At 40.8% G+C, this 57,671-nt stretch carries 41 protein-coding genes (2 of these 41 running past the window's edge); 24 read left to right on the forward strand and 17 right to left on the reverse strand.

Going from position 1 to position 57,671, the window contains the following annotated elements:
- From ABDW32_RS13895 to ABDW32_RS13905, 3 genes are all read right to left on the reverse strand, one after another.
- Positions 1 to 469, reverse strand: partial view of a RagB/SusD family nutrient uptake outer membrane protein gene (locus ABDW32_RS13895; protein WP_343563362.1) — the 5' portion only. The gene continues 1,235 nt to the left of window position 1, outside the view; the window shows 469 of its 1,704 coding nt (coding positions 1–469); it begins with the start codon at positions 467 to 469; the stop codon falls past the left edge of the window.
- 13 nt (positions 470 to 482) lie between these two features.
- Positions 483 to 3,686, reverse strand: coding sequence for a TonB-dependent receptor (locus tag ABDW32_RS13900; RefSeq protein WP_343563364.1), 3,204 nt, complete (start codon positions 3,684 to 3,686; stop codon positions 483 to 485).
- Between the two features lie 320 nt (positions 3,687 to 4,006).
- Positions 4,007 to 6,397: a TonB-dependent receptor gene (locus ABDW32_RS13905; RefSeq protein ID WP_343563366.1), complete on the reverse strand. Its 2,391-nt coding sequence runs from the start codon at positions 6,395 to 6,397 to the stop codon at positions 4,007 to 4,009.
- A 410-nt stretch (positions 6,398 to 6,807) separates the two neighbouring features.
- Here ABDW32_RS13905 and ABDW32_RS13910 point away from each other — a divergent pair, with 410 nt between their 5' ends.
- Both ABDW32_RS13910 and ABDW32_RS13915 read left to right on the forward strand, forming a co-directional pair.
- Positions 6,808 to 7,305: a hypothetical protein gene (locus ABDW32_RS13910; protein ID WP_343563368.1), complete on the forward strand. Its 498-nt coding sequence runs from the start codon at positions 6,808 to 6,810 to the stop codon at positions 7,303 to 7,305.
- 198 nt (positions 7,306 to 7,503) lie between these two features.
- Positions 7,504 to 9,867 (forward strand): glycoside hydrolase family 3 N-terminal domain-containing protein, encoded by a 2,364-nt coding sequence (locus ABDW32_RS13915; protein WP_343563370.1) that lies wholly within the window; start codon positions 7,504 to 7,506, stop codon positions 9,865 to 9,867.
- A gap of 50 nt (positions 9,868 to 9,917) precedes the next feature.
- Here the strand turns inward: ABDW32_RS13915 and ABDW32_RS13920 are convergent, their stop codons facing one another.
- From ABDW32_RS13920 to ABDW32_RS13960, 9 genes are all read right to left on the reverse strand, one after another.
- Entirely contained in the window at positions 9,918 to 10,952 is a 1,035-nt protein-coding gene (locus ABDW32_RS13920; RefSeq protein WP_343563372.1) for a sialidase family protein, read from the reverse strand.
- 192 nt (positions 10,953 to 11,144) lie between these two features.
- Entirely contained in the window at positions 11,145 to 12,581 is a 1,437-nt protein-coding gene (locus ABDW32_RS13925; protein WP_343563374.1) for an alpha-L-fucosidase, read from the reverse strand.
- A gap of 75 nt (positions 12,582 to 12,656) precedes the next feature.
- Positions 12,657 to 14,264, reverse strand: coding sequence for a SusD/RagB family nutrient-binding outer membrane lipoprotein (locus ABDW32_RS13930; protein WP_343563376.1), 1,608 nt, complete (start codon positions 14,262 to 14,264; stop codon positions 12,657 to 12,659).
- A 17-nt stretch (positions 14,265 to 14,281) separates the two neighbouring features.
- On the reverse strand, positions 14,282 to 17,656 hold the full coding sequence (locus tag ABDW32_RS13935) for a SusC/RagA family TonB-linked outer membrane protein (RefSeq protein ID WP_343563378.1): 3,375 nt from the start codon (positions 17,654 to 17,656) through the stop codon (positions 14,282 to 14,284).
- Positions 17,657 to 17,679: 23 nt separating this feature from the next.
- The gene (locus ABDW32_RS13940; RefSeq protein WP_343563380.1) at positions 17,680 to 18,843 is read right to left on the reverse strand and encodes an ROK family protein; all 1,164 of its coding nucleotides are present in this window, start codon (positions 18,841 to 18,843) and stop codon (positions 17,680 to 17,682) included.
- Between the two features lie 336 nt (positions 18,844 to 19,179).
- The gene (locus ABDW32_RS13945; RefSeq protein WP_343563382.1) at positions 19,180 to 21,078 is read right to left on the reverse strand and encodes a SusD/RagB family nutrient-binding outer membrane lipoprotein; all 1,899 of its coding nucleotides are present in this window, start codon (positions 21,076 to 21,078) and stop codon (positions 19,180 to 19,182) included.
- 19 nt (positions 21,079 to 21,097) lie between these two features.
- Complete coding sequence (locus ABDW32_RS13950; RefSeq protein ID WP_343563384.1) at positions 21,098 to 24,193, reverse strand: SusC/RagA family TonB-linked outer membrane protein; 3,096 nt, start codon at positions 24,191 to 24,193, stop codon at positions 21,098 to 21,100.
- A 24-nt stretch (positions 24,194 to 24,217) separates the two neighbouring features.
- Complete coding sequence (locus ABDW32_RS13955; protein ID WP_343563386.1) at positions 24,218 to 25,390, reverse strand: ROK family protein; 1,173 nt, start codon at positions 25,388 to 25,390, stop codon at positions 24,218 to 24,220.
- 360 nt (positions 25,391 to 25,750) lie between these two features.
- On the reverse strand, positions 25,751 to 26,914 hold the full coding sequence (locus ABDW32_RS13960) for an ROK family transcriptional regulator (protein ID WP_343563388.1): 1,164 nt from the start codon (positions 26,912 to 26,914) through the stop codon (positions 25,751 to 25,753).
- Between the two features lie 224 nt (positions 26,915 to 27,138).
- On the opposite strand from ABDW32_RS13960, the gene ABDW32_RS13965 reads away from it, so the two are divergent.
- Together ABDW32_RS13965 and rpsO are read left to right on the forward strand one after the other, a co-directional pair.
- Entirely contained in the window at positions 27,139 to 28,353 is a 1,215-nt protein-coding gene (locus ABDW32_RS13965) for a heparan-alpha-glucosaminide N-acetyltransferase domain-containing protein (protein ID WP_343563391.1), read from the forward strand.
- A 102-nt stretch (positions 28,354 to 28,455) separates the two neighbouring features.
- Positions 28,456 to 28,734, forward strand: coding sequence for a 30S ribosomal protein S15 (rpsO, locus tag ABDW32_RS13970; RefSeq protein ID WP_077437930.1), 279 nt, complete (start codon positions 28,456 to 28,458; stop codon positions 28,732 to 28,734).
- Positions 28,735 to 28,888: 154 nt separating this feature from the next.
- Here rpsO and ABDW32_RS13975 read toward each other — a convergent pair whose 3' ends face one another.
- Complete coding sequence (locus ABDW32_RS13975; protein ID WP_343563394.1) at positions 28,889 to 29,512, reverse strand: DUF6266 family protein; 624 nt, start codon at positions 29,510 to 29,512, stop codon at positions 28,889 to 28,891.
- Between the two features lie 670 nt (positions 29,513 to 30,182).
- Here ABDW32_RS13975 and pnp point away from each other — a divergent pair.
- From pnp to ABDW32_RS13990, 3 genes are all read left to right on the forward strand, one after another.
- The gene (gene pnp, locus ABDW32_RS13980) at positions 30,183 to 32,369 is read left to right on the forward strand and encodes a polyribonucleotide nucleotidyltransferase (RefSeq protein ID WP_343563396.1); all 2,187 of its coding nucleotides are present in this window, start codon (positions 30,183 to 30,185) and stop codon (positions 32,367 to 32,369) included.
- A 127-nt stretch (positions 32,370 to 32,496) separates the two neighbouring features.
- Positions 32,497 to 33,255 (forward strand): hypothetical protein, encoded by a 759-nt coding sequence (locus tag ABDW32_RS13985; protein ID WP_343563397.1) that lies wholly within the window; start codon positions 32,497 to 32,499, stop codon positions 33,253 to 33,255.
- Positions 33,256 to 33,274: 19 nt separating this feature from the next.
- Complete coding sequence (locus ABDW32_RS13990) at positions 33,275 to 34,942, forward strand: IPT/TIG domain-containing protein (protein WP_343563399.1); 1,668 nt, start codon at positions 33,275 to 33,277, stop codon at positions 34,940 to 34,942.
- 114 nt (positions 34,943 to 35,056) lie between these two features.
- On the opposite strand, the gene ABDW32_RS13995 is transcribed toward ABDW32_RS13990, so the two are convergent.
- Both ABDW32_RS13995 and ABDW32_RS14000 read right to left on the reverse strand, forming a co-directional pair.
- The gene (locus ABDW32_RS13995; protein ID WP_077437926.1) at positions 35,057 to 35,383 is read right to left on the reverse strand and encodes a DUF493 domain-containing protein; all 327 of its coding nucleotides are present in this window, start codon (positions 35,381 to 35,383) and stop codon (positions 35,057 to 35,059) included.
- Positions 35,384 to 35,460: 77 nt separating this feature from the next.
- Positions 35,461 to 37,743, reverse strand: coding sequence for a GH92 family glycosyl hydrolase (locus ABDW32_RS14000; protein ID WP_343563402.1), 2,283 nt, complete (start codon positions 37,741 to 37,743; stop codon positions 35,461 to 35,463).
- 143 nt (positions 37,744 to 37,886) lie between these two features.
- Between ABDW32_RS14000 and ABDW32_RS14005 the strand changes: the two genes are divergently transcribed.
- Positions 37,887 to 38,897, forward strand: a complete 1,011-nt coding sequence (locus ABDW32_RS14005) for a substrate-binding domain-containing protein (RefSeq protein WP_343563404.1) — start codon at positions 37,887 to 37,889, stop codon at positions 38,895 to 38,897.
- Here the strand turns inward: ABDW32_RS14005 and ABDW32_RS14010 are convergent.
- Positions 38,887 to 39,351 (reverse strand): methionine-R-sulfoxide reductase, encoded by a 465-nt coding sequence (locus tag ABDW32_RS14010; protein WP_343563710.1) that lies wholly within the window; start codon positions 39,349 to 39,351, stop codon positions 38,887 to 38,889. The genes ABDW32_RS14005 and ABDW32_RS14010 overlap by 11 nt on opposite strands.
- A 344-nt stretch (positions 39,352 to 39,695) precedes the next feature.
- Here ABDW32_RS14010 and ABDW32_RS14015 point away from each other — a divergent pair, with 344 nt between their 5' ends.
- The 16 genes from ABDW32_RS14015 (at position 39,696) to ABDW32_RS14090 (ending at position 56,833) form a co-directional block, all read left to right on the forward strand.
- Positions 39,696 to 40,958, forward strand: a complete 1,263-nt coding sequence (locus tag ABDW32_RS14015; RefSeq protein ID WP_343563406.1) for a cytochrome c3 family protein — start codon at positions 39,696 to 39,698, stop codon at positions 40,956 to 40,958.
- Between the two features lie 37 nt (positions 40,959 to 40,995).
- Positions 40,996 to 44,010 (forward strand): TAT-variant-translocated molybdopterin oxidoreductase, encoded by a 3,015-nt coding sequence (locus ABDW32_RS14020; protein WP_343563408.1) that lies wholly within the window; start codon positions 40,996 to 40,998, stop codon positions 44,008 to 44,010.
- Positions 44,011 to 44,039: 29 nt separating this feature from the next.
- Positions 44,040 to 45,524, forward strand: a complete 1,485-nt coding sequence (gene nrfD, locus ABDW32_RS14025; RefSeq protein WP_077437920.1) for an NrfD/PsrC family molybdoenzyme membrane anchor subunit — start codon at positions 44,040 to 44,042, stop codon at positions 45,522 to 45,524.
- 6 nt (positions 45,525 to 45,530) lie between these two features.
- Positions 45,531 to 46,067: a DUF3341 domain-containing protein gene (locus ABDW32_RS14030; RefSeq protein WP_223583837.1), complete on the forward strand. Its 537-nt coding sequence runs from the start codon at positions 45,531 to 45,533 to the stop codon at positions 46,065 to 46,067.
- Positions 46,039 to 46,689, forward strand: a complete 651-nt coding sequence (locus ABDW32_RS14035; RefSeq protein ID WP_077437918.1) for a cytochrome c — start codon at positions 46,039 to 46,041, stop codon at positions 46,687 to 46,689. Before ABDW32_RS14030 ends, ABDW32_RS14035 begins: the two co-directional genes overlap by 29 nt.
- A gap of 19 nt (positions 46,690 to 46,708) precedes the next feature.
- Positions 46,709 to 47,944 carry a quinol:cytochrome C oxidoreductase gene (locus tag ABDW32_RS14040; protein ID WP_343563413.1) on the forward strand — a complete coding sequence of 412 codons (1,236 nt, stop codon included), beginning with the start codon at positions 46,709 to 46,711 and terminating at the stop codon, positions 47,942 to 47,944.
- 43 nt (positions 47,945 to 47,987) lie between these two features.
- Positions 47,988 to 49,325 (forward strand): cytochrome c oxidase subunit II, encoded by a 1,338-nt coding sequence (locus ABDW32_RS14045; protein WP_343563415.1) that lies wholly within the window; start codon positions 47,988 to 47,990, stop codon positions 49,323 to 49,325.
- A 27-nt stretch (positions 49,326 to 49,352) separates the two neighbouring features.
- The gene (locus ABDW32_RS14050) at positions 49,353 to 51,224 is read left to right on the forward strand and encodes a cbb3-type cytochrome c oxidase subunit I (RefSeq protein ID WP_343563417.1); all 1,872 of its coding nucleotides are present in this window, start codon (positions 49,353 to 49,355) and stop codon (positions 51,222 to 51,224) included.
- A gap of 80 nt (positions 51,225 to 51,304) precedes the next feature.
- The gene (locus ABDW32_RS14055; protein WP_343563419.1) at positions 51,305 to 52,348 is read left to right on the forward strand and encodes a COX15/CtaA family protein; all 1,044 of its coding nucleotides are present in this window, start codon (positions 51,305 to 51,307) and stop codon (positions 52,346 to 52,348) included.
- A gap of 73 nt (positions 52,349 to 52,421) precedes the next feature.
- The gene (gene cyoE / locus ABDW32_RS14060; RefSeq protein WP_343563421.1) at positions 52,422 to 53,327 is read left to right on the forward strand and encodes a heme o synthase; all 906 of its coding nucleotides are present in this window, start codon (positions 52,422 to 52,424) and stop codon (positions 53,325 to 53,327) included.
- Positions 53,327 to 53,908: a cytochrome c oxidase subunit 3 gene (locus tag ABDW32_RS14065; RefSeq protein ID WP_343563423.1), complete on the forward strand. Its 582-nt coding sequence runs from the start codon at positions 53,327 to 53,329 to the stop codon at positions 53,906 to 53,908. Before cyoE ends, ABDW32_RS14065 begins: the two co-directional genes overlap by 1 nt.
- Before the next feature lie 9 nt (positions 53,909 to 53,917).
- Positions 53,918 to 54,652, forward strand: coding sequence for a cytochrome c oxidase subunit 3 (locus ABDW32_RS14070; protein WP_121125511.1), 735 nt, complete (start codon positions 53,918 to 53,920; stop codon positions 54,650 to 54,652).
- A 27-nt stretch (positions 54,653 to 54,679) separates the two neighbouring features.
- Positions 54,680 to 55,057, forward strand: coding sequence for a cytochrome C oxidase subunit IV family protein (locus ABDW32_RS14075; RefSeq protein ID WP_343563426.1), 378 nt, complete (start codon positions 54,680 to 54,682; stop codon positions 55,055 to 55,057).
- Between the two features lie 12 nt (positions 55,058 to 55,069).
- Positions 55,070 to 55,798, forward strand: a complete 729-nt coding sequence (locus tag ABDW32_RS14080; protein ID WP_343563428.1) for an SCO family protein — start codon at positions 55,070 to 55,072, stop codon at positions 55,796 to 55,798.
- Between the two features lie 8 nt (positions 55,799 to 55,806).
- A complete protein-coding gene (locus ABDW32_RS14085) occupies positions 55,807 to 56,352 on the forward strand; it encodes a DUF420 domain-containing protein (RefSeq protein WP_343563430.1) in 546 nt (181 codons plus the stop codon).
- A gap of 25 nt (positions 56,353 to 56,377) precedes the next feature.
- Entirely contained in the window at positions 56,378 to 56,833 is a 456-nt protein-coding gene (locus ABDW32_RS14090; protein ID WP_343563433.1) for an ABC transporter ATPase, read from the forward strand.
- Positions 56,834 to 56,997: 164 nt separating this feature from the next.
- Here ABDW32_RS14090 and mtgA read toward each other — a convergent pair whose 3' ends face one another.
- A protein-coding gene (gene mtgA / locus ABDW32_RS14095) for a monofunctional biosynthetic peptidoglycan transglycosylase (RefSeq protein WP_343563435.1) crosses the window boundary here: on the reverse strand, positions 56,998 to 57,671 show its 3' portion. The gene runs 91 nt beyond the window's last position; the window shows 674 of its 765 coding nt (coding positions 92–765); its start codon lies off the right edge, out of view — the gene reads right to left on this strand; its stop codon occupies positions 56,998 to 57,000.

Genomic DNA, 57,671 nt, shown 5'->3' on the forward strand with positions numbered 1-57,671 from the left:
CAACGGTCTCATCATATATAGGCAAAGCCCCATAGAGGTTTGTCAATTGAAAATACATCAATGCCCGGAGAAATTTCGCTTCGGCGATAAAACCTTCCTGTTTCGCCTTGTCTATGGTCATGGGCTGAATATGGGCAATAGCATGGTTACAGCGTTGGATTAGGTCATATCCGGCCTGCCATCTATCCACGATAATGGAGGAGCGGTCTGTAAATGTACCACTGATGACTTCGCCAAGGCCTGGAGGGTCATAGCCGAGCCCAATATCGCTAAGTCCATCATAGGAAAATTGTAAACCGAAGGTCGCTTCTTTTTTGAGATCATTGTAGCAACCGAGTATCCCAGCAAGTGCCTGGTCTTCATTTTGCCAGAAGGTATCGGCACTGACCTGACTGTAGGGTGTTGTATCGAGTTTATAACAAGATGATAATGCAATGCATCCAGCTATGAGTAGTGAAATCTTTTTCATGATATTTGACAACTTAAAATGTTAAACTAAGACCGAAAACAGCCTGTTTCATCGTAGGGTAATTGGTACCACTCACCTCGGGATCGAAGCCCTTATATTTGGTAATCGTCCAAAAGTTTTCAAGTGAGCCAAAAACACGTAGGTTCTGAACCTGGATCCGTTTGGTAATTTCGTTCGGAATAGTATAACCCAATTGAATATTTTTTACGCGGATAAAAGCCTTGTTCTGTAACCAGAAATCACTGTTTTTGATATTCCTGGTATCGGTGTATGGCAATAACCGCGGGTACTTAGCGTCCGTGGCGCCCTCTGTCCATCGGCCATCGGCGATCTCCTGATTGATCTGATAGCCCCAACGTACAGTAGGTGTGTAATAATTATCTATCCATACCGCTTTATTGCCGGCATTGCCTTGCAGGAAAACGGAAAAGTCAAAACCTTTGTAATCGAAACCCATGTTAAAGCCATAAGTGATCCTCGGTGCAGTACCATGTCCGACAGGTACACGGTCATTGTCATTAATGATGCCATCACCATTGGTATCCCGATATAGTAAATCGCCTTTTTTGGGTGTTCCATAGGATGCAAAAGGATTTACTTTTTGATTAGTATTCGGATCAGTAGGCGCATTATCAATCATTTGTTGTACAAGCTGCATATCCGCATCGGTCTGCAAGATCCGATCGGTCAAAAGTATATACTGCGTGTTGATGGCATAACCCTCCTGAATTAAGTTTGATCCCGAAATAGATTTGTCGTTGCCTTTAAATTTGACCACTTTATTGTCGATGAAGGTAAAGTTACCACCAATGTTGAACTTGAAGTCCTCACCGATCTTATCGCGGTAATTGAGGTTAAGTTCAATACCGTTATTACGTACTTTCGCAGCATTGGTACGTGGTATGGTGGCATTTCCGGCAACCAAAGGTGCTGGGAGGTTGATCAGGATATTGTTGGTTACTTTATTGAAGACATCAATGGAACCATTTAATTTGTAATTGAAGAGGTCAAAATCCAGTCCCGCATTCAGGATATAGGTGTTTTCCCAGGTCAATAGGGGGTTGCTCAACACCGTCTGTGCAAATCCAACATAGAGTTGATTGTTCAGGATATAGTTGGCTGGATTGTACAATGTCAAATATTCGTAATTGTTAATATTTGCGTCCCTGCGGAAGGATGCATCCGAAGTACCATTGTTACCCAGTGCACCATAGGAGGCACGGAATTTAAGGCTTGGCATCCATTTAACATCGTAGAAATCCTCGGAAGAGATCTTCCAACCGAAGGATGCCGAAGGGAAGGTACCCCACCTGCTTTTTCCGCTCATAAAGCGGGATGAACCGTCTGTACGGAGATTGGCTTCCAAGAGGTATTTATCGTCCCAGGAGAGGTTGAGTCGTCCAAAGAAGGAACGCATGGCCCAATCCGTAATGTTTCCTGAGGCGGAAGCATCCATGGTCGCCGCGTTTAATACCGTCAGTGAGGGATCGACAAGATCAAGTTTGGATGCCGCAAACCAACCGTCTTTAAAATATTCCTGGCTGGCCCCCACCATCACCTCATAGTTTAGTTTCTCAAATAAGGTATTTTTGTATTTGGCGATACCATCCATGTAATAACGATAGGATTTAACAGATTCGTTGGTCACGGAGGAACGACCTGTACCTGCGGTGGCGACAGTGTTTGTTAGGAAATTCCAACGGTCATTAAAAACCGGCTGTGAATAGATAAAATCATCATCATAAGTATACGTATATGAACCTTCAATAGATAGCCCTTCGACCGGTTTCAACTTTCCGTAAAAACGTGATACAAAGCGGTTTTTATTGATATTGCCTTTTTGTCCATATAAGCGATGAAGCACATTGTTGGATTGTGGGTCGTCCTCTGGATTGTTGGGTGAACCAAACCGGCCATCTGGCGCTCTAAGTACCATCCCTGGGGTACTGGCCCCCGCAAAGGTGAAGACATCGTCAATGATATTGGTCCCGATATCGGTCTTTGACACAACACCGTTAATATTCGCGCCCAAGGTCAGCCAGGGTTTTACATCGGCTTCCAGATTGATACGTCCAGTATGACGTTTATAGGTTGCCTGCTCGATAATTCCAGGATTGTTCAATAGACCATAGGAACCAAAGAACTTGATCTTTTCACTTCCGCCTGTAAAGGACAAATTATGGTTTTGACTGATCTTGTTTTGGAAGAGATCAGAAACCCAGTCTGTATTGGGATACTTCAAAGGATCCTGGCCAGCGTTTTGCCGCCAAAGATCTATTTTCTCCTGCGAAAATGTAGGTTTCGCATTGGGATCGCCGTTTTTGTAGCCTTCATTGATCAGCTCCATGTAATTGGCATAGTTAGAAACCATATGGATGGTATTGGAAGGTTTCTGGCTGGAGAAATAATTATTATAGGTAACTTTAAACTGTTCGGTCTTCCCCTTTTTCGTCGTGATGAGGATAACCCCATTGGCGGCGCGGGAGCCGTAAATAGAAGCGGATGCGGCATCTTTTAATACCGAAATACTTTCGACATCCTGCGGATTGATGAGGTTCATATCGCCGATCACACCATCGATTACGACAAGCGGATTGGCGTTATTCAATGTTCCTTGGCCGCGCACCCGAAGGGTACCACCATCATTTCCAGGTCTACCCGAGCCCTGATTGACATATAGCCCGGGTGCCTGACCTGCTAGACCTGCCGATAGGGAGGTAACGGGCCTGCTTTCCAGGACTTCAGACATTTGGACAGAGGATACCGAACCGGTCACATTTTCTTTTTTCTGGGTACCGAAACCGACGACGACAACTTCTTCGAGCCCCTTGGATTCTTTATCCAAGGTGATGGTCAAAGGTGAACCTGCATGGGCTGTCGTTTCAATGGCTTTGTAGCCAATACTTCTTATGACCAAGGTGACTTCTTTCTGTTGGCTATTGAGTTCGAAAGAACCGGTTGCATTGGTTGATGTGGCTTGATTGGTTCCCTTAATCTGGATCGTTACGTTTGCGATCCCCTTGCCTTCGCTGTCCACAACCTTACCTTGGATGGAACTTTGTTGTATGGCTAATGAAAGTTTACTTGGCATAAATTTAGGCGTCGAAGGAGCCGCCTGGGATGCTGCCAGATTGGATACGACCAACAGGCAGGATAATGGAATTGCCGCGTGCACCCAGCGATTTTTCGCAACGGATGCGTTTTGGATCTTGATCATAGGCTTTGTTAGATTTAATTGGATGAAAAAATGAATTTTCTTTACAGTGAATTTACGGCATTCGGGATCATTGATTTTACGCTTTCTTCGCAATCGTTTTCGTAACAATAGCCTTAATAGCGCAGGATTCTGATGGTTGGACCAGGCAGAAAAAGCCCGTGTTTTTGGAGGGTATATTTTTTTGTCCAGAGGAGGACGGTAGGATTAAATAGAAAGAGCCCAGTGGGGCTGGGCTTCTTTATCAAAAATTTGAATACTGTTCATCAGTTTAATTGTTTGCATGTGTATCACTTCTTGGGCGTCCAGTCATAATATGATGTTTAGAACTCAATCCGATAATTGATGGTTGGGATAATACCGGTCCATTTTTGCGGTTCGATGATACGTTTGCTGAAATTGTAATGCATCCCGACTGTATTCTCCCTGTTGAGGAGGTTTTGAATATCCAGAATAATGAGATGACTCACTTTTTTACGATTGATCCGATAGCTGGATGAAAAATCCAATCGGATATAGGGATCAGCAGTTAAGGTATTGATCCGACTCTGATCGATGATTTCCTCATCCAGTCGCAAAGATTCTTCTTCGAGCACTGGCGAGTATTTTCTACCGCCGGCATAAATCAGTTTGGCATTCATACCAAATAGGTTATTTTTATTCTTTCCGACCGTCCATTCTTTTCCTAATAACAGATTGGCAACATAGCGGGTGTTAAATGTGGTATTGTATTCCTTACCATTGAGTGCTTTGAATTTAGAATCAAATACTGAAGTGGTGGCCATAAAATAATAACCCTTGCTAAGTGATTTTTCCACCGTTAACTCGATCCCATAGTTTCTGCCAGTACCTTTATTGATCAGCTGGCGATAAGTGGATGTGCCGATGGCCGAAATGTCCGATACGTTGAGCAGGGAAAAATTCATTTCTGGATCTGAGGAAACCGGGACATTATATAAATGTTGATAATAGGCTTCGGTTTTGAATCTCAGCGTGCGGCTTAGATTTTTTTCATAGCCGATGACAGCCTGAGCGGATTTGGTGGGTGATAGTGCGGTAGGAGTGGTTGTGTTTTGACCGTTTCCACTCTTTGCAAAATAATAGCTGAGTGGTTCTAGACGATTATACAGTCCGGTACCAAAAGATATGGTTTGGTCAGTTGCGACTTTCCAGTTTAGACCCAGTCGCGGTTCTGCAGTCCAACTTTTGCTTAAGGCAAAATAGTTGGCGTGTATACCCGTGTTTAAGGTCAGGCGATCGGATAATTCAGTTTTGAGCTGGGCAAAAGCATCGTAGGTACTGGTACTGCCGTTTTCATTGATCCGTTCTTTTAATGCCGCAAGTTCGGTGTCATAGGTCAGGGCATAGAGATCATAGCGCAGTAAGCTGGCGTTGATACCTGCGCGGATGGTGTTTTTGCTGCTTGCTCTGTAATTGAGACTACCGGCATAGCGGATTGCTGTATTTGTAAATTTATCTTTGTGATATAGACTGGCTACGTAATCCTGTGTCAGGGTATCAGTTTTATTGGAATTGCGGCTGATCGATGCCGAGATAATATTGCTGAAGTACAATCGATCGTTGGCGATATATTGATGTTTTAGCCCGGCACTACCGGCATTAAATCCCAGGTTCATGTCCTGTGCATCTGTTCGCTCTTCCCATTTTTGGAAATCGCGTTTGGCAGTTTCTTTGACTGTTCCCAAGCCGCCGATCCCAAATAACGAAAATGTTCCGGCCTTCTTAGTTGGAAATACAAAATTGAAAGAGAGATCCTGATATTTCGGGATACCCGTATCCGAGACTTTTACACCTATTTTTTCCAATAGACTCAATGAGGAGTATCGGTAGCTGATTAAATAAGATGCCTCACTTCCTTTTTTGAAAGGGCCTTCTAAGGTTGCACCTACCCCCAATACCCCAACATTGAAGGTGTATTCGCGTTTATCGGTATTTCCTCTTCTGAATCTAAGGTCAAATACCCCCGATATCGCGTTGTTGTATTCAGCGGCCAGTCCACCAGTATAGAAATCAGATTTTCCCAAAACCATTGTATTGAGCATACTAATCCCGCCACCCGCAGCACCTTCGGCTCCAAAGTGATTGGGGTTGACAATTTCAATGCCTTCCAATCGCCATTGTAAGCTTTTGGGGGAATTTCCACGTACAATAATTTCATTATCATCACCACCTGCCACGGCGCCTGGAAAGCTCTGTGCCATTCTTGCCGGGTCAAAGAAAGCGCCGGCATAACGATTGGTCTCCTCAGGAGAAAAGGAGCGGCCACTGGTCATTGCCATTTGATTTAAGGGCTGCTTTCCTGTATTGGCGTAGACAACCGCTTCGTTCAGCGTATTCGCCTGTGCTTCCATTTCAATATTAAGTATATTCTCACGCCCAGAGATAATGAGCAGCTCCGATAATTCTTCCTGCCTATATCCCGCCATACGCACTTGTAGGATCTGACGTCCTACTGGAACTTGTGGAAGCTTAAATACCCCTTGTTGATCCGTGCTAACCGTTTTTGTTACACCCTTGGAAGAAAGTATGATGGTGGCGCCGATGAGCGGTAGTCTTGTATTTTTGTCTAGGACAGTGCCTTTCACAGTCTCGGTCACCACCTGTCGGTCTGTCTTCGTCGAATCTTGTGCCTGGGCAAGTGATTGCATTGTCTGGGTCGTCAGCGCAATTATTAAGATGGATGTTAGTTTCATATTGATTAAGCTTTATCTCTATGACAGCTAACTCTTATTTTACCCTTGGCAAACAGCATGATTTTTTTTTTGAACTGACACTTTTTCTTGAAGAGCCGGTTGTTTTTCAGAAACATTGGTGGTAAAATGTTATCAACAAAATATGTTTTGATAGTCAGTTAATTAACATTGTTTTTAACATTTATTATAGTGTGTTTAATCAAACGTTTTTTGGTAAAGGCCGGTATTTATGGCTTATTTTTCAGGGATATAATTACACGATTTAAATGTACGCTGCCTGCGGATTGTTTGCTGTACGGGTTAATCGAGGAAAATAATGGATTTTTATCTATTTGGTTAAAAAGTGCCCTCGCGCTGTAGCGGCCAGTTCTATTGAAACGTTATGAACTTATAACTAAATGAGAACTAATATGAATAAATTATTTAGCGGAATTTTAGTATTGATTTTGTTTTGCGGCTGCAGCAAGGATACCATTAGTCCGGAAAAAATAGCACCGGACGATCTGAAAAAACAATTAGCGCTCTATGATTGGGTTCCTACATTCGCGAATGGTGATGCGAAAGACGAGCTATATCATTATAAACCGGAAGATTGTGAAAAGGATAACCATTATTCGTTTTCTTTTGGCAATGATTTTCAAAAATTGAAGCTGGAGCGTGGAAATGAGCTTTGTGACTCCAATAAACCAACCTTTGAGCAGTCTATTTTAGAGGGAAAGTCTGAACGGTCTTTTACCTATGATGGGGAGAAAAAGAGTATTAAGTTTGCTGATAGCGATCAGTACGAAAGCTATGGTGTCCTTGTGGACGGAGATTATTTGGTCTTAACCTATCGAAATAACAATCCCGTGGTTGATTATATACCAATGGAGTACCATTTTAAGGGAAAAAGTAAAGAAAATAAATAAGTAGCATTCCTATAACACATGAATGGAAAGACGGCTTGCCGTCTTTTTTTTATATGACATAGGATGCTAGCATTTGATTCGCTCCATTGATGCAATTGGTGAAATTTCCATAACAGAAAAATTATCTTGATTATTATCTTTAAATCCTTATTTTAGTCTTTTGGAAACCGGTTGCATAACTACGGTAATTTTAAACTTATGAAACTCCGAATACTACTTTTGACGGCGATGTCCACTTTACTTTATCCTCAGCTTCAAGCACAGCAACTCCCTTATAAGGATAGTAAGCTTGGAACAGAACGACGGGTGCAAGATCTTTTGGGTCGGATGACTGTAGAAGAGAAGGTGGGGCAGCTGAGCAAAGTGCTTGGGTGGGATATGTATGCGAAGAAAGGTAAACAGGTAGGAGTGAGTGACAAATTAAGGAAAGCAGCAAAAGAGCAGCATATTGGATTGTTGTGGGCAACGCTGCGTGCCGATCCCTGGACGCAAAAAACACTGCTGAATGGGCTTAGTCCTGTAGAAGCTGCACGTGCAACCAACGCGATTCAACGGTATATGTTGGATAGTACCCGTTTGGGAATCCCATTGCTGCTATCGGAAGAGGCTCCACATGGACATATGGCGATTGGTGCCACGGTATTCCCAACGGCAATAGGACAGGCGAGTACCTGGAATCCAAATTTGATTCAGCGTATGGCCTCAACAATCGCACAGGAAACATATGCTGTCGGTGGGAAAAACGGTTATGGCCCGGTGCTGGATCTTGCGCGCGACCCACGTTGGTCGCGAACAGAGGAAACCTATGGTGAGGATCCTTACCTCATTGGGCAGATGGGAACTGCGATGATCCGTGGTTTTCAGGGCGAGAAACTTGGACAAGGGGATAAAATTATTGGTACGTTAAAACATTTTGTTGCTTATGCTGCGCCCGATGGGGGGCACAATGGTGAGTCGGTCTCATTTGGTGAACGGAGCCTCAGACACTACTTTTTACCACCGTTTGAAAAGGCTGTGAAATCCGGTGCGGGCTCGGTGATGACGGCATATAATAGTATTGATGGAATTCCCTGCTCGGCCAATCCCTGGTTGCTAAAGGATATCCTTCGAAAAGATTGGGGCTTTACAGGATTTGTAGTATCTGATTTATTAAGTATCTCTGGACTCAACGGGGGGCATGCTACGGCTGCCACAGCAGAGGAAGCGGCTTCGCAAAGTATACATGCGGGGTTGGATGTTGACCTGAGTGGATCGGGATACGGTCCCAATCTTTTGAAAGCTGTACAGCAAGGTTTAGTGGAGCCCGCTGTATTGGATACCGCAGTGGCCCGGGTATTACGGATGAAGTTTAATCTTGGACTATTCGACCAGCCCTATGTAGATGAGAAGCTGGTTGCCCAAAAGGTTGCGACAGCTGAAAATAAGGCTGTGGCAAGGGCAGTTGCCAAGGAATCTATTATCTTGCTGAAAAACGAGCAAAATATACTACCCTTAAGCAAATCATTGAAACGGATCGCGGTTATTGGACCGAATGCTGATAACGGTTATAATCAATTGGGTGATTATACTGCGCCACAGGCCGATGGCAAGGTGCAGACCGTATTGACCGGTATCCGGGCAGCTGTGAGCAAAGGCACGCAAGTCGATTATGTGAAAGGTTGTGCGATCCGGGATACGGCGCAATCTGATATTCCGGCTGCGGTGGCTGCAGCGCAGCAAGCCGATGTGGTGGTGTTGATCCTTGGAGGCTCCAGCGCGCGGGATTTCAAAACTTCCTACCAGGCAACAGGAGCAGCCAATGTGGACCCCAACACCGTCAGTGACATGGAAAGTGGGGAAGGATTTGACCGCGTTTCATTGGATATGATGGGCGATCAATTAAAACTCATGAAAGCGGTCCAGGCAACCGGAAAACCTGTCGTGCTGGTGACGATAATGGGCAGACCGCTCAATCTGAACTGGGCGGCGGAACATATTCCCGCTATCGTGAATGCATGGTATCCGGGGCAGGAGGGTGGATTGGCAATCGCAGATGTGCTATTTGGCGATTATAATCCAGCCGGTAGACTACCGATTTCTGTACCACGTTCGGTTGGCCAGCTTCCGGTACACTATAATCACACAAAGCCGAAGCATCATGATTATGTGGAGATGTCCGCTAAACCGCTATATGCCTTTGGTTATGGATTAAGCTATAGTAAATTTGATTACAGCAATTTACAGGTAGGGCTAACTGAAGCTGCAGATGATTTTGTCTGTACGGTCTCCTTTGATGTAGAAAATAAGGGCAGTCTAGCTGGTGATGAAGTGGCACAATTATATGTTGTCGATGAAGTGAGTTCGGTAGTAACGCCTGTAATGCAGTTAAAACAGTTCGAGCGTAAAGCGATCGCTGCCGGAAAGAAAGAACGCTACACTTTTCAGTTGAGCAAAGAAGACCTTAAATTATGGAATGCAGATCATGTGTGGAAAACAGAGAAAGGGAAATTCAGGTTGCTGGTTGGGGCATCGTCCGACGATATCCGATTGAAAGGAGAGATGGAACTAAAGAAGGATTATTAAGACAGCTTATTAAATAAACAAAGGGATCTATCGAAAATAGATCCCTTTGTTTATTTAAGGACAATGTGTTTGATACTTTTTCTATTCCAGGTATAGGTGATATGGATCAGACCACTTTTGTCTTGGATAATAGTAGGATAGGAATATTCGTCTCCCTGGACACCATCTTCCAAAATCAGTTTATCACGCCAGTGAAGACCATCCTCGGATGTTGCGACATGGAGTTTTGTGCGACCTTCCCACCAGTTGCTTCCCGCAACTGCTGGATTATATACGATCATAAATAGACCGTTGTTCAATTGGATGGCATCCGTGGCTGAATTGGGATTGAGGAGGTTGGTCGCTTGCCATGCCCCCCAGCTGTTACCTTGGTCAGCGGAAAAGGCACTCATTACTTTATTTTCTTTACTGCGACAAAGTACCTGGAGGCGACCATCTTTGTGTTGGACAATACTGGGCTGAATGACCTGAATACTTGTATCAGGTTGAATGGGATGAATAGTCCAGGTTTTACCCCGATCGTGACTGATTTCTACGTGTGCTTTCCAGATTTCTTCTTTCGATTCGGAGCTGGAAGGAGACAGTATAGTCCCATTAGGCAATGTAAATGGTTTGTTTTTGATTGGGCCCAAAATACCATCGGGTAATGCCTGTGCTGCAGACCAGTGATGACCTTTGTCGGGGGAGTATTTGACATAACCTTTCCATTCGCGCGGATTAGGACCAATTTTATAGTATAGACACAGAGAGTCGCTATTTGGGTGCTGGTAGAGCACGGGATTCCAGGTCGAATAGCGCTTGTCTGCAAGAATCCCATCGGCGATTTGGACCGGTGTTTGCCATTTTCCGTTTGCGTAATAAGAACTCCATATCACCACATCGGGATTGGATTCGTGTGTACCACCGAACCAGCAAGCAAGGAGACTATCTTTACCTATGGATTGGATGGTGGAAGCATGGCATTGCTTAAAATCAACATGCCCTTCCTGAAATATCTGCTGGGATGAGACTATTTGCGGCTTATAGGTTTTGCATGAATAACATGTAAAGAGTATTACTGTAAAAAATGAGATTATTTGTTTCATTAGGCTGTGATTGCCGCTAAACTGACGGGCGGAAATTGAATGGATATTGTTTTTTATTTTTAGGCTAGGATCCAGGCTGCTTGTATTTGAAATGCAGCTATTATTAAATTGAAAATACGCGCAAAATTGTCTGACAAGGAATTGCTTGAACAATCAGAAAAAGCAGCTGACATAGGGGCAGCTGCTTTTTTATTATTTGCTTTGCAATTGAATTGCGGTTGCATAATTGAATCTTGTCGCCGGACTTCTTAAGGTAATTTGGTTGTCGCGTTGTGACCAATCCAGGCGGCCTTTGTGGCCAAGAATGGTAATTTTTTTCACTTTAAAATTATCAGGTACCTGAAAGATGTATTCATTTGGCTGTTGATAAGCGTCTCCTTCCGAAAGGTGGAATACATTGACGATCTTGCTGTCTTTACTTCTGGTGTAATAGTAATCACCCTGATGGTATGGGGCGATGGTACGAGTGGCATAGACCGCATTCTGATTGATCTTCATCCAGGCAGATAATTCTTTTAACCGGTCATAAGCGGTTTGGTCATAATCCCCTTTGGGACCTGGTGCGATATTAAGCAAATAGTTGCCACCACGGGAAATAATCTTGACGAGAGTTTCGACAATTTTCTTTGTGGGTTTGTAATTGTCATTGGGCACATAGCTGAACGAGTCCCCCATCGTGATACAGCTTTCCCATGGGATATCCAATGGATGTTCGGGTATAGCCTGTTCCGGAGTTACGTAATTTTCCCAGTTGCCTGGGACTGTGCGGTCAACAACAATGATCCCCGGCTGATTTTTTCGGGCCATGCCACCGATGCGGTCCATATCGATATTTTGGTCCATTTTGATTGTCTGTTGCCAATCAACAGATTTGTCCACGGTTTCTAAAGGGCGCACCTGTCCACCATCCAACCATAAAATATCCACCTTTCCGTATTCCGAAGTTAGTTCATTGATCTGGTTGTAGGTAAAATCTTTAAATTTCTGCCAACGCTCAGGATATTTTTTAGGGTCATAATTTACATTTCTGTCCTTTGGAGGAAAATAGGGCCACCAATAATATTCGGAGTGCCAATCAGGTTTGGAGAAGTAAGCTCCGATCTTGAAACCATCATTGCGAAAGGTATTGAAGATTTCTTTGGTCACATTCGCTTTCGGATTGGAGGAGAAAGGCGTTTTGGTGGATGTGATCTTATAATCCGATTCCTTGGTATCGAACATTGCAAAGCCATCGTGGTGTTTGGTTGTAAAGACCACATATTTCATTCCGGCTGCTTTGGCTGCATCCGCCCATTTTTGAGGATTAAAATCTGTGGGGTTGAATGTTGTTTGTAGATTCTCGTAATTCTTAAGGTATTCAAAATAGGTTTTACCATGCTCTGGTTTGCGTTGTGTCCAGCCCTCATCTTCGGGACAGATACTCCAGCTTTCCACAATCCCCCATTGACTGTAGGTACCCCAGTGCATGAAGAGACCGAATTTCATGTCCTGCCATTGTTCGAGGTTTTCGATCACCTGCGGATCGGTAGGTTTTTGATAGCCGCCCGATACATTATGAGCCTGTCCAGAGACCAATGTAGAGGTTGTTGCCAGCAGTACGGTTGCTATAATGGTTGTCAGTTTTTGCATGTATAAATATAATAAAAATGAACATAAGAAAGCCACCCGAGAGTGGCTTTCTGTTTGGTAGATGTAGAGTCTGGTTTAGTTAACGTCCCAGAAAATCTTTGCTGTAACATTATCCTTGCCCTTAACAGCTTCATAATTTGCTGTGTTGTAGGTTCGCTCATTCTCTGGATAAAGCAGGCGATTGGGCGGTGTTGGGCTCTGAAGCGACGAATTATCCTTGTTAAATATTAGCTTAGGATAATTTGTTCTTCTATATTCAGCCCATGCATGTTGTGCTTGTATTACAGAGAAGTTTAACCAGTTCTGTGTAGCTATCTTTTCCAATTTCTGATCTTTTGTTCCTGTATACGAAATGATAGAGTTGGCTAAGAACGTTGTAATTTCGGATTCAGTCGGTTTCACCTTTGGAACATAAGCCGTACCATCAGCATTGTCATTTAAGGAGTTAATATAAAACCAAAATTCAATTGATTGTCTTATTCCTTTTTCGTACTCTGTTGATGCAGATGTTCCAATACCCCACCTTTCATTAGCTTCAGCTTTTAAGAATGAAATCTCAGCCGGAGTAATAATAATTCCTGGAAATTTATCGTTTCTGCTAAATGTTGCGGAATCCACTCTCGAAATTAAGTTATTATTGATTTGATTTTCTTGAGTAGTAGCATCAAGATTTGGATCTAAACCAAGATATTTTCCTGTCGCATTTTTTGAGAAAAATACCTTTAGACGTGGATCGTTAGAAGGATTCATTACATTGTTAATTACAAATCCTGGTGCGTAATTGAATCCACTACTCTCAAATGATGCTTTTATTCCATCGACTCCAACTACACTTCTCAGTTCAGTTCCTCTTGCATCTATCTTTATAGAGTTAGTTAACGAAGTAACAATTGGATAAGTGGTTGGATTTGATAGAATTTCATTGACAACTTCCTTAGCTTTCGCTTCATTCACGTAGCTTATACGCATCGCTAAACGTAACCTTAAGGAATTGGCATAAATTTTCCATTTCTCAATATTGCCGGCATTAAGTATGTCCGCTTTATCGAACATTTGCTTGTAATAGGTGGCAGTCTTATTTTCATTCAAAAAGAGCGATATCTTTTTAAGATCATCAATCATTTGGTTATACAAGGCTGCTTGGTCATCATATTTACCATTTATGATTGTACCGCCAGTAGATATTACCTGTCCAGCTTCTGAGAACGGGATATCACCCCACATATCAATCATTTGAGCGGTTTGATCATAAAGAAATACTTTACTTGTTTGTACGAAAATATTATATCCCTCCTTATCCTCGGTGGAAGTTAAATGATCGTAGAATTTGGTAATTTCTTTATACGATGCCATTGGAGCAGTGTAATAGTATTGCCAACGACCTTGGGAATAAGCGGTTTTTTGTTCATACATTCCTGGGCCAGAAGTATACCCAAACAGTTGTGAATATGTTCCTAGAGTAGGTAATTGGAAAACATACAGATTCCAATATCTTGGCATGATTGTATTTGCACTTGCTTTGCTCTGATTAAAAAGAAGACCTGAGAAAAGGCGAGGTATATCAGCCTCAACAGACGCCTCCGGATTGTAATAATTATCATCAAAAGAGGACTTTTTACAGGACGAGAAACCAGCTGTGATTAATAGTCCTCCTAATATTATGTTTTTAATTGTATTTTTCATAAACCTAAGATTTTAAATTAAAATGATGCTCTTACAGACAAGCCAAAAGATCTTGGAACTACACCAGCATTACCGATATTGGCACGTGTGATCCAATTTGTACCGATTGTTGCTTCAGGATCGAGATGAGGGATTGTCTTATGGAAGAAGAATAAATTCCTACCATAGGCGGTAACAGTTACATTTTTCGATTTTATTTTTTTACTTATAGATTCTGGTAGCTTATATGCTAGAGATATCTCTCTCATTTTAATAAAGTCATTATCGAAGACAGCTGACTTATATGTTCCTGTTAAACCAGAACCTGGATAAGCGCCCCAATAATTAGATAAGCGATAATATTCTCCAGCTTCAATTATTGTGCTATTTGTTGTTCCGTCTGCATGTTTACCTTCTAAAATCATACCGTCGTGATAAACAGCTTTTCCATTTGGAGCTGCGTTTCCATTTGTTGCTATAAATTTGCCATTACCGTCGTCGTAATAAGCTAGTCCACCTGTGGCCTCATCTCTACCAAATAGTGTTTCTTTATACATACCCGCACTTCGTCCATACTGGATTGATGGTGAATAAACCTGACCTCCGAAACGAAAATCAATAACTGTGTTTATCGAGAACGATTTATATGTAAATCCATTAATAAAGCCCCCAACAGCTTTAGGCTGAATATTTCCTGCTACAATTAAATTGTCCCAATCTGGCACGTAAAATCCATCATCTCCCACAAGAAGACTTCCATCCGAATTCCTTTTGAGATCGTATGTGTAAATGTCTCCAGCGGCATCGCCAACTTTTGAGCGGACATAAAGCGAGCCATTATCAACATTTGAATGTTGTAACATTTCTAAATTATCTGCTAGCTTAAGAAGTTTATTTCGATTGAACGCGAAATTGATCCGGCTATCCCAAGTGAAATTATCTGTTTTAACTGGCACTACATTCAGACCAATCTCTAAGCCATAGTTTTTCATATTACCAACGTTTTGCATAATGCTATTTACGCCAGTGGAATATGCAACATCCAGTGGTACAATCATATCCACAATTTTGTTGTTGTAGTATGTGATATCTAACCCAGCTCTGTTATTGAAAAACTTGTTTTCCAAACCGATTTCAAACTCTCGTTTAGTTTCGTTTTTTAAATTGTTATTTCCATAAGTAGAGGGTACTACTAATGTTGGAGTCCCTGCGACGCTTTGCGCTGTATAAACAACGTTAGCAGCATAAATATCCGGTGGATTTCCTACAATACCAAATGAAGTTCTTAGCTTACTGTAATTGATGAACTTTGGTAACTTGAATGCATTACTTAATTCGAATGAACTGCTGATTGAAGGATAATAAAATACGTTATTTCCAGGTGCAAGTGTAGAAGTCCTTTCTTGACGTAATGACCCTTCAAAGAATAAATAATTATTGACTTCCAAACCAACTACTCCAAATAGACCGTCTTTTACTAAATTTCTACGAGAGGAATATCCTCGGGTAGCACTATTAGAGGCATTCATGGAAAACCAGTTACGTTGAGACAATCCACCTTCGGTATTTTGTGAAGAGTAATTATAGTTTTCTTCTCTACCTTGGTAACCCGCTTGTAGGTTTAATGCAATGGACTCGGATAATTTAGTGTTGTATGCAACCAACACATCTCCATATAAAATATTAAATCTATTGTGATTGGTACTGTAATAACCAGAGGTTCCAATTGCTAATGGAAGGGTGTTTGGCTCTTTGTTTTCAGAATAGAAACTTGTGAAATCCGTACCGATAGTACCTCTTATGGAAAGATTATCTAGAATTTTATAGTTAATTTTTCCTGTCGCCATTAATCTATTGTTGTACTCATCATATTGTCTTTCATTCTGTGTCCAGAAATAATCCATATAATCGGTACCCGCAACAGAGACCGCAAACGCTTCTTCAGGGTTTTGTGTACGATTGCCTGCTGTTACATATTTGAATCCTTGACGAGTTTTATAATATTTTTTAAACCAGTCAATATTATTGACAGAACTTAGAAAACCTGTATAATTGTTCGTCATCCTATCGATCATAAACGGACGATTGTTAATATGTTCATTGACATAATTGGCAATTACACTAACATTCAAACGAGGAGAAAGATTATAAGTTGAATTTAAATTGAATGTATTTTTATTTTGTGGGCCACTTTCCATAACACCTTGATAGGTATTTCTGGTATAAGAAAGGCGATAGTTTGATTTTTCGTTTGAATTTGAGATCGCTAGGTTATAAATACCGCTCCTCCCGTTTTGATAAAACTTTTTATAGTTATCGGTATATGCTTGGTAGTTTCTAATTTGCCCATCCCAAAAAACGACCTCTGAGCCATCAAATCTAGGACCAAATTGTCCCCAAGCGCTAAATCTAGGTTGTTTAATAATATCGCCTTCTTTATAATTTGAAGGAGCTGCAATACTGTATGTATTAGCATTGTTTGGAGTTCCAAACCAAATTCTTCCGTTAGAAACTTTTCTATGAATAAAACCGTCGGCTTCAACTCCTGATGCGGCAGTTCGAGCATATCCAGGACCAAATTCATATTGATAATCTGGTAGGGTTCCAACTTGCTCTATCCCCTGGGAAAGACTAAAATCAATCCCGAATCCCTGTGAACCTTTACCACTTTTTGTTGTAATTACCACTACACCCGCCGCTGCGTCGGATCCATATAATGCAGAAGCAGCAGCACCTTTTAAAATATTGATGCTTTCGATATTTTCAGGGTTTATATCTAATATACCATTTCCTCGTATACGTTGATCGTTCCAATAACCTGAATTATTAACTTCTTCATTGCGCGTTATAATACCATCGACTACGATAAGAGGCTGCTTTTGGAAACTAATGGAGTTCATATTTCCACGAATATCTATACTTACAGCTGAATTACCACCCCCTGCATTTGAGTTAATTGAAACACCTGTCGCCTTGCCATAAATTGCTGATGCAAAATTTGTTGGTGAAGTCTTGATTATTTCTTCTCCCTTAACGGTTGCGACAGAATATCCGACCTTTCGTTGTTCCATGGTTCTTCCCATTGCTGTGACAACCACTTCTTCCAGAGCTGAGGCATCGTCAGTCAGCGTAACATTAATTGTTTTCGTGAATCCTCCCACGGCAATTTCCTGCGCTTTATAACCTACAATTGATATCCGCAATGTTTCGCCTGCCGATGCTTGTAATGTAAATGTACCGTCTTTTGCAGTTTGAGTACCTCGATTTGTTCCTTTAACAGAGACCGTTGCCCCGGCAATAGGTCCATTGGCATCTGAAACTTTTCCAGTAATGCCTTGCTGAGCATAGAGCGATGTCGCACTAAAAAGTGTACATAACGCCAATCCTGCAGTTTTTTTGTAAAATAGACTCATGTTTTAGGTGTTTGTGTAAAACGTTAGTTAATTATGTTGGTAATGTATTTTTCTATGACTAAAGCAGATGTTCCTATCTGTTGTGCTTTTTTGTGTAGACTGGAAATACTTAATGTCGTCTTTTTAGCGATTTTAGGAATACTATATTCGTTAATTGCAACTTGGATATGTGGTGCCAAAATATCGCCAATTTCCGCTCCACGGCCACTTATAACTATCTTGTCGGGATTTAAAATATGTATTAATGTTGATATCCCTTTGCCAAGTAGATAACCGATTTTTCCAATATTATTAATGGCAACTTGATCACCAATTTGAGCGGCCTCGATTAAAGCTTCAATTTTATTAGCATGTTCCTCGACCAGTTTTTCATATATTGAATATTCCCCATTTTGAATATCTCTTTCGATATTCCGAATTGCTGCACTTATAGAAGCTTCAACTTCAAGGCATCCCCTCTTTCCACATGAGCATAAGGTCAGTGCTTCCGAGAGCGGGATGTGACTAAACTCGCCAGCGTAACCTGATGTACCTTTGAATATGTCATCGTTAATCAAAATGCCTAGCCCCACTCCCCAATTTAGATTGACCACCAAGCAATGGGAAGAATCCCTTGCTCCTCCAAACTTCTTTTCTGCCCAGGCGACACAGCGTGAATCATTGTCAATAACAGTAGGAATGTCAAAACTCTTTTCAATTAATTCTCGTATGTTGTACAAAGGTGATTCTTCATTGTACGATTCATTAAATCCAGTATCCGTATTAACGAATCCAGGCATGCTGATTCCGATGCCAATAATTTGGCTGGTATCTATAGGGACAGTCTCAAAGAAATTATTTATGGCCTGTAAGATTGTCTTCGTTGCATTTTTATTTTTAAGATCAATCGGAAGACTATTTTTTGAAGAAACGATTTCTGCTTTAAGAGTTGATAAAGAGATAGATGTATAAAATTGATCTATAGTAATGCTAACAATACTATGCTTCAAATCTTCATTGAGCATATATTGTATAGCTTTTCTCCCCCCAGTAGATGCGGCATAACCCTTTTCCACAACGACTTTTTTTGCCAAAAGATCGTTAATCTGTTTAGTGACAGACGGAATACTGCGGCATAAAGAGTTTGCGATATCTGCAATCGGTTGCATCGGCTTGTAATACAACAATCGTAAAATCTCGATAATCATAAATCTAGTTCAATTGGTATTATATATTCTGTCTCTTAGTTAATTGATCGACTTTTCAATTTTAAGGTCAATCTGGTTTTCATAGTATAATTGCCTTATAAGCTTTATATGTTAAAGATATATACTATTTGTGTTAAGTTCAAAATTCTTTTTAAAATTTTTAAAAAGAATTTTGAACTTAACGGTTTTTAGTAGCAAAAACCGTGTTCTTTATTGTTTTTGAAGAGACGTTGAATAGAAGGATTGTAACAAAAGCTATACGAAAAGGTTTTCGCTGCTTGTTAACAAAAAAGCCGGCTTATAGCCGGCTTAATTATAATGCATTGGGTGAAAAACTTATTTCTGTTTTGCCCACCAAAGTGGTGTCAATACTTTATCTGCTCCACCTAATAACGAAACCGCATTTTGGTATTCCGCAGGATCAGTATCCCTAAATGACGATGGGAATGCTAATCGTTGTGGAAAGAATTTGATGCTGCTTGTCATAAAGTTTGCTGCTGTAAGATCAGGCAAGTTTGGCAAGGCATTTTCAATTGCAGGATTTTCATAGAAAGGTAAGCCCAGTCTTCTTTGATCATTCCAGGATTCCAATGGTAACCAAGGTAAATTGGCAATGAATTTTTGAGTAATAATCTTCGTCAACAAGTCATTGCGTACTGTACCATTTTTGTAAAGTGAATTGACAGGATACTTAATGCTTACTGTACCGGCAGCATTGGTATAGCCATCAATATAATCCATGGTATGTGCATCACCCGGTTCGGTAATATGTGTGAAACTAACTGAAGTACCTACTCTGTTATAATCAGTCGAGCTTAGGTATTCGGATGCAAACTGACCTACACCCCAGTAATCGAAATTGGCTCTGACACCACTCTCATAAGCTTCCTGCGCTGAAGTTTTTGTCATCCATCCTTTTAACGATGCTTCGGCCAATAGGAAATACGTTTCCCAGTTGGCAAAGAAAATACGGCTATTTGTACTTCTTCTGAACTGGACTGCAAGCGCCGGAACTTTACCTACCAATGTGCTTCTCAATCGGTTGTTTGTTCCTTTTGCTGCCCAGTCACCTAATGAAAACGCATTCCAGGTATATTTGGTATTGACTGCAATTTTCGTACTGCCATTTACTAAGGTGTCTACAGTTTTTTTAGAGTCGTCACCGTTGTCGAAGAAGTTACGGTTGTTAAAATCTCCCGGAATAAAAAAGGCCTTCAACGCACGTGGGTCAATTTTATTGGGCAGACCATCCAGCCAATACCCAGCAGAAGGATCATTAGTCATGCTGGTGAAATGGTTGCTGTAGCGCTTACCAATGTAGTTTTCGGCTTTGATCGAAGATTTCAACTCATCAGCAACTTGCTTTTCGGTTTGAATACCACCCAATCCAAGATAGAGGTTGTTTAATGTAGCCGAAAGGGCCTGATAATTCCAGCTACGGCTCATAACGCCAGTCAATGGATCCCAACCGTCTTTCTCTGCAACAGTGAAATTGTCCGCTGTATTGCTGATGTACTTATTGGTAGCCACAGCAGCTTCGAATTCTGATTTTGCTTTGTTTGCATCAACCTCCGATAGGCGCATCGCTAAACGCATCCGCATTGAGTTGGCATATTTGATCCACTTCTCGTCATTAAAACCATATGCACGGTCAAACTTGACGACATCATCAGGAACCTTTACGCCGGGTTTTATTTTGGAAATCGCATCTTTAAGTTCCTCGAAAAGATAATAGTAAATATCTTTGACTGAACTGTATTTTGGATTAACGCCTTCAGCGAAAGCGATAGGGGTAGGGCCAAAATTATCGGTTACCTCACTAATCAGGTAAGCTCTCCAGATACGCGAAATCTGTAGTAAATTATTGGTATATTCTTTCGCTGAACCGGCATTGATTTCGTTAGTGGCAATCTCAATTCCTTTAGTTGCATTTTTGATCCATTCCGCGGAATATCTATAATATTCTTTAGACCAATCATCGTTTACTGTCCCGGTAGCAAGACCATTGGTCATATGCTGTCTTCCTGTTGTTTTCCAGTCAAGCACAAAGATACGCTCAGCGATATTGGGATCTTGTTGTGCGCCGGTAAGTGAGTTGTTAAAGAAGAATTCGATTTTGACTTGTTCGTCATTAGCTTTATAGGGGTTGACGTTCATCTCTTCAAATTTGGAGCATGAGCTGATTACTCCTCCCAAAAGAACTGCGAAACCTATTTTTGATATGATATTTTTCATGATTTATCGTTTTTATTGATTAGAAGCCTAAAGTGACATTAAGGAAGAATGATCTGGATGTTGGCGTAGAGAAGTTCTCAAAGCCCGTCGCATTTGAGTTGATCGCAAATACAGACTCTGGATCTACTCCATTGGCATAACTTTTAATCATCCAGACATTATTTGCTGTCAAGCTCACTTTGGCACGTTGTACGATGCTGTTTCCAAGAATGCTTTTCGGAAAATTATAACTTAATGTTACATTCCTCAAACGGATATTAGTGGCATCATATACGTTTTGTTCTGTAATACCATAGTTTCCTGATGTGGAAGTCACTTGCGTCCAATATAATTGTTGCGTCGTTTGCACGGTATTTTTTGTGTAGGATCCGTTAGAGGCGATCACGCCATCTACTACAAATGGATTGCGCTCGCCATTTGGAGCGGTAACTGCAGCACTACCATTTGCCTGTAGATTGAGATTTGTCCCAGAGAAAAATTCGCCGCCAAATCTTCCGTCTACCTGAAAACTCAATCCAAAGTTTTTGTAAGCAAAATTATTGTTCCAGCCTACCAATGCTTTAGGTGCTTGGTTTCCAAGTTTATGAAGGCCGCTTGCTGCTTGTGGCAGTCCACTGCCGTTTAAGATCAATTGACCATTGAATTCACTATTCGGATCCTCGACTCTTAAGAATTTAGTACCATAAATATCACCATACAATCCACCTTCAAGGGCACGGATAGATACATTGTCATAAGAACCCAACGGATACATATCTACCCCTTCGGCAAGACTGATAATCTTATTTCTGTTTCTTGAAAAGTTCAGGCTGGAATTCCATGTTAACTGATCTTTATTTGTCAATATTCTTCCGTCCAACACAATTTCAAAACCCGAGTTTTGAATATTTCCAGCATTGATTTTTTCATATTCATAACCACTGTAAGGGTTCATTGGAAGGTCGATCAACTGGTTGGTCGCATTGGTTTTATACCAGGCAAAATCCAATCCCAATCTGCTGTTGAACAAACGGGTGTCGAAACCAAATTCGATGGTTTTGATCAGTTCGCTCAGAATGCTAGGGCTATATTTGGTATTTCCCATTCCAGCAGTCGTATTCCCATTTGGATCTTTTCCAATGTTATACACATTGTACAATTGGAAAGAAGGGAGGTCATTACCAACTTCGGCATAAGATCCTCGTAACTTCGCAAATGATAACCAGCTTGGCAATGAACCTCCAGTTTTGTTAATCATGTCCGAAATTACCCATGATCCACTTACAGAAGGGTAGAAGAATGATCTATTGTCTAATCCTAAAGCAGATGACCAGTCATTTCGCCCGGTAACGTTAAAGAATAAATAGTTATCGTAATTGATCTCAGCTGTGGCATAAAGTGAGTTGATTTGTTTTTGTAACAAACTTTGCTCAATTGTTGGGAATGACTTACTGTTATTGATGTAAAATAGATTTGGCACTTGCAGTTCGCCGGTACTTGCATCTATCCCAGTTGATCTCGTTTTCATAATTTGTCCGAATACAGAAGCAGATCCACCCCATTTTCCGATCAAATTATCTTTACGGGCGTTTAACGCAACAGTGAAGTTGTTTTCAAAGAATGTGTTTTTTCCAACACCGTAACTACCTCCTGTAATCAGTGGGCTACCACCATACGTTTTGTTTTCATAATTGGTTGTATACTGATCACGGCCAAATCTTGCTTCCGCATCTAACCAGTCATTGAATTTGTATTTGATGTTACCGTTCATGATAAAACGGTCACGGATATCATTATTCAGACGGTACTTTTCCAACCAATAAGGGTTCATTGTTTTGTTCTCACTTGTTCCATACCAAGCCATATCACCCACCGCATTCAATGGATTTTTGAAATCGAGAATATTCATGGAACGAGGCATGGTAAACAATGTGCTATACACATTTGAATTGTTTTGCCCAGAGATAGGTCTGTTTTTGGCGTTCATATTCATGTACTGCACTTTGACATCGGTAGTCCAACGTTTATCAGGGCCAAATGATGAGGTAACCTTAGTCATCAAATTGATTCTTTCTAAGGAAGAACCCGGAATCTTACTTTGGTCGTTTAAATAGGTTGCAGAAGAGTATATGTTAGTTTCGCCCAGTTGTTGTTGAAAAGCAAGGTTTTGTGTATGATTAACCCCCGTATTGAAGTATGCGCCAATATTGTCATATACCTTACTTACTTTATCGCCCCAGCTCGTTGTACTTATTGGATTATAAACACCGTCTTTTCCCTGTCCATAGCTATTTTGCAGATTCGGTGTCATGAAGATCGTTTCAAGACCGATTGTTGAAGAGTAGGTAATACCTGCGCCTTTTTGAGCTTTACCTGATTTGGTCGTGATGACGATGGCGCCATTACCAGCTCTTGATCCGTATAATGCTGATGCTGCACCGCCTTTAAGTACAGACATGCTTTCGATATCGTCGGGATTGATGTCACCTAAACCACCGCCCATATCTGTAGCAGGGTTCCACATATCATTATTTTTGTCGCCATTACCTTTCATACCCCCCAGGAAATTGTTCATCGGCACACCGTCAACAATGATTAATGGTTGGTTATCGCCTGTAAGTGAGTTGTTCCCCCGAAGTGTGATCTTGGTGGAAGAGGCTGGGCCTGCCGAACCTTTTATTACCTGAAGTCCGGAAACTTTACCGACCAATGCATTCGCAACATTAGTTTCTTTGGCATCTGTCAATTGCTCGGATTTCACTTCCTGAAAAGAATAACCCAATGTCTTCTTCTCTCTTTTTATACCCATGGCCGTTACGACGACTTCGCCTAATGTTGAAGCATCTGAGATTAAGGTTACATTAATCGTTTTAGTTGAACCAACAACGATTTCTTGGGCTTTGTATCCGACGATTGATACACGGATGGTTTCACCAGGAGCAGCATCAATGCTAAATGATCCGCTGGCGTTTGTCTGTGTCGCTTTTGTAGTTCCTTTGACCGCTACAGTGGCTCCTGAAATAGGTCCTTTGTCATCGGATACCTTACCTGTAATTGTTTGTTGCGCATAGAGGGCTGAAGCACTAAATATAGTGCCTAATGCTAACCCCGCTGCTTTTTTGTAAAATAGACTCATTTTTTAGGTAATTAAGTAAAGAGTTTAATTCGTTAAAATGCGATTGATATAATGTTCGACAACTAATGCAGCTGTCCCTTTTTGTTGTGCAGTTTTATGTAGCCCCGAAATTTCTATTTCAGTCATTTTGGCTATTCTCGGAATGCTGAATTCATTGATAGCGTTCTGGATTTGCGGGCCTAAAATATGCCCGATCTCGGCTCCTCGACCACTGATAATAACTTTGTTTGGATTGAGGATGTGCAGTAAGGTCGATATCCCTTTCCCAATCATAAAACCGATCCTTCCGATATTGTAGATGACCAGTTGATCGCCTATTTTTGCGGCCTCGATAAGGGCATTATTTTTGTTGCTCATGGACTTGATAAGCGTGCTATAAATGGAATACTCTCCTTGTTGGATTGCCATTTCTGTTTGCTCTATCGCGGAATTTAAAGATGCCTCGACTTCAAGACAGCCCCTTTTTCCGCAGGAACATAAACTGTTGGTGTTAGAAAGCGGGATATGACTAAACTCGCCTGCAAAACCTGTAGCGCCCGTGAAAATTTCACCATTAATGATAATTCCCAAGCCTACTCCCCAATTCAGATTGATGACCAGCGTATGTGTACTGTTGACCCCACTTCCGAATTCTTTTTCAGCCCAAGCGACGCAACGAGAATCATTGTCGATTATCGTTGGTATATTGAGCTTCTTTTCAATGTTTTGCTTAAGATGATGAAGTGGATTATCTTCGGCAAATGAATCGTTAACCCCCAGGTGCGCGTTGACAAAACCAGGCATGCTGATTCCTATACCAATAATTTTGCTGCTTTTTAATTTATGAACATTAATAAATTCTCTGATGTGCTCAACAATACCATTTCCAGCAGATTCGTCTCTTAGGTCGAGCCTGATATCCACTGTTTCAGCTAAAATTTCTTGTTTCAGATTGCTCAGATGAATGGATGTATAAAACTGGTCTACAGAAACACTGATAATGAGTTGGTCAACATGATCATTTAACGCATATAATGCCGCCCTTCTGCCGCCGGTCGAAGCTGCCAGACCTTTGTCTACAATAATATGCTGTTCTAATAGCTCATTAATTGCTTTTGTAACAATAGGTGTGCTTTTTGCCAGGCTTTTAGAAAGTCCAGCAATAGACAGCTCCTTTAAATAGTAAAGATGTACAAGGATTTTCTCCTTCAATTCCATTCTGTTATGTGGGGATGCGTTAGTGTTTTCCCATTTAGTGACCGCTAAAGATATGTTATATTTATGTTAAGTGGAAATACCTTTTTATTTTTTTTTAAAAAGTAGCCTTTTGGGATAGCTGAATTTTATTTTGTTTGAAAAGAAAAACGCCCGAATTTTAATGGGCGTTTGTATAGCGCATAAAGGATTTGACGGGCAATTTTTGTGATCAACTATCGGATTTTATATTTTTTAATGGCGTTAAGCAATTTTTTGTCAGCCAATGCCGGTTTGGAACATTACGCTACATTAGTGTTTTAACATTTCAGAGTTAAAACTGAAAATCAAATCAGGCTGCATAAAAACCACCGTTTTAAGTGGCTAATTGATAATGTTGTCGATTAGGTGCTCGGCGACCAAAGCCGCAGTGCCCATTTGTTGCGCCTCTTTGTGAAGTTCCGAAATTTCTATTTTTGTCATTTTCGCGATTTTGGGAATGCTAAACTCATTGATCGCAACCTGGATCTGGGGAGCGATAATATCACCGACTTCTGCTCCACGGCCACTAATAATTATTTTGTTCGGATTGAGAATATGGAGTAAGGTTGAAATGCCTTTTCCGAGCATATAACCGATCTTCCCAAGGTTATTAATGGCGATTTGGTCGCCCAGTTTTGCTGCTTCGATCAATGTGTCGGCTTTATGGGAATTTAATTTGGTAAAGGTCGAATAAATTGAATACTCGCCATTTTGAATATCTGATTCGGTGTTTTGTATGGCGGCATTTAAAGATGCCTCGACTTCCAGACAGCCCCGCTTTCCACATGAACATAAGGTGTTTTTGTCGGATAAAGGGATATGACTAAACTCTCCGGCAAAACCTGTGGCACCTTTAAAAATTTCCCCGTTTATGATAATTCCAAGTCCAACCCCCCAGTTTAAATTGATGACAAGGGTATGCGCGATATCCACCCCATGGCCAAATTCTTTTTCCGCCCAGGCAACACATCGGGAATCATTGTCAATAACCGTGGCTAATTGCAATTTTTCTTCAATTTGCTTATAGAGATGGTGGAGCGAAGAATTTTGGGGATAAGAGTCATTTATTTTTTCTTCCGGATTAACAAATCCGGGCATACTGATTCCCACACCAATAATATGTTGTTTGTCAATCTGACTTTCATGAAGAATCATTTCCAGCGAATGAAGGATCCGTTCCCCGGCATCCTGCTCTTTTAAGTTGATGGCGATATCCTTCTGTTGTGCAATGACAGTGTGCGCTAAATTGGAAATGCTGAAGGAACTATAATATTGATCTATGGCTATACTGACGATATAGTAGGGCAGGTTATTATTGAGTCCATATTGGGCGGCACGTCGGCCACCTGTTGATTCACCCAGTCCATTGTCAAGAATAAGTCCCTGTTTCACAAGTTCATTAATCGTCTTTGTGACTATAGGTGTGCTTTTTGAAAGAGATTTAGAAAGATCCGCAATGGATTGTGTCTTATTATAATATAATAAACGTAAAATGTCAGCTTTCATTGTTTAATTAACCTAATAAAGGAAAATGGTTATAATTGTTAGCTAAAGATAAGTATTTTAGGTAAGTTTTAACAACTTTTTAAACAATTTTAAAAAGAAATTTTCTTAACACCTGTTTTTGTGCTGTTTTATCGTTAAAAGCTTCCTGTTTGTGCAATCATTACTCAGATTTGGCATAAAAATGAAGTCAAAATGCCTATATTTACTAGCTAATCACTTAATTTATGATAAAACAACGTTATTATTCCTTGGATGTATTTCGTGGGGCTACTGTTGCTCTGATGATTATGGTCAATAATCCGGGCACATGGGCGCATATGTTTGCACCGCTGAAACATGCAGCCTGGCATGGATGCTCTCCAACCGACTTGGTTTTCCCATTTTTCCTATTTGCTGTTGGAAACGCGATGTCCTTTGTCATCCCGCGATTGCAGGAGGCCGGTCCGGCAGTTTTCTGGAAAAAAGTACTTAAACGTACTATCCTGATTTTTGCAATAGGCCTTTTTATCAATTGGTGGCCATTTATTAAATGGGAGGGAGCAGAACTGGTTTTTAAACAATGGGTAGACCCAAATGATCCAAGTCGGGGTATCCGTATCCTCGGAGTCCTACAACGTATCGCGATTGCTTATTGTTTTGCCTCCATATTAGCTTATTACTTTAAAGAGAAGGCAATTATCTGGATTTCTGCTACTATATTATTATTGTATTGGGCTGTCTGTGCTTTGGCCGGAGGAACAGATCCATATAGTTTGGAAGGGTGGTTTGGGACAAAGTACGATATCGCTATTTTAGGCGTGCCACATATCTATAAGGGCGAGGGAGTTCCATTTGACCCCGAGGGGCTAATGAGTACCTTACCAGCGGTGGTACAGGTTGTATTTGGTTACCTGGTAGGGGTATTTATCAAGAAACAAGGACAGGTGGACTGGTTATGGTCCAAGGTACCGGCTTCAAACGAACCTCATTTTAAGCTATTGTCGGGTATGTTTGTAACTGGTTTTATCCTTCTTGTTTTGGCCTGGATCTGGGCGCTCGGCTTTCCGATCAATAAGAAAATCTGGACAAGTTCCTACGTGCTTTATACAACCGGACTTGCGGCAATGACCATCGGTGGGATGATTTGGTTTATTGAAGTGCAGGGGGTTAAAAATAAATTGACTCAATTTTTTGATGTGTTCGGCAAGAACCCTTTATTTATTTTTGTGTTGAGCGGAATTTTACCGCGCTTTTTGGGCCTATTCCGGATCCCGGACGGATTGGCGGAAGACGGAACGCAAAAATATATCGATGCTTTTGGCTGGTTTTATAAATATGTCTGTGCCAAAGTTCCCGGAATCCCCGAACTGGGTTCTTTTGTTTATTCACTGTGTTTTTTGGCGCTTATGTGGGTCATCTGTTACTGGCTGGACAAGAAAAAAATATATGTGAAAGTATAATGAAAGTGAAGACCTTAGGTGGGAACATTTGCTGATCTAAAAAAAATTACTACCTTTGCACGCAATTAATAAATTTTTTAACGCTTTAATATTATTCAAGAGATGTATTTAAGTAAAGAGTACAAAGCTGAAATCTTCGCAGAATTTGCTGGATCAGCGACAAACACTGGATCTACAGAAGGCCAGGTTGCTTTATTCACTAAGAGAATTGCTCACTTAACAGAGCATTTGAAAAAGAACAGAAAAGATTTCGGTACACAACGTGCCCTACAAATGTTGGTAGGTAAACGTCGTTCATTATTGGCTTATCTTTACAAAACTGATATTAACCGTTACCGTGCGATCATCAAAGCGCTAGGTTTACGTGATATCATCAAATAAGCTTTTGTACAAAGGTTTTTTAGGAAAGCCATCCAGAATCTGGATGGCTTTTTTCGTGTTATGAAAAATCTTATTTTATATGCCACAAAGCTATGATTGTGCCATTAATAGCTATAGTCAAAACTTTATCTGGCCCAAGTGCAGACTGTCTGTATTACCCCCACCATAGCTCTCTGCAAAAAAATATATACACTTCATAAGTCACTTCCTTCCTGTGTTCTGGAATAATGATATCTTGTTTGCAAGCGATTAAGCTGTTTTTCGAGTCGTTTGTCAAAAGTGGATATTCAAATCCATGATCTGCGGCGTTATACAGGGTTAAGAAGGCGTTGTAAGACCTGGTGTCAAACTTCTTCTCGAGATAGGCATCATATTGCCAGGTAACCTGAAGCACTCGGTTTTCTTGATCGAAATCCATCGTATAGGAAGTGATGGGGTTGGGGCTTCCTTTGGCAATCATAAACTTCTGCCAGTTAACCCTAAAATCGTCTCCTTCCCGGATGAGTGCTTCGTCCAGATTATAAGACATGGCGATGTCGTATGCCCGCTTTGGATAGCTGTACGTCTTATAACCTATCTTGATGATCGGATTTAATCTGCTGATATGCGACCGCACAATTTTGAAGCGTGTTCTATTGAGCAGCTGTTCAGGAGTGGGTTCCCTTTTTTTAACCTGAGGGAGAGAGCGTACATAATTTCCTGTTTTCGTCAACACAAACACAACGGAACCTGCTTTTCCGGAAACAGTTCCATTAACGCCATTTTTAATGATTGCCATAACTGTCTGATTAGAAAATAGATAGTTAAGATAAATATTAAAAGGGAAACTTCCTAATACCAAATTATTGCTAACAACAATTTTTAATCAATTTTTGTTCAGTAATCAGTCAGTTCTTATTCAATTATGACTGAACCATCACTGAGCTATCACTGAACAAGCACTGAACAAACACTGTGAAAATTGTTAATTTGATCAGGAGTTGATCTTAATATGCTGTACCTAAAAATTAAAAGAAAAAAAAGTGAAGGAGTTAGGCTTATGTAACAAAAAGAAAGGCTGTTGTACAGTTTTTAGGCGTAATGTCCCCGTAGTTATTTTCGAAATTTATTTGTGTTCATTGTCTTCGTGTTCATTGTCAATGCGTTGTGCAAGTTCCGATTGCGTGATATTTTTTCTTCACGAGCTTTTTAGGAGCAGACTAATTTTAAAAGATTCAAAATCTCTATCCAGTTTATTACTTCTTAGGGTGCTTTTTTAGGAGCAGAGTTCCAAAGAATGACGGCAGATGCTTCACTTCCCTGTAGCCTAAGTATTCACGTTTCATATTTAGCCTGCCCTCAATTGCATTAATCTTAATATTTTAATTTACCTTTGTGCTGAAATCTAATGTATTTAAAATATCGGCGCGCTGCCAACAAGATGAAAAGCGTGTCAAAAACAAGATTAAATGAATTACAACGAAATTAAAACAACCATCGATATGGGTAATGGCACCCAGATCGAATTGTCTACAGGGAAATTGGCAAAGCAGGCTGATGGTGCTGTAGTGTTAAAACAAGGTGATACGATGTTGCTTGCAACAGTCGTTTCAGCTAAAGAAGCTAAATCTGGGGTTGATTTTTTACCTCTATCTGTAGATTATCAAGAAAAATATGCAGCAACAGGCCGCATTCCAGGTGGTTTCTTACGCCGTGAGGCTAGATTGTCAGACTATGAAGTGTTGATCTCCCGTTTGGTAGATCGTGCATTACGTCCTTTATTCCCTGAAAACTATCACGCAGATACACAAGTTCAGATTAGCTTGATTTCTGCAGATAAAGATATTATGCCTGATGCTTTAGCGGGTTTGGCAGCTTCTGCAGCAATTGCAGTATCTGATATTCCTTTCAATGGTCCTATCTCAGAAGTTCGTGTAGCGAAGATTGACGGTCAATTGGTGATCAATCCAAAATTATCTGAACTGGAAAACGCCTCTTTAGAATTTATCGTTGCCGGCTCTGCACAAGATATCGGTATGGTGGAAGGTGAAGCCAAAGAAATTTCTGAGGCTGAAATGGTCGAAGCAATTGCTTTTGCTCATGAGGCTATCAAAAAACAGATTGCGGCGCAGGTTGAATTGGCAAATCTAGTCGGTAAAACCGTAAAACGCGAATATAACCACGAGCCTGAAAACCTTGAATTGAGAGATTCAATTTTTGCAGCTACGTATGATAAAGTTTACGCTATCGCAAAATCTGCTTCAGCGAAACATGAGCGTTCTGAAAATTTTGCGAAGATCGCAGAAGAATATAGAGCAACAATGCCAGAGGAATTGGATGATGATACGGCATTCCTGTTTAAAAAATATTTCCACGACGTTCAGTACGAGGCTGTTCGTAATCTTGTCCTGGACGAAGGAATTCGTTTGGATGGCCGTGATGTTCGTACAGTGCGTCCAATCTGGTCAGAAGTAGATTACTTACCTGCTGCGCACGGTTCAGCTGTATTTACACGTGGTGAAACACAGTCATTGACATCAGTTACTTTAGGCGCTAAAGACGATGAACAAATGATTGACGGTGCTTTTATCAACGGTTATAACAAATTTATTCTTCACTATAACTTCCCTGCATTCTCTACAGGTGAAGTAAGACCAAACAGAGGTCCTGGCCGTCGTGAAGTTGGTCATGGTAACCTGGCCATGCGTTCATTGAAACAAGTGTTACCTGCAGATAACGAAAACCCATATACAATCCGTGTGGTTTCGGATATTTTGGAATCTAATGGTTCTTCGTCTATGGCGACGGTATGTGCCGGTACATTGGCTCTTTTGGATGCTGGTGTGAAATTGAAAGCTCCTGTTTCTGGTATCGCAATGGGATTGATCTCTGATGAGAAAACGGGTAAATATGCGATTTTATCAGATATCTTAGGCGATGAAGATCATTTAGGTGATATGGACTTTAAGGTAACGGGTACTGAAAAAGGTATTGTTGCTTGTCAGATGGACTTAAAAATCAATGGTTTGAAATGGGAAGTGCTGACACAGGCTTTGGATCAAGCAAAAGAAGCTCGTTTACACATCTTAGGTGAAATGAAGAAAACCATTTCTGCTCCACGTGAAGATTACAAACCACATGCTCCTCGTATTGTTCAATTATTGATCGATAAAGAATTTATCGGTGCTGTGATCGGACCGGGTGGTAAGATCATTCAGGAAATGCAACGTGAGACCGGTGCAACAATCTCTATCGAAGAGGTTGACAATAAAGGTGTCGTACAGGTGTTTGCGGACAATAAAGCAGCAATTGATGATGCGGTAGGCCGCATCAAAGCGATTGCTTCTAAACCTGAGATCGGTGAAACTTACGAAGGTAAAGTAAAATCAATTATGCCATTTGGTGCATTTGTTGAGATTATGCCAGGTAAAGATGGTTTGTTGCACATCTCTGAAATTGACTGGAAACGTCTTGAAACAATGGATGGCATCTTCAAAGAAGGTGATAAAGTAACGGTTAAATTATTGGATATTGACAAACAAGGTAAAATGAAACTTTCACGCAAAGCTTTATTGCCTCGTCCTCCAAAAGAAGATAAACCAAAACAAGATAAGCCGAATGGCGAAGCTCCCGTAGTTGGTGCCGGTCAGGAATAAGCTTATACTGAATTACTATAAAAAAGCCCGCTGGAATAGCGGGCTTTTTTTTTGCTTGTTTTTAGGAACTAAGGTTTGTGAAACGCTGGTAAAGTGTTATATTTATTCCGTTAGTTTATTATATTTTATGAAAAGAATTTTAACAGCTGTCCTATTGTTAGGAGTAGCTCGTATTGCCTGTGCTCAAACAGCCACTGACACAGAAACTGAAAGCCTTAAATCAAGGAAAGGTAATTTTGTTACCGAGTTGAATTTCAATCCTTTCAAGGGGAATCTTAGCCTAAATAATGCCCTGAATCAGATCAAAGGGAGATATTTTGTCCAGGATGATTTAGCCTTACGCTTGGGCGTTGGAATCAATGTGCTCGATTCTGCTGCAAATTATGGAAAACCTTATGGAACAACAGGTTTTTTTAATTCAAACGACCGGAAAGGTACTGGATTTGACTTTAATTTTGGCATAGAAAAGCATTTTAAAGGAACAAAGCGATTGTCTCCATATATCGGCTTGGATCTCTCTATCGGAACAAAACGTACAAAGCAATCTTTATCTACCAGCTCGTATACGATGGATCTAAAGAACGCATGGATGGAAGTAATTTATCAACCTACTAACAATGGCGGCTATTATTCAAGTATGCAGTTGGTTCCTAATGGCTATACACGATTTGGTGCCTATGCGGTTGCGGGTTTTGATTTTTACGTTTCCAAAGGCTTGTATGTGGGGTATGAATTTAACTTAGGTTACCTCAATACAAAGTATAAAAAACCTGATATTACGGTTACCGGAACTGACCCCGGATATGCTTCGTATATCTCGGAAAATAAAACCAAGACCTTTAAAAGTTCATTGGTAAATGGGGTGAGAGTTGGATATGCATTCTAGAGCTAGGCAATCGGTCGTTATGAAAAGATTTAAAATACAATATATTGCTTTTGTCATCCTATTGGGCTTGTTCTTTTCTTGTAAAAAGGATGATTTTACACCTCCGGCTGTCCAGACACTTTCAGTGACGGCTAGCTCGCCAACGTCGTTTAATGTCGTTGGAAGTATCTCAAAAATAGGTAGCGAGAAGGTGGAGGACTATGGATTTGTCTACAATAACACCCAGGAAATAGACGAGAATAAGGGGGTGAAAGTTTCCCTGGGCAAGGATGTCAAAGCAGGGGAATTTCAAAAGCAGATTAGGATAGACAGTGCACTGGCCTATTCCTATAACAATACGATTTGGGTGAGGTCTTATTTACGGGATTCAAGGGGGACAGTTTTTGGTGCTATGCTGAATGTAAGTTTACCCCGTCCTTCGATGGGGAATATTACTCCTAATATGGCCATGTCGGGTGAGATCGTAAAAATTACAGGTACTTTTTTTGATGCTACAGCGAATAATACCACGGTCATGTTTGAAAACATCAAGGCAAAGCTGGTGTCTGTGGGTGAAACCGAAATTAGTGCTGAAGTGCCAGTTGGAATACAGCGGTCACATGGACAGGATATTAATGTTTCGGTTCGGGTCGGATCAACTCCTGCTGGTAGCGGGTACTTTAAGATACTCGCCAACTTTAAAGACTTTATGCCTAAATCGGGGCCAGTAGGTACTAAAATAACCTTTGTCGGAGATAATCTGCCGGACGGCTATTATAATTCGGAGTTTAAGGTCAATTTTGGTGATCAGACAAAAGATGTATACTACTATAATGGGGGTCTCGATATCCCTTTTACCGTAAAAGAAAATTTTGACCTCTCAATTACAGCCGCTGGTAAGAATAAGGTGCTCGGGGCATTTAAAGTAACTGCGCCGGTAATCACAGCGATCGAACCTAGTTCTTTATTTCCAGGACAGACTCTTCAGATCAAAGGAACAAATTTTCCGCCATCCGAAGATTATTATGGTAATGTAATTGGTGCTAAGGTAAGGCTAGGTTCAGCAAGCTATCAAAATGTAAGCTATTATCCTTTGGGACAGTTCAACTATACTGTGCCGGAGAATACGGCTCCAGGAGAATATACAATCAAGCTGAATGTCGGTCCACATGAAGTATCTGCTCCCCAAAAAGTCAATGTTTTGGCTTACGCCGCCACTGGCTTCTCGCCAAAGTCAGGAAGTCCATTGCAGCAGATAAATATTACGGGAAATTTTATTCCGGGGAATTGGTATAATGTTTATATCGGATCAGTACTTACTTCTGGAACAGCAACTTCATCCACAGATCTACCAGTTTCTATTCCATATGGAGTGGCTGTTGGAAAAGTTAAGATTAGCGTGGAATTCCCAAATAAACGTGTAACCGTACCGGGGGATTTTGAGATTATTGGTCCTTCATTTAGTTCCTTTAGTCCGGCTTCGGCTGTGCCGGGGACTATTTTGACAATCAAAGGTGCGGGTTTTATTTCTGATTATAGTACAGTAGTGAAGTTCGGTTCCATTGTTGTAAATCCAAATAGTATATCAGCCAACACAATTGTTGTTACAGTGCCGTCAAATGTGGCTCCCGGAGCGATGAAATTAACCGTCGTGACCGGAGGACAGACTGTTATGCATAAGGACAACTTTACCTTACTGGATAAGTAATGGTTTTCGCTTATCCCCGGAAAATTGCTTTCTTAGGTTAGGTGTGAAGAACAAGGCTTTGTGCTAAAATATACAAAACAAAGGCGGCTGTCATTTCGACAGCCGCCTTTGTTTTTATAGCATAATAACACCTTTTATCTTGGCTACTTCTTTGTAGAAGTAAATGACCTGATCGGCATCTTTTACATTCACGTTAACCGTGATCGAAGTATATTTTCCGGTCTTGGAGTCTTTGAAATCAAAGCTTGCATCCGTGTCATCAAATACAGCCTGGATCTGGTTGAATTGATCCTGATCCTTTGGTAAGATAAACTTGTAGGTATAGTCTTTTGGGAAGGTCTCCAAATCTTCTAACTTTTCTTTGAAACTTTCATAGAAGTCTTTTGGATTTTCACCCCCATCAGGAATATCTTGTATATTGATGTTTTTGTAATCTGCCATTTTTTGTTCTCCTTAATTTTATATATTAAGGTATTAACAAATATTAATCCATGAATGTTTTGCTGACAATTTTTCAGTTAATTATTGTCAACGCTTGTCGGTCTGTCTGCTTTGTTCTTTCCGAAGTTCTTGTTCGGTGTAGCGCTCATCTCAATTTCCATCTGACCACCCTGTAACAATTGTGCATGCGTGATGAACGTTTTGGTATAAGCCTTTCCGTCCAATTTGATCGATTTGATGTATTGATTGGCTTTACCTTGGTTTTTGACCTTGATCGCTAATGTTTTACCATTTGGCAAATTGATATTAGCTTGTTCCATCATTGGTGAGCCAAATACATACACACCGCTCATCGCATTCAATGGATAGAATCCCATCGACGAGAAGACATACCATGCACTCATCTGACCAACGTCATCATTGCCACAAAGTCCTGCCGGTGTATTGGTATAGAATTCGGTCATCGCTTTACGTGCCAGTGCGGCGCCCTTCCAGGGTTGTCCTGCATAAGCATACAAGTAGGGGATATGGTGGTTAGGCTCGTTACCTTGTGCGTATTGGCCAATTAGCCCGGAGATATCCGGAGAAGCTTCTCCTCCTAAATCCGAAGACATCGTGGTAAAGTAATCCAGTTTCTTTAAAAATTGCTGCTCACCACCAAATAGATTGATCAATCCAGTGACGTCCTGTGGTACTAACCAAGTGTATTGCCATGCGTTTCCTTCACAGTAATCATTTTCACGGTGCTTGGCCATTAATGGATCAAAAGGTCTGCGGAAGTCACCATTGGCTTTTCTGCCCACAAAGTGACCAACTTCTTTATCAAAGTATTGCTCGTATAGTTTATAGCGTTTTTTGAAATAGGCAGCATCTTCGGTCTTTCCTAATTTCTCCGCAATTTTATAAGCGCCGAAATCAGCGATTGCATATTCCAATGCCCAGGCAACGGATTCATTTGCCATACTGTCGATAGGAATATAAGTCAGGTCGCGTGCAAATTTCAATCCATGGTCGTTGCCCATAGCGGTTGTTTTGACCGCTTCCCATACCAAAGGATAATCCTTCTCGTCGATGATTCCTTTTAAGAAAGCATCTGCAATAACCGGAATGGCAGGCAAACCGACCATGGTGTTGGTTTCGTTACCCTGTAAATGCCACATTGGTAGTTTCCCTTGTTGTTGGTAGATGGCCAGCATGGTTTTGATAAAATCCTGATTGATCTTGCGGTCCTCCAGAATGGTCATCAGTGGATGAAGTCCACGATAGGTGTCCCATAGGGAGAATACGGTATGATTGACAAAATCCTGCTTTTCGTAAACCTGTTTATCCGTACCTAAATAATCGCCATTTGCATCGTTGAAAATTGTCGGAGCGAAGTAAGTGTGGTATAAAGCGGTGTAGAAGATTGTCTTGGTGTCCTTGTCCGCTTCAAACTGGATTTTGTTCAGGGTTTTATTCCAGCGTTGATCAGCTTCTTGTTTTACCTTTTCAAAATCCCAGCCCGGAATCTCGGCATTGATATTATTTAAAGCATTGGTAGAACTGACCGGAGAAATACCGACTTTCAGTTCAATGGTCTTGTCTTTAGCGGCATCAAAGAAAAGCGCTGCTTTGATCGCTTGCCCTTTGAAGGTGGTTTGACCTAATTTTTCATCTTTGCCATCGAAGAATCTAACCTTTTGAATCGGTTGCGAAGTTTTTATGGCAAAGTATAATTTTTGGTCACTTGCCCAACCAGTCGAGAAACGATAACCAACAAAGGTGGAATCATTAATCTGTTTGATATAGGTATCGGTTGGTTTGTCCCAATTGATGTGATAACCCAGATCGACCAAAATATGGGCATTGTCTGTTTTTTCGTAACGGTACTGGTGGTAACCTACTCTTTCCGTTGCTGTAAGATTGGCCTGAACTTTATAGTCATCCAGGTAGGCACTGTAGAATCCCGGTTTTGCAACTTCACTTTCTTTTTTGAAAGATGAGCCATAGCCCGTATTCATTTTGTTGAATTCTGCTGGCGTCAATTGGAGTTTGCCATTTGCTGGAACGATCATCAGATCATTGAGGTCGCCAATACCGGTTCCGCTCAGATGGGTATGTGTAAAACCCAGAATTTCCTGACTTTTGTAATTGTAGCCACTACACCAATCCCAGCCGTTGAATTTGTCCCATATCTGTGGAATCTGGGTTGGTCCAAGTTGTACAGCACCTAAAGGCACATTAGCTCCGACAAACACGTGCCCGTGATCTGCTGAGCCAATAAATGGGTTGACATATTGTGTTAAATTTTGCTGGGCTTGAACGCAAAATGGTAAAATTAGCGTGCCCAACACTGTTGTGATGAGTTTATTTCCTGTCATAGGTTTTGTGTTCGGGTATTTGAAACTGCTTAAAATTAGTAAATAAAACCTTTTAGCGCAATTTTATTATTATTTTAGTAAATTGTCGTTAATTTTTTTACTTTAGTAATCTTCGAAATAAAAACTTAACAAACCTACTCTACATGAAGAAACGTATTCTGATCAGTGATATCGCAAAGGCGTTGGGAATTTCTGTAACTACAGTCTCCTTTATTTTGAATGACAAGGCAAAAGAGAAGCGTATCAGCGAGGCGTTGACCAAGCGTGTATTGGATTATGTCAAGAAAGTGGGGTATAAGCCGAATGAACTGGCGAAAAGCTTACGTACGGGAAAAACAAAGATTTTGGGTTTGATTATCGAAGACATCTCGAATCCGTTTTTTGGCAATATCGCGCGCCTGATCGAAAGCAAAGTGTACGAGCAAGGGTACCGCATTATTTACTGTAGCACCAACAATGATGTGGAGAAGGCGAAGGAGTTGATCCAGATGTTTTACGACCGTCAGGTGGACGGTTTTATCATTACACCTTCAGACGGTTTGGAGGATACCGTTAAACAATTGCAGCAAAATAATATTCCTGTTGTCCTTTTCGACCGTTACTTTCCGAACCTAGAGACAGATTATGTCGGAGCCGATAATTTTCAGGGTGCCTTTGATGCCACAAGTCATCTCTGTCAACAAGCATATAAGCGCATAGGTTTTGTATCACTATATTCGGATCAGACCCAGATGAAGGAACGCTCGGAGGGGTATCTGAAAGCAATGGATAATCATAAACAGCAGAGTTTCATTCAGAAGGTACAAATGGATGCCTCGGATGATGAAGCCATGGAATCCCTAAAAGATTTTATTTGCGAAAACCGTTTGGATGCCGTTTTATTTTCGACCAATTATCTGGCGATTTCCGGATTGAAGGCTTCGAAGAAGTATAGTTTTGCCATGCCGGCAATGATTGCCTTCGATGATCATACGGTATTTAAACTATTGGAACCTTCTATCACGGTTGTTTCACAACCGATCAAGGAGATTGCCGAAAACCTGATCAATATACTTTTGCTCCGTCTACAGGGCAAAATAAAAGCAACACGTAAGCTCGTGTTGCCTTGTGAATTGAAAATTCGCGAATCGACAAAAGCAAAAGCTACTTTGTAGTATCCGCTACGAATTTCATTGAAATAGAGTTCACGCAATGGCGTGTGTTTTTCGCGGTGAAACCTTCTCCAAGAAAAACATGTCCAAGGTGTGCGCCGCAGTTTGTGCAGAGAATTTCTGTACGGCGTCCATCTGCATCGGTGATCCGGGTGATTGCATTGGGAATCTCATCATCAAAGCTCGGCCAGCCACAGCCGGATTCAAATTTTGATTCCGAACGATAGAGCGGACTATCGCAACGTCGGCAAATATAGGTTCCCTTTGCTTTGTTGTCCAAAAGCTCTCCCGTAAAAGGACGCTCCGTCCCTTTGTGCACAATAACATATTCCTCTTCTTTGCTTAACGGGTTGTATTTTTTATTCGTTTCCATTTTTATTTTCTGTTTACTATTCTCTTGCCCCTGACAGGAATAACCCAGGAGGAGCAAGCAGATACCGTAGCTATATAATAGCATTTTCATACTTATAAAGTTACGGAATTAATATTAAAAATGTTTTTTTAGTCCCGAATGATCTTGATATTCAGGTATTTTAAATTGTCATGGTAATGTCTTATATTTGATTAGCGTACCCTGATGAAAAGTTGTGGCAATTGATACTGTTCGTTCCCATCAGATGGATTTAACGTGGTTTAAATGCAATTGTTTAGAATGATTATAAATTGATATTAAAGGTCACAAAATTGTCAGCGATTTGTTAATAAATCATACTTTTGTGGCATTGTTAGGGGGGTAGTGGCTCCTTTAACCATGGGAGTTAATTTTTTACATTCACAAATAAATAGTATAAAGTGCTAAATATGAGAACTATCTCATCCGTTTTGGGAAGCCTTGCGAGGGTGGTGTCAACGAGTTTGATGCTATTATTTGCCGTTACGACGTTGCATGCGCAAGATGTCAAGGAAGGTGAAAAAATCTTCAAATCTAAGTGTACATCCTGTCACGCCATTGACAGAAAAGTAGTTGGTCCTGCTTTGAAAGGAGTTCCAGATACAAAATCTGAGGAATGGTTGATCAAATGGATCCGTAACTCTCAAGCTCTAATTGCTTCTGGTGATGCTGAAGCCGTTAAGATCTTCAATGAGTACAACAAATCTGTGATGACTTCTTTTACGGATTTATCTGATGACCAGATTAAATCGGTAATTGCATTTATCAAAGATGCTTCAGTAGAGAAGCCAAAAGAAGGTCCAGGTGGTACTGCTGCCGCAAAAGATGACAATGCATCTATGTTCATGATCTTGGGCTTGATCGCTGTTGTTGTGTTGGCGGTTGTCGTGATCGTGGTGTTGAACCGTGTGATCCGTACCTTAGAAAATGTAATTGCTAAGAATCAGGAAGCTATTGCAGCGCAACAAGAGCCTGAAGACAATCAACGCTTTGTGAAGTTTGCGAAAGCATTCGTTAAAAACAAAAAATTAGTTGGATTTACTGTGTTGATGCTTGTTGCTCTTTTAGCCGTTGGTGGCTGGAAAACAATGTGGAACGTTGGTGTTCACGAAGGCTACAAACCTGTTCAGCCCATCAAGTTCTCGCACCAAATCCACGCTGGTGTAAATAAAATTGAGTGTCAATACTGTCACGGCGGTGCATTTAAATCTAAAAATGCGTCTATTCCATCGGCCAACGTATGTATGAACTGTCACAATACAATCACTGCATCAGAGCATTATGATGGGGAGATCTCACCAGAAATTGCAAAAATCTACCGTGCGTTAGATTGGAATCCTGAGACTCGTACTTATGGTAACAATCCGAAACCAATTCAATGGGTTCGTATCCATAACTTGCCTGATTTCGCTTACTTCAATCACTCACAACACGTTGTGGTCGCTGGAGTAGAGTGTCAGACTTGTCACGGACCGATCCAAAATATGGAAGAAGTATATCAATACTCTCCATTGACAATGAAATGGTGTGTGGACTGTCACAAAAAGACAGATATCAAATCGGATAATAAATATTATGAAGATTTGATCAAGGCACACGAAAGAATTAAGAAAGGTGAAAAAATGACTGCAGCCATGATCGGTGGTCTTGAGTGTGGTAAATGTCACTATTAATAATTATTTGAAATACGCAATCTTATATACAGCTTAAATGGATAGCAATAAAAAATATTGGAAAGGTTTGGAAGAGTTAAATCAAACTCCTGCTTTCGTTGAGGGAAGCAAGGGTGAGTTTGCCGAATCTATTCCTGTAGAAGATGTATTAAATGAAGCAGGCTTGAGTACGAAAACTCCTCGCCGCGACTTCTTGAAAGCATTAGGTTTTGGTTTGGGTGCTGTTTCTTTAGCGGCTTGTAACCGTACTCCTGTGCATAAGGCAGTTCCTTATTTGATTAAACCTGAAGAGGTAACTCCAGGTATCCCTAACTATTATACGTCGACATTCAATGGTCAAAGTATTTTGGTTAAAACGCGTGAAGGTCGTCCGATCAATGTTGAGCCTAACCCAAATGCAATTGGTTTGAACCAAGGTCTGGATTCAACGACTGCTGCTTCGGTATTGGATTTATACGATGAGTCTAAATTGAAGCAAGCACAATTGAAAGGTCAAGATGTGGAATGGTCTAAATTGGATGGGGAAGTTGTTAAAGCATTGACTGCTGCTGCGTCTTCTGGCAAACAAATTACGATCGTTTCGAATACCGTAAACAGTCCTTCAACCTTGGCAGCTATCGCTGCTTTCGCGACGAAATTCCCTACAGTTAACCACGTACAATACGACGCTGTTTCTTACAGTGGTATTATCGAAGCCAATAAAGCTTCATTCGGTAAAGCTGTAATTCCTTCATACAATTTTGATAAAGCAAATGTTATTGTTTCAGTTGCTGCTGATTTCTTAGGAACTTGGTTGGCAGGTGAAGAACATACACAACAATACGCTAAAAACCGTGACTACAAATCATTGAAAAATGGAAAAATGTCACGTCACGTACAATTTGAATCTGGTCTTTCGATGACGGGTACAAATGCGGATGCGCGTATTGCAATCAAACCTTCGGAAGAAGGTGCTACCTTGATTGCTTTATATAATGCAATCACTGGTCAATCTTTGGCTGGGGCAACTGCAAACAAAAAAGCACAAAAAGGTGTAGCCCTAGCGGCGAAAGAATTGGTCAACAGCAAAGGTGCTGCCGTGGTTGTTGCTGGTTCTAACGATGTGAATGTTCAGGTATTGGTCAATGCGATCAACGTTGCATTGGGCGCTTACGGTACAATCATTGATTTAGATAACTATTCGAAACAATACCAAGGTTCGGATTCTTCTTTCCAAGCTTTCTTAGCTGCAGCAAAAGCCGGTCAGGTAGGTGTAGCGTTCTTCTTGAACAGCAACCCTGTGTATGACTACTTCAAAGCAGAGGATGTCAAAGCGGCTTTGAAACAGATTCCTTTCACTTTATCATTCGCACAACGTGCTGATGAAACGGCGTCGGAATTGACAGCGATTGCTCCTGCATGTACTTTCTTGGAGTCTTGGGGTGATGCTAATCCGAAAGAAGGATTGTATTCAATCGTTCAACCTACAATCAATCCTGTTTTCCAAACACGTCAAGCTGAACAAAGCTTGTTGACTTGGGCAGGAAACACAACAGATATGTACAACTTCGTTAAGAATTTGTGGTCTACACAAATCTTAGCTGGTTCTACGAAAAACTGGGATGCTGTATTGCAAACTGGTTTTGAATATAAAGGTGCCAAAGCGGCAACTGCTCCTGCCTTTACAGGAAATGCTGCTGCTGCCGCTGCTGCAATCGAAGCTTCCAGCAAAGCAATTACTGGTGAGTTTGAATTGAAACTTTACGAACCTGCTGCGCTTCGCGATGGTCGTTACGCAAACAATGCTTACTTGCAAGAATTGCCTGATCCAGTATCTAAAGTAACTTGGGACAACTATGCTGCCCTAAACCCTAAAGATGCTGAAAAACTAGGCTTGGGTGAAGATGGTAAAGTAACTGTAAAAGCAAATGGTGTTGAATTGGAATTGCCGGTTGTACAACAACCAGGTCAAGCTCAAGGAACAGTTTCAGTTGCTGTAGGTTACGGACGTACGAAAGTGGGTAAAGCCGGTAATGATGTTGGTAAAAACGCATTCCCTTTTGCTTCCATCATCAACGGTACTGTTCAAGGTGTTGCAAAAGCAACTGTAGCGAAAGCTGCCGGAACTTACCAATTGGCACAAACACAAACTCACCACACGATCGAAGGTCGTAACGTGATCCGTGAGACTACGTTTGCGAAATACCTGAAAGATCCTAACTCTGAGGCAGGACGTTTCACAGATAATCACAAAACCTACGATTTGTGGAATAAATATGAGCAACCAGGTCACAAATGGGTGATGGCAATCGACTTGAACGCTTGTACAGGTTGTGGTGCTTGTATCGTCGCTTGTAACGTGGAAAATAACATCCCTGTTGTCGGTCGTGATGAGGTTCGCCGTCGTCGTGAAATGCACTGGTTGCGTATTGACCGTTACTATACAATCGAAGGCAAAGAGAAAGATCTTACAAAAGAGAAAGAAATTGCGAAAGCTTCGGCTGACTTGGATTTCGAAGATATCACTGTTGTTCACCAACCGATGTTGTGTCAGCACTGTGGTCACGCTCCTTGTGAAACGGTTTGTCCGGTATTGGCAACAGTACACTCTTCAGAAGGTTTGAACCATATGGCTTACAACCGTTGTTTCGGTACACGTTACTGTGCGAACAACTGTCCGTTCAAAGTACGTCGTTTCAACTGGTTCGCATACTGGAATGATTCACGTTTTGACAACTACTTGAACAATGAGTTTACACAATTGGTGTTGAATCCAGATGTAGTTACTCGTTCACGTGGGGTCATGGAAAAATGTTCAATGTGTATCCAACGTATCCAATCAGGTAAATTACAGGCTAAGATTGAAAACCGCAAAGTGAAAGATGGTGATATCCAAATGGCTTGTCAACAAGCATGTTCGGCAAATGCAATCATCTTCGGTGACGCTAACGATCCAGAATCAGAAGTATCCAAAGCATTGCGCAACGAGCGTGTTTATTACGTACTTGAGGAAATCAATGTTCAACCGGGTATCGGTTATATGACAAAAGTTAGAAACACTTTTGAGGCGTAATCTTGTACAATATTTGAAATAAAAATACTATGTCATCGCATAACGAATCAATATTAAGAGAACCATTAATGACCGGTAAAGACATCACGTATGCAAAAATTACGGATGATATCTTACTACCGGTTGAAAATAAACCAAATAAAGCATGGTGGATTGGTTTTACCGTTGCTGTATTGGGTGCTTTATTATGGGTAGTTAGCGTTAGTTATACCTTTTGGACAGGTATCGGCGCTTGGGGTCTGAATAAAACTGTAGGCTGGGCTTGGGATATCACCGACTTCGTATGGTGGGTTGGTATCGGTCACGCTGGTACGTTGATTTCAGCTGTATTATTAATTTTCCGTCAGAACTGGCGTAACTCCATCAACCGTTCCGCAGAGGCGATGACGATCTTTGCGGTAATCTGTGCGGCTACTTACGTTGTAGCTCACATGGGTCGTCCTTGGTTGGCTTATTGGATTTTCCCGCTTCCAAATCAATTTGGATCTTTGTGGGTAAACTTCAACTCCCCATTGGTATGGGATGCATTCGCGATCTCAACATACTTTACAGTATCCCTGGTATTCTGGTACTGTGGTTTGTTGCCAGATATCGCAACTATCCGTGACCGTGCCACTGGATTAAAACAAAAGATTTATTCTGTATTATCATTCGGTTGGAATGGTTCTGTGAAGACTTGGCAGCGATTCGAAATCGTGTCATTGATCTTGGCAGGTATTTCAACACCACTGGTACTTTCTGTACACACCATCGTATCCATGGACTTTGCAACTTCGGTTATCCCTGGATGGCACACGACGATCTTCCCGCCATATTTCGTGGCAGGTGCGATCTTCTCCGGTTTCGCGATGGTACAGACGTTATTGTTGATCTTACGTAAAGTAATGAACTTTGAGAACTACATCACAATGTTCCATATTGAGTCGATGAATATCATCATCATGACGACTGGTTCTATCGTAGGTGTGGCTTACTTAACCGAGTTATTTATCGCGATGTACTCTCGTTCAGAATACGAAATGTATGCTTTCGAGAACCGTATGTTGGGTCCATACGCATGGGCATACTGGTCGATGATGACTTGTAACGTAATTTCTCCACAGTTATTCTGGTTCAAAAAAATCCGTACAAGTATTCCGATCTCATGGATTCTATCCATCGTGGTAAATATCGGTATGTGGTTTGAGCGTTTCGTAATTATCGTGACTTCATTGCACCGTGATTACTTGCCTTCATCTTGGGCAATGTTCTACCCAACTTGGACAGACGTAGGTATCTTTGTAGGTTCAATTGGATTATTCTTTACGTTATTCTTGTTGTTCTTACGTTTCTTGCCAGGTATCGCAATCGCCGAAGTTAAATTGTTGTTGAAATCATCATCATTACAACATAAAACGAAATTGGCTCAAGAAGGCGCATTCCCTGCAGAGCAAGTTGAGTACTTCCAGGAATCATTGGAAAAATACGATTCAGTGACAGAAGAAGAGATTAAAGAATTATCAGTTAGAAAATAATCAGCAATGAGCAATACAAAATATATATTAGGTAGTTTTGCGGATCCGGATGACATGATGCATGGGATCGACAAATTGCAAGCAAACAATATAAGTATTTATGACTGCTTTACACCGATGCCTATCCACGGCATCGAAGCGAAGTTAGGTGTAAGACCTTCTCGCTTGCCTATCGCAGCATTTTGCTTTGGAGCATTAGGAACGACATTAGGTTTTAGTTTGTTGTATTATACCATGGTGTATGATTGGCCAATGAATATCGGTGGTAAACCATCATTTGCAATGCCAAACTTTGTTCCGGTAACATTTGAGGTTACGATCTTGTTGTGTGCATTGGGTATGGTTGCTACATTTTTCTTCCGTAACCACCTATTTCCAGGACGTACGCCACGTGTGATGGACCTGAGAGCAACAGATGACCGTTTCATCCTTGCAGTAGATGCCAAAGAGAATGCAGACCACGCTTTGATCGATAGCTTATTGAAAGAAGCTGGTGCTGTTGAAGTTAAGTACAATGATAGAAAATATGTTAGCTATGAATAAGAAGAATTTACTTGGAACTGTATGCGCAGCTGTAGCATTGACAGCACTTGTTTCTTCTTGTGGTGACAAAACGACTCGTAGTACAGGTTTGGAGTTTTCCCGTAACATGTACGATCCGCTTGCTTTTAATCCGGATCAGCCCAATGCAAATTTTGCTGATGGAAAGACAGCACAGGCACCTCCTAAAGGTACAGATCCCATTGGTTTTACCCGTTTTGAGTATGCCAATACATTAGAAGATTATGTACGTGCTGGTGCTGAGGTGAAAAATCCTTTAGTTGTTAACGCTGAAAACCTTGAAAAAGGTAAGGCTTTATTCACTACTTACTGTTCAGTATGTCACGGAGTAGAAGGTAAAGGGGATGGACCGCTGACCAAAGATCGTAGTGTAACTGATTCTAGAGGTACTCGTCAGTTAGAGAACTTTCCGCCGCCACCATCTTATCATAGAACAGATGCGGCAAACTCTTCTAGAGGTGGTTTGATGGCTGACTTGACAGATGGTAAAATTTACCATACGATTTATTACGGACACAACTCCATGGGATCGCATGCATCTCAATTGTCTCCAGAAGAGAGATGGAAAGTTGTTATGTATGTTCACGAATTACAAAAGAAATAATCTAACATCAGATATATAAATGGGAACTCACAGTCATCATCACGATTATAATTTCAACGAGCGATACGAGTTTGCTGGCAAAGCTAAAATGTTCAGTATTATCGCTGTTGTACTAGGCGTAGCTGCTGTAGCTATCGGATTGCTTTCGGGCGATCACGTTACTGTAGAGCGTACATACGCCAACTTGTTATTGATGGGTTATTACTTTACATGTGTGTGCGCAGCTGGAGCCTTCTTCGTTGCTTTGCAATATGTAACACAATCTGCATGGTCTGCAGGTCTGGTACGTATACCTCAAGCTATGGCAAGTACCCTGCCTATCGCAGCACTCTTGTTAGTGGTTATTGTTGGATTGGGTTTATCTACACATAATCTTTACCACCACTGGCATGGCGAGGGTTTGTTGGATCACAATAGCCCAAACTATGACCCTATTATTGAAGGAAAGTCTGCATACTTGAATGTACCTTTCTTTTTATCTCGTCAAGTTATCTTTTTAGGGGTATATAGCATTTTTGCTGTTATCCTTGCGAAGCTTTCATACAAAGAGGATTTAGAAGGCGGTTTGACTTCCTATAAAAAGTCATTTAAATTGTCTGCGATCTTCTTGGTTATTTTCGGTTTCACAACACCAATTTGGGCTTTCGATACGATCATGTCTTTAGAGGCACACTGGTTTTCTACCATGTTCGGATGGTACAACTTCGCAGCAATGTGGGTAAGTGGTATCTGTTGTATCACGATCATCGTTATTGTATTGAAGAAAGCAGGTTATATGAACTGGGTAAACGAAAATCATTTACACGATTTGGGTAAATTGATGTTCGGTTTCTCCATCTTCTGGACCTACGTTTGGTTTGCACAATTCATGTTGATTTGGTACTCAAACATCCCGGAAGAAACAGTTTATTTCTACAAACGTTGGGAACCAGAATACAAACCTTGGTTTTGGTTGAGTATTATCATTAACTTTGTGTCTCCACTGCTTATATTGGTAGATCGCGATGCTAAACGTAAACAAAATGTGATGTTGTTCGTAGCGATTCTATTGTTGGCTGGTCACTGGCTTGATTATTACATCATGGTTATGCCTGGTACTGTCGCTGAACATAGAGGATTTGGTATCATTGAAATCGGAACTGCACTTGGTTTCTTAGGTTTGTTCGTCTTTTTAGTGATGAGTAAATTGAGCAAACAAGCATTGGTGCCTAAAAATCATCCTTTCTTGGATGAGAGTTTACATCACCAGATATAGTTTCACTTTTAAAGGAAGGTTACGTAAAAACGTTATAAAAGAAATGAGCTTTAAATTAAATAATAGATTCAAATCCATCTCGGGTTTTGTGCTTGCACTAGGGCTGCTTTTTGCAAATCCTATTCTTGCAAGTCAACAAGATACAGTAGCATCTGATTCTGCTAAAGTGGCGACTACAGCGGTGGCTGCCCCTGCAGCAACGGATTCGGTTGCAAAAGATACAACAGCGGCAGCAGGTACTGCTGCTGTTGCATCTGCTAGCTCTACGACAGAAGCTGGCGCGGCTGCTCCTGCTGTAGAAGAAGTGAAGCAAATAGACCCTCAGGTTTATAAAAACTTCACATATTATGTGTTATTGTTTTTGGTCGTTTGTACAGTTGTTGCTGTAATTGGCAAAGTGCTTTCGATCTATGAATTGACACGAAAAATGAACGGTAGATACAACCCATTTGCGAATAACACCTTCCAATCGGTATTATTCTTTATCTTCTTGGTTGTATTCCTTTATGGCGTTTATTGGACATATGTTCATTGGGGCGCAGCATACTGGAGATCCGCGGTAACAGAGCACGGTGAACGTATAGATACCATGTTTATCATCACTACTGCAATCACTACGTTTGTATTGGTTATTACACATATCTTGTTAATGACTTTTACATTCTTGTACCGCATGCGTGCAAAACGTCAAGCCTACTACTACCCACATAACAATGCAATCGAGAAACTTTGGACGATCGTTCCGGCAGTAGTTTTGACCGTATTGGTATTATTCGGTTTCTTTACATGGAGATCAATTACCAATATTCCTGAAGATCTTCAAAAATCTGCTTTGCAAGTTGAAGTATTGGGTGAGCAGTTCCAATGGCAGGTACGTTACCCAGGAACAGACGGTGTTATTGGTAAACGTAATTACAAAATGACGACACCGACAAATCCTTACGGTATCGACTTTAATGATAAAAATTCGTGGGATGATATTCAAGGTTCTGAAATCTGGTTACCTGTAAACAAACCAGTTCGTTTCCATATCGTTTCAAAAGATATTATTCACTCTTTCTTTATTCCAGATTTCCGTGTTCAGATCAATGCGGTACCGGGAATGACCAACTATTTCCAATTCACACCTACTGTAACGACAGAAGAAATGCGTGATCGTTTGGGTGACTACAACTATGATTTTGTAATGTTATGTAATAAGATCTGTGGATCTGGTCACTACAACATGCAAAAGAAAGTGGTTGTTGTAACAGAGGAAAAATATAAAGAGTGGTTAGCTAAGCAAAATAAATATTTTACTGAGGATCTTCAAAAGGAATTCAGCGGTAAAACAGCTAACGTAAAAAAGGATAGCGTACAGGTTACAGCTTCTTTGAACTAATTAAGAATTTTGAATATAAAATCGAATATGTCAAGTACAGTAATATCGCATAGCGCTGAACATCACGATTCGCACGGACATCATCACGAGGAATCATTCATCAGAAAGTATATCTTTTCGGGTGACCACAAGATGATTGCCAAGCAATTCTTGATCACTGGTATCATCATGGCAGTTTTTGCGATGCTTTTATCAGTATTATTCCGTATCCAATTAGCATGGCCGGATAAAGAATTCCCTATATTAGAAGTATTCTTGGGTAAATGGGCTGAAGGTGGCCGTATTAAGCCGGAGTTTTTCCTTTCCTTGGTGACCATCCACGGTACTGTCATGGTATTCTTCGTGTTGACAGCAGGTTTATCGGGTACATTCAGTAACTTATTGATTCCATATCAAATTGGTGCGCGCGATATGGCGTCGCCTTTTATGAATATGTTGTCTTACTGGTTGTTCTTCGTTGCATCAGTAATCATGGTTGCTTCTTTCTTTGTAGAGAGCGGTCCTGCTTCTGCTGGTTGGACAATCTATCCGCCATTATCGGCTGTACCTACAGCAATCGCCGGATCTGCGACAGGTATGACGTTATGGTTGGTCAGTATGGTTCTATTCGTAGCTTCTCAGTTGATCGGTGGTATCAACTACGTAAGTACGATTTTGAACATGCGTACAAAAGGGATGGATCTATGGAAAATGCCATTGACAATCTGGGCATTTTTCTTAACTGCGATCGTGGGTATGTTGTCATTCCCGGTATTGGTATCTGCAGTGGTTCTTTTGATTTTTGACCGTGCCGCTGGTACGTCATTCTATTTGTCTGACTTGGTTGTACAAGGACAGATTTTACCTAACGAAGGTGGTTCCCCAATCTTGTTCCAACACTTGTTTTGGTTCTTGGGTCACCCTGAGGTATATATCGTTGTGATGCCTGCTTTAGGTTTGACTTCTGAGGTTATCGCAACAAACTCACGTAAACCAATTTTCGGTTACCACGCCATGGTTTACTCCTTGATCGGTATTACAGTATTGTCATTTATCGTATGGGGTCACCATATGTTTGTGACCGGTATGAACCCGTTCTTGGGTGGTGTATTTATGATCACGACATTGATTATCGCCGTTCCTTCCGCTGTTAAGGCATTTAACTACTTGGCAACGTTATGGAAAGGTAATATCCGCTTTACACCAGCAATGATGTTTGCTATCGGTTTGGTATCTTTCTTTATCTCCGGTGGTTTGACAGGATTGTTCTTGGGTAACGCGGCATTGGATATCAACTTGCACGATACGTATTTCGTTGTCGCCCACTTCCACCTGGTAATGGGATCTGCTTCCATCTTCGGTATGCTTTGTGGTGTTTACCACTGGTATCCGAAAATGTTTGGTCGTATGATGAACACGAAATTAGGTTATTTGCACTTTTGGTTGACTTTTATCGGTGCTTATCTGGTATTCTTCCCAATGCACTTTATGGGTATTGATGGTGTGCCACGTCGTTATTATGCATTTACCGAATTTGCTTTCATGGCGAAATGGGTTTCTGTGAATCAATTGGTTACTTGGGCTGCGATCATCGCTGCTTTGGGACAGGTTGCATTTTTATGGAACTTCTTTTACTCGATCTTCTTCGGTAAAAAAGCGCCACAAAATCCTTGGCAATCGAATACCTTGGAATGGACTACTCCGGTAGAACATATTCATGGTAACTGGCCAGGAGAAATTCCAACTGTACACCGTTGGCCTTACGATTACAGTAAGCCAGGTCATGGTGAGGATTTCATTCCTCAAGATGTTCCTTTCTCTGAAACAATGAGCTCGAATTTGCCTCATGATTTCGAAGGAGATGAGGAAGCTGAGCGTATCCAGGCAGAATGGAATGCGCAAAATGGTAGAAAAGACTAATAAGATTTAATCGAATAGAGTAGGGCTGGTACCTACTCTATTTTATACAAGTTTGTATTTTAAGAGGTAGGGGTTGTATTATGTTTCCAGCAGCTGAAAAGCGATTTATAAAGACCAATTTTATTACGATTATCGTATTGTTTATGGTCATTATTGCTGGGGGCGTTGTGCGGAGTACAGGTTCAGGCATGGGATGCCCAGATTGGCCAAAATGTTTTAACCGTATTATTCCACCCACTGATATTTCCCAGTTGCCACAAGGATACGAACAGCATTATATTGAGGGAAGGGCAAAAAAGAATGAGCGTTTCGCCAAGATTGTAGAATTCTTTGGTGATAAGGAAATGGCTTACAAGCTTCGTACCGACAAAAGCATTTTGCAGCATGAGGAATTTAATGTTGCAAAGACCTGGACGGAGTATATCAATCGATTGGTAGGCGTTATTTCTGGATTCTGTTTATTATTTACTGCAGTTTATTCCTTCACATATATAAAATCAAAAAGTTCGATCGTTGTTTGGTCGGTGGTTAATCTTTTTGTAGTGGTCATTCAGGCCTGGTTAGGTTCGATCGTTGTATCGACCAATCTGATGCCCTGGATTATCACGGTACATATGCTCTTGGCGCTTGTAATTGTTTGTATCAGTATATATACCTACTTTAAAGCAGTTACGCTACGTGACAAGACCCTATTGGTTAATCGTTCTTTAAGTATATTAAAAGGGCTTGCGTTGATCTCCATTTTGTTGATGTTAACGCAGGTGATCGTCGGAACGGGGGTTCGGGAGGAAGTTGATCTATTGACTGGTTCTAACATTGCCCGTACTGATTTTATAACAGCTATTGGCCAACAGTTTGAAATACATCGATGGTTGGCGTATTGTTCTTTGATTTTAGTTATTGTATTATTCTTTTTGGTCCGCACAAGTTTCAATACGGGATCTAAGCAGTTTAAGTTTGCTTTAATCGCATTGATCCTCGTGGGTATCCAAATGCTATCAGGAATTATCTTAGCTCGATTTGCAATACCTGCATTTGCACAGACAACGCATCTGGTGGTTGGGACACTATTATTTGGTGCTCAATTTTACCTGTTGTTACTGTTGACTAAGCAAAGGCATTAATTTTGAAATTCGAGATGTTTATGTTAAAAACTATGTGTTTGAATACACTGGTAGTAGGAGGTCTCTTTTAATTATGAAAGAATTTATTTCAGATTTTAAAAAGCTCGTTAAGTTAAGACTTACGTTGACGGTGGTATTTTCCGCCTCAATTGCTTTTCTGATAGGATCAAAACAACAGGGTGAAATTTTCTGGGTCAATTGGTTGTTGTTGACTGTAGGCGGTTTTCTGGTCACAGGTTCTGCCAATGGTTTTAACGAGATCATCGAAAAAGATCTGGATAAATTGATGAAGCGTACAGAAGATAGACCGCTGCCTTCGGGCCGGATGACAACAGGCCAAGCTTTGGTACTAAGTGTCTTTATGGGCATACTAGGTACTTTGGTATTGGTTCGCTTAAATTTTGTCGCTGGCTTACTGTCGGTTTTTTGTATTCTGCTTTATGCGTTCATCTATACCCCTTTAAAAAGAAAATCACCAATAGCCGTTTTTGTAGGGGCTTTTCCGGGCGCATTTCCACCATTAATTGGTTATTATGCGGCCTTTTCACAGGATGACCTGGCCTATTACAGTGGACATAACGAAGCTGCAATTATTATTATTCCCTTTGTTTTGTTCGCGATTCAGTTTTTATGGCAGTTTCCGCATTTCTGGGCAATCGCCTGGGTTGTGGATGATGACTATAAATTGGCTGGTTTTAGGTTGTTACCGACAACAAAACGGGATAAGATATCGGCCTTTATGGTATTCATCTCGGGATTGTTAATGGTTCCTGCAGGATTTATACCTTATTATTTTGGCTTTGGTGGAATTTGGTTTACGATAGTGTCCGTCATTGGCGGATTGATGTTTGGGTATTATGGCTATTTGCTGTTTAAGAATTGTGATATTCCTTCAGCAAAAAAAGTGATGTTTACTTCCTTCATCTATTTACCTGTGACACAACTCGTATTATTGCTTAACTTTATTCCTTTGAAATAATGTTAGATCTAAAAGCACAAACTGACGAGAAGTTAGTACAGAGAAAAGCCCAGAAATTCAACCTTTGGTTGGGGATGTTGGGCATGTTCATGATGTTTGCTGCCTTATCCAGTGGTTTCATTGTATATACAGCAAGTGGTGTGGACAAAGGGATCAAGACCTTACTGCCTGATACGTTTGTGTATAGCACAATCGTGATCGTGGTAAGCAGTCTTACGATGTTTTTAGCGCATAAAGCCGCTAAAAATGGTGATTCATCCAAACAGAAGTTATTATTAATGGTGACTTTCGTTTTGGGTATCGTGTTTTTTGCATTACAGGTACATGCTTGGAATGTGTTAACGGAGCGAGGTGTTTATTTTGTCAATAACAATGCGTCTCAATCCTTTATCTACATTTTTACGGGAATGCACTTGGCGCATATTATTGCGGGTTTGATCGTTTTGATTGGCGCGATTATAGGAGCGAATAGGCTTTCTAAGGACGGCAATCTTTTCCGCATGGATCTTGCCAGTATTTTTTGGCATTTTCTCGATCTTTTATGGATTTATATATATGTTTTCTTACTTTTGAATCAATAATAGTAAACAATGAGTACAACAGTATCGCAATTGGATAAGGTAAAAACTGGTCCATGGAATGGTGGAAAATCACCTTGGAACTTAGAGTATGGAAAAATCATGATGTGGTTTTTCTTGGTAGGGGATGCCTTCACATTTTCTGCATTTTTGGTTTATTACGGCGCACAACGCTTTTCTCACCCAACATGGCCCGATCCTGATAAGATTTTCCAATCTATCCCAGGTATTGCGGAGCATGGTCAACCTTTGGTATTCGTAGGTTTGATGACCTTTATTTTGATTATGTCTTCAGTGACGATGGTATTGGCTGTAGAAGCTGGACACCGCAATCAAAAAAATGAGGTTGTTAAGTGGATGCTTTGGACGATTTTAGGTGGTATCTGTTTCGTTGGCTGTCAGGCTATCGAGTGGACTCACTTACACCACATGGGATTCTGGTTTGGTAAAAACCCAGCGACTGGTTTAGAAGGCGATGCAATCAAGACCGCATTATTGCCATACTTTACACACGATATTTCCTATACATCGGCATTGCAATTCGCAAACTTGTTCTTTACGATTACCGGTTTCCACGGTTTCCACGTTACAGTAGGTATTATTTTGAACATCATCGTTCTTTGTATGACCTTAAATAACACATTCGAAAATCGCGGTTCTTACTTAATGATTGAAAAAGTAGGTTTATATTGGCACTTTGTGGATTTGGTGTGGGTATTCGTATTTACATTCTTCTACTTAATCTAATCACTGAATTAATAATTTTAGATCGCTATGTCACAATATCAAGATAATATCGCTCACGGAGAGCATGCTCACGAAGGTGGGATGGATAAGAAAGCCATCTGGAGAGTATTTGGCGTACTTTTGGCGCTTACTTGTCTAGAGTTCTTAATTGCGTTAGGTTTTGTTCACCATTGGCAGATTTTGGCCAAAGGAGCATTGGTAAATACCATTTATATTGCTTTGACGCTGGTTAAGGCATATTATATCGTTGCATTTTTTATGCACCTGAAATTCGAAAAATCGAGCTTCATTGTTACCGTATCAATCGTCTTTATTTTTATTATTTATTTTATCGTCCTGATGTTGGTTGAGGGAGGTTTCTTGGCAGGTGCGTTCCAAGAACATCAATTGTTTCCAAATAAATAGATAAAGTGAATAATGGATAATAATACTGGACAAAAGAAAGGTATTAAAACTATATTGATCCTGGCAGTAATTCTTTTACTGCCAGGATTTTTATATTTTATACTAAATAAAAGTGGCTCCAATAGCTACGTTTCCCTACCCATTTTCGGTAAGAAGGAAGTGCCTGGAACAACACATCGCAAATGGGGACGCGATATTCCCGATACGATCTATCATACTGTCCCTTCGGTCAATTTCGTTAACTACGATAATAAAGCTGTACAATTATTGGGCAATGATACGACACTTTCGGTCGTTCACCTGATGTATTCGCGGGATGCGTCCTTGTCGAGAACGATGATTAAACGATTAGATCAGATTGCCAACCGTTTTATTCAGAATAAAAAGGTCAAGCTGTATTCCATTACAGTTGATACGGCATATGATAAACCGGAAGTCTTGGCAAAATATGCCAAAGTTTACAAACCTTGGACTAAATCTTGGTTTTTTGTGACAGATCCTTCTGTGGATATCTTTAAATTTGCCAAGGAGAGTTTGTTGCAGGATGCTATAGCAACTAATGATAAAGCGAAACCTTTTATCATTGGATCCAATTACCTTTTGCTTGATACCAAGGGTAGGATCAGAGGTATCTATGATATCAATGTCAAAACGGATATTGATCGATTGGAAGATGAAATTAAATTATTGTTGGTGGAGGAGATTCGAAATCATCCGGCTACGATAGAACAAAAGAGATAGTTAAAAACATGGAAGATAGCCTAATCAAAGAAAAAAAATACAGTAAGTGGATTTGGATATTGTCAATTGTGATACCAGTCGTGGTGGCCGTATTGTTTACCGTTAACCTACAGAAATTAGGTTACGATGTGAAGCCGTTGACTTTTCTGCCGCCTATTTATGCAACAATCAATGGGATCACAGCAATTTTGTTGTTTTGGGCAGTAGCCGCCATAAAAAAAGGCAATAAAACATTGCATGAACGTTTGATCAAATGTTGCATTGCCTGCTCCCTGGCATTCTTGGCGATGTATGTTGCCTATCACATGACTTCGATCGAAACAAAATATGGAGGTGAGGGAATTTTGAGACCAATTTATTTCTTTATTTTGATCACACATATCTTACTTTCCATAATCATTATTCCTTTTGTACTTTTTACATTTGTGCGGGGTATTTCGGGATCTTATGCACGGCATAAAAAGCTGGCGCGGATCACTTATCCCATGTGGCTATATGTAGCCGTGACCGGTGTTATTGTTTATTTGATGATTTCACCTTATTATATCGGTTAATTTAATAACGGAAAGGAGTTTGCTTATGAAACGTATATGGATTTATCAGGCTGATCGTATTTTGACTGCGCAGGAAAGCGAGCAAATTTCGACTGAATTAGCAGCTTTTGCTGAACAATGGAAAGTTCATGGAAAACCTTTGTCCGCTTCTGCGGAACTTCGTGATGATCTTTTTATTATCCTAAAGGTTGACGAGGCTATTGCTGCCGCTTCAGGTTGTTCTGTCGATAGCTCTGTTCGTTTTCTGAAAGGTATAGAAGAAAAGTACGGGGTACAACTTTTTGATCGCATGCAATTTGCTTATAAATCAACGAGCGGCGTCGCAGTGGTCAATCGTTCGGGTTTTGAAAAGTTACTGGCCGCGGGCGAAATCGATGACAACACGCTCGTGTTTGATAATACCATTACCTACGAGCATCAATTGGATAGCGCTTGGGTGATTCCTTTTAAAGAGAGCTGGCACAAAAGATTATTTGCATAACGAAAATAACAGGTATAAAAAAACGCCATTGATGAAATGGCGTTTTTTTATTATGCTGTCGTGAGATATCAGGATCTGTATGGATAGTTGCTAGTAGGCCAGCTTCTGTCGATCGTAGTAAACCCCTTCCATATTTTATCTTAAACCATCAGAGGCCTATGTGCCTATTCGGGGATGGTATAATGATGCATATACTTAGCGATGGCATTTGCTCTTCTATTGACATAAGACGAAGGATTACGCGCATCCCATTCACGGGGATTTGGTAAGATCGCAATAATCAGTGCAGCCTGTTTTTTGGAAAGGTTCGTTCCATTTTTGCTGAAGTAATATGCTGCGGCTGCATCTGCGCCATAAACCCCCTGTCCCATTTCGATGACATTGAGATAAACTTCCAGAATACGTTTTTTACTCCAGAATGTTTCGATTAGAACGGTAAAATAGGTCTCAAATCCTTTTCTTAACCAAGAGCGTCCTGGCCAGAGAAAGACGTTCTTAGCGACCTGTTGGCTGATTGTACTTCCGCCGCGCAGTTTTTTCCCCTGCGCATTTTTCTTGATGGCATTTTGAATGCCTTTGAGGTCAAACCCCCAGTGGGTCATAAAATGCGCATCTTCCCCGGCAATGGCCGCTAGCTTTAGGTTATCTGAAAGTTCGTCGTAACTCAACCAGTTTTTTTCCAATTTAAATCCCTTGCCCTGTTCCTTAAGTTCAAAGCCACGTTGAATCATCAGCCAGGTAATAGGCGGGTTAATAAAACGCAAGCTAATTACCCAAAAAAGACTAATACCGATAAAATAAAGAACTACTCGGCTTATGATACGGAGAATGGGTGATT

Source organism: Sphingobacterium sp., from assembly GCF_039596235.1.
Lineage (GTDB): Bacteria > Bacteroidota > Bacteroidia > Sphingobacteriales > Sphingobacteriaceae > Sphingobacterium.

What these genes read in the sequence shown, in the direction of transcription:
- ABDW32_RS13900 (WP_343563364.1), bottom strand. Translation starts at nt 3,686, where the DNA reads ATGATCAAGATCCAAAACGCATCCGTTGCGAAAAATCGCTGGGTGCAC.
- ABDW32_RS13905 (WP_343563366.1), bottom strand. Translation starts at nt 6,397, where the DNA reads ATGAAACTAACATCCATCTTAATAATTGCGCTGACGACCCAGACAATG.
- ABDW32_RS13910 (WP_343563368.1), top strand. Translation starts at nt 6,808, where the DNA reads ATGAATAAATTATTTAGCGGAATTTTAGTATTGATTTTGTTTTGCGGC.
- ABDW32_RS13915 (WP_343563370.1), top strand. Translation starts at nt 7,504, where the DNA reads ATGAAACTCCGAATACTACTTTTGACGGCGATGTCCACTTTACTTTAT.
- ABDW32_RS13920 (WP_343563372.1), bottom strand. Translation starts at nt 10,952, where the DNA reads ATGAAACAAATAATCTCATTTTTTACAGTAATACTCTTTACATGTTAT.
- ABDW32_RS13925 (WP_343563374.1), bottom strand. Translation starts at nt 12,581, where the DNA reads ATGCAAAAACTGACAACCATTATAGCAACCGTACTGCTGGCAACAACC.
- ABDW32_RS13930 (WP_343563376.1), bottom strand. Translation starts at nt 14,264, where the DNA reads ATGAAAAATACAATTAAAAACATAATATTAGGAGGACTATTAATCACA.
- ABDW32_RS13935 (WP_343563378.1), bottom strand. Translation starts at nt 17,656, where the DNA reads ATGAGTCTATTTTACAAAAAAACTGCAGGATTGGCGTTATGTACACTT.
- ABDW32_RS13940 (WP_343563380.1), bottom strand. Translation starts at nt 18,843, where the DNA reads ATGATTATCGAGATTTTACGATTGTTGTATTACAAGCCGATGCAACCG.
- ABDW32_RS13945 (WP_343563382.1), bottom strand. Translation starts at nt 21,078, where the DNA reads ATGAAAAATATCATATCAAAAATAGGTTTCGCAGTTCTTTTGGGAGGA.
- ABDW32_RS13950 (WP_343563384.1), bottom strand. Translation starts at nt 24,193, where the DNA reads ATGAGTCTATTTTACAAAAAAGCAGCGGGGTTAGCATTAGGCACTATA.
- ABDW32_RS13955 (WP_343563386.1), bottom strand. Translation starts at nt 25,390, where the DNA reads ATGGAATTGAAGGAGAAAATCCTTGTACATCTTTACTATTTAAAGGAG.
- ABDW32_RS13960 (WP_343563388.1), bottom strand. Translation starts at nt 26,914, where the DNA reads ATGAAAGCTGACATTTTACGTTTATTATATTATAATAAGACACAATCC.
- ABDW32_RS13965 (WP_343563391.1), top strand. Translation starts at nt 27,139, where the DNA reads ATGATAAAACAACGTTATTATTCCTTGGATGTATTTCGTGGGGCTACT.
- rpsO (WP_077437930.1), top strand. Translation starts at nt 28,456, where the DNA reads ATGTATTTAAGTAAAGAGTACAAAGCTGAAATCTTCGCAGAATTTGCT.
- ABDW32_RS13975 (WP_343563394.1), bottom strand. Translation starts at nt 29,512, where the DNA reads ATGGCAATCATTAAAAATGGCGTTAATGGAACTGTTTCCGGAAAAGCA.
- pnp (WP_343563396.1), top strand. Translation starts at nt 30,183, where the DNA reads ATGAATTACAACGAAATTAAAACAACCATCGATATGGGTAATGGCACC.
- ABDW32_RS13985 (WP_343563397.1), top strand. Translation starts at nt 32,497, where the DNA reads ATGAAAAGAATTTTAACAGCTGTCCTATTGTTAGGAGTAGCTCGTATT.
- ABDW32_RS13990 (WP_343563399.1), top strand. Translation starts at nt 33,275, where the DNA reads ATGAAAAGATTTAAAATACAATATATTGCTTTTGTCATCCTATTGGGC.
- ABDW32_RS13995 (WP_077437926.1), bottom strand. Translation starts at nt 35,383, where the DNA reads ATGGCAGATTACAAAAACATCAATATACAAGATATTCCTGATGGGGGT.
- ABDW32_RS14000 (WP_343563402.1), bottom strand. Translation starts at nt 37,743, where the DNA reads ATGACAGGAAATAAACTCATCACAACAGTGTTGGGCACGCTAATTTTA.
- ABDW32_RS14005 (WP_343563404.1), top strand. Translation starts at nt 37,887, where the DNA reads ATGAAGAAACGTATTCTGATCAGTGATATCGCAAAGGCGTTGGGAATT.
- ABDW32_RS14010 (WP_343563710.1), bottom strand. Translation starts at nt 39,351, where the DNA reads ATGCTATTATATAGCTACGGTATCTGCTTGCTCCTCCTGGGTTATTCC.
- ABDW32_RS14015 (WP_343563406.1), top strand. Translation starts at nt 39,696, where the DNA reads ATGAGAACTATCTCATCCGTTTTGGGAAGCCTTGCGAGGGTGGTGTCA.
- ABDW32_RS14020 (WP_343563408.1), top strand. Translation starts at nt 40,996, where the DNA reads ATGGATAGCAATAAAAAATATTGGAAAGGTTTGGAAGAGTTAAATCAA.
- nrfD (WP_077437920.1), top strand. Translation starts at nt 44,040, where the DNA reads ATGTCATCGCATAACGAATCAATATTAAGAGAACCATTAATGACCGGT.
- ABDW32_RS14030 (WP_223583837.1), top strand. Translation starts at nt 45,531, where the DNA reads ATGAGCAATACAAAATATATATTAGGTAGTTTTGCGGATCCGGATGAC.
- ABDW32_RS14035 (WP_077437918.1), top strand. Translation starts at nt 46,039, where the DNA reads ATGATAGAAAATATGTTAGCTATGAATAAGAAGAATTTACTTGGAACT.
- ABDW32_RS14040 (WP_343563413.1), top strand. Translation starts at nt 46,709, where the DNA reads ATGGGAACTCACAGTCATCATCACGATTATAATTTCAACGAGCGATAC.
- ABDW32_RS14045 (WP_343563415.1), top strand. Translation starts at nt 47,988, where the DNA reads ATGAGCTTTAAATTAAATAATAGATTCAAATCCATCTCGGGTTTTGTG.
- ABDW32_RS14050 (WP_343563417.1), top strand. Translation starts at nt 49,353, where the DNA reads ATGTCAAGTACAGTAATATCGCATAGCGCTGAACATCACGATTCGCAC.
- ABDW32_RS14055 (WP_343563419.1), top strand. Translation starts at nt 51,305, where the DNA reads ATGTTTCCAGCAGCTGAAAAGCGATTTATAAAGACCAATTTTATTACG.
- cyoE (WP_343563421.1), top strand. Translation starts at nt 52,422, where the DNA reads ATGAAAGAATTTATTTCAGATTTTAAAAAGCTCGTTAAGTTAAGACTT.
- ABDW32_RS14065 (WP_343563423.1), top strand. Translation starts at nt 53,327, where the DNA reads ATGTTAGATCTAAAAGCACAAACTGACGAGAAGTTAGTACAGAGAAAA.
- ABDW32_RS14070 (WP_121125511.1), top strand. Translation starts at nt 53,918, where the DNA reads ATGAGTACAACAGTATCGCAATTGGATAAGGTAAAAACTGGTCCATGG.
- ABDW32_RS14075 (WP_343563426.1), top strand. Translation starts at nt 54,680, where the DNA reads ATGTCACAATATCAAGATAATATCGCTCACGGAGAGCATGCTCACGAA.
- ABDW32_RS14080 (WP_343563428.1), top strand. Translation starts at nt 55,070, where the DNA reads ATGGATAATAATACTGGACAAAAGAAAGGTATTAAAACTATATTGATC.
- ABDW32_RS14085 (WP_343563430.1), top strand. Translation starts at nt 55,807, where the DNA reads ATGGAAGATAGCCTAATCAAAGAAAAAAAATACAGTAAGTGGATTTGG.
- ABDW32_RS14090 (WP_343563433.1), top strand. Translation starts at nt 56,378, where the DNA reads ATGAAACGTATATGGATTTATCAGGCTGATCGTATTTTGACTGCGCAG.